This is a genomic window from Pseudomonadota bacterium (assembly GCA_016195085.1).
Classification (GTDB): domain Bacteria; phylum Pseudomonadota; class Alphaproteobacteria; order SHVZ01; family SHVZ01; genus JACQAG01.
In genome coordinates this window covers 1-55305 of record JACQAG010000019.1, presented here as the reverse complement: position 1 = coordinate 55305, position 55305 = coordinate 1, and the positions used below count along the sequence as shown (strand labels likewise).

Here is a 55305-nt window from a genome sequence, read left to right as displayed (position 1 = left end):
CAGCTCGTCGGCCGCGATGCCGGCTACGCCATGCTGCGGCTGTCATCGGGCGAGACCAGGATGGTGCGTGCCGACTGCATGGCCACGATCGGCGCGGTCTCGAACCCCGATCAGCAGAACATCGTCCTCGGCAAGGCCGGACGGTCGCGCTGGCTCGGTATCAAGCCATCGGTGCGCGGCGTGGCGATGAATCCCATCGATCACCCCCACGGCGGCGGCGAAGGCAAGACCTCGGGTGGTCGCCACCCGGTCACCCCCTGGGGCAAGGGCACCAAGGGCACGAAGACGCGCAACAACAAGCGGACCGATAAGTTCATCGTCCGCCGGCGCGGCAAGAAGTAGAGGAGAAGCTAGTGGCTCGCTCGGTTTGGAAGGGCCCGTTCGTCGACGGCTTTCTCCTGAAGAAGGCTGAGGCGTCGCGGGCCTCGGGACGCAACGAGGTGATCAAGATCTGGTCCAGACGGTCCACGATCCTGCCGCAGTTCGTCGGCCTCACCTTCGGCGTCTACAACGGACACAAATTCGTGCCGGTCTTGGTGACGGAGAACATGGTCGGCCACCGGTTCGGCGAGTTCTCGCCCACCCGCACCTTCTACGGCCATGCGGCCGACAAGAAAGTGAAGAGGGCCTGACGCCATGGGCAAGCCGCAAGCCGAACGACGCGTCGGCGAAACCGAGGCCTTGGCCGTGCTGAAGAACGTGCGCGGCAGCGCGCGCAAGCTGAACTTGGTCGCAGAATCGATCCGCGGCCTGTCGGCCAGCGCCGCGCTCGCCCGGCTCGCCTTCGAGAAGCGGCGCATCGCGCTTGCCGTGCGCAAGGCGCTGCAGGCCGCCATCGCCAATGCCGAGAACAACCATCAGCTCGACGTCGACCGGCTCTATGTGAAGGAGGCCACGGTCGGCCGCGGGATGGTGATGAAGCGTTTCCACGCCCGCGCCCGCGGTCGCGGCGCGCGTATCGAAAAGCCGTTCAGCCACCTGACGGTGGTCGTGCACGAGCGTGAGCGTGAGGAGGTCGCCTGATGGGACATAAGGTCAATCCGATCGGGCTCAGGGTCGGCATCAACCGCACCTGGGATTCCAGGTGGTTCGCCAAACGCGACTATGCCTCGATGCTGCACGAGGATCTGAAGCTGCGCGGCTACCTGTTCGAGCGCCTGGCTCAGGCGGGCATCAGCCGGGTGGTGATCGAGCGGCCGGCGAAGAAGGCGCGGGTGACCATCCATACGGCGCGGCCGGGCGTGGTCATCGGCAAGAAGGGCGCCGACATCGAGAAGCTGCGCGCCGATCTGGCGAAGATGACCGGCTCCGAAGTGCATCTCAACATCCTGGAGATCCGCAAGCCGGAGATCGACGCGAAGCTGGTGGCCGAGGGCATCGCCCAGCAGCTCGAGCGTCGCGTCGCCTTCCGCCGGGCGATGAAGCGGGCGGTGCAATCCGCCATGCGGCTCGGTGCCCAGGGCATCCGCATCAATTGCGGCGGTCGCCTCGGCGGCGCCGAGATCGCGCGGGTGGAGTGGTATCGCGAGGGTCGGGTGCCGTTGCACACGCTGCGCGCCGATGTGGACTACGGCCAGGCGACGGCCAAGACCACCTACGGCACCTGCGGGGTCAAGGTGTGGGTGTTCAAGGGCGAGATCCTGGCGCATGACCCGATGGCGCAGGACAAGCGCTTGAACGAGCAGCAGCAACAGCAGACGACGACGCGGAGCTAGCTCTCATGCTGAGCCCAAAGCGCACTAAATATCGCAAGGCCTTCAAGGGCCGCATTCACGGCAAGGCCAAGGGCGGCTTCACGCTCAACTTCGGCTCCTATGGGCTGAAGGCGGCGGAGCCGTCGCGCGTGACCGCACGCCAGATCGAGGCGGCGCGCCGTGCCATCACCCGGCACCTGAAGCGAACCGGACGCATGTGGATCCGCATCTTCCCCGACGTGCCGGTCTCGGTGAAGCCGGCCGAGGTCCGCATGGGCTCCGGCAAGGGCACGCCCGAGTTCTGGGTCTGCCGGGTGAAGCCCGGCCGGATCATGTTCGAGCTCGACGGCGTGTCGCGCGAGCTTGCCCACCGCGCCTTCGAGCTGGCGGCGGCCAAGCTGCCGCTCGCCACCCGCGTGGTCGCGCGCATCGGCGAGGAGGGCTGAAGCCATGGACGCCCAGGATTTGCGCACGAAGTCGCCGGACGAGCTGGCGCAGCTGCTTCTCGATCTGAAGAAGGAGCAGTTCAACCTACGTTTCCAGGCAGCCTCCGGGCAGCTCGAGAACACCGCACGGGTCAAGTCGGTGCGCCGCGATATCGCACGCATCAAGACCGTGCTGAACGTCAAGCCGGCCAAGGCCTCCTAAGAGGATTTCACGGACATGCCCAGGCGAGTTCTGCAAGGTCGGGTGGTGAGCGACAAGCGCGAGAAGACGATTACCGTCTTGGTCGAGCGTCGCGTCATGCACCCGATGTACAAAAAGATCATCACGCTCTCGAAGAAGTACTCGGCGCATGATCCGAACAACACCCACAAGGTCGGCGACATGGTGAAGATCCGCGAGTGCCGGCCGTTGTCCAAGACCAAGCGCTGGGAGGTCCTCGACGAGGCCTCCGCCGGCGCGAGCGCCTGAGCCGAGGAAGGCCCTAAGCCATGATCCAGGTCGAGAGCAATCTCGAAGTCGCCGACAATTCCGGCGCGCGCCGCGTGCAGTGCATCAAGGTCCTCGGCGGCTCGAAGCGCAGGTTTGCCTCGATCGGTGACGTCATCGTCGTCTCGGTCAAGGAGGCGATCCCCAGGGGCCGCGTGAAGAAGGGCGACGTGCACAAGGCGGTGATCGTGCGCACGGCGAAGGAGATCCGCCGCCCCGACGGCAGCGCCATCCGCTTCGATCGCAACGCCGCGGTCTTGATCAATCCGCAGGGTGAGCCGATCGGCACCCGCATCTTCGGACCGGTCACCCGCGAGCTGCGCGCCAAGAAGTTCATGAAGATCGTGAGCCTCGCCCCGGAGGTCCTGTAGATGTCCGAGAAGTACAAGATCAAGAAGGGCGACAAGGTCGTGGTCGTGACCGGTCGCGACAAGGGCAAGCAGGGCGAGGTCCTGCGCGTGGACCGCATCCGCTACCGGGTGCTGGTGCAGGGCGTCAACACGGTCAAGCGCCATACGCGTCCGCGCCCGGGCGATCCCGGCGGCATCGTCGAGAAGGAAGCCGCGATCCACATTTCCAACGTCGCACACATCGACCCCAAGAGCGGCAAGCCCACCCGGGTGGGCTTCAAGACGCTCGCGGACGGTCGCAAGGTGCGCTTCGCCCGGCGCTCGGGCGAAGTGCTCGATCTCTAGACCGGGACTCGGAAGCCATGACACGGCTCAAGCAGCACTACGAGAAGACGGTGAAGCCCGCGCTGATCACGGAGTTCGGCTACAAGAACCCGCTGCAGGCGCCGAGGCTCACCAAGATCGTCGTCAATATGGGCGTCGGCGAGGCGGTGCAGGATTCCAAGAAGATCCAATCGGCGCTCGACAATCTGGCGCAGATCACCGGGCAGAGGCCGGTGGTGACCAAGGCGAAGAAGTCGATCGCCAACTACAAGCTGCGCGAAGGCCAGGCGATCGGCGTCAAGGTGACGCTGCGCGAGGACCGCATGTACGAGTTCCTCGATCGGTTGATCACCATCGCGCTGCCGCGGGTGCGCGATTTTCGCGGCGTGTCGGGCAAGAGCTTCGACGGCCGCGGCAACTACACCCTCGGTCTCAAGGAGCAGATCGTGTTTCCGGAGGTCGACTACGACAAGGTCGACGCGGTGCGCGGTATGGATATCGTGATCGTCACTACGGCCAGATCCGATCGTGAGGCCAAGGCCCTGCTCAAGGGCTTTGACATGCCGTTCACGAATTAGGGTCGCGGCGGAGAAGCGAAATGGCAAAGACGAGTTCAGTCGAGCGGAACAAGAAGCGCGAGCGTATGGCCAAGCGTTTCGAGGCCAAGCGGAGCGGCTTGAAGAAGATGGCCAAGGACCAGACCTTGCCGATGGAGGAGCGCTTCGCCGCGCGTCTCAAGCTGGCGCAGCTGCCGCGCAACTCCTCCAAGGTCCGCATTCGCAATCGTTGCGAGCTCACCGGCCGTCCCAGGGCCTTCTATCGCAAGTTCAAGCTGTCGCGCATCGCGATCCGAGAGCTGGCTGCGACCGGGCAGATACCCGGCATGGTCAAGTCGAGCTGGTAAGGAAAGGTAGTCGAATATGGTGATGACCGATCCGCTCGGCGATATGCTGACCCGCATTCGCAACGGACAACAGGCGAGAAAAGCCACCATCGTCAGCCCGAAATCGCGGCTGCGCGAGAGCGTGCTCGATGTGCTGAAGCGCGAAGGCTACATCCGCAGCTATTCGGCCGCCGAGGTGCGCCCCGGCATAGCCGAGCTTACGATCGAGCTGAAATATCTGGAGGGCGAGCCGGTGATCAAGGCGATCAGCCGCGTTTCCACCCCCGGCCGGCGCGTCTATGCGAAGATCGCCGACCTGCCGCGGCAGTTCAACGGCCTCGGCATCTCGATCCTGTCGACGCCGCAGGGCGTGATGTCCGACACCGAAGCCCGCGCCGCCAATGTCGGCGGCGAAGTTTTGTGTCGCGTGTTCTAGAGCGGCGAAGCCCGGAGAAGTCCCATGTCGCGTGTCGGCAAGAATCCCGTTCCGGTGCCCGCCGGCGTCAATGTCGAGGTGGCGAACAATCGCTTCTCGGCCAAGGGCAAGCTCGGCCAACTGTCGATGCTGGTCACCTCCGAGGTGACCATCGCCGTCGAGAATGGCCAGGTCGTGGTCAAGCCCCGCGGCGAGGGCAAGCGCGCCCGCATGATGTGGGGCACCACCCGCAACCTCGTCCGCAACATGGTGGCGGGCGTGAGCAGCGGATATACGGTCAATCTGGAGATCAACGGCGTCGGCTATCGCGCCGCCATGCAGGGCAAGGACCTGGTGCTCCAGCTCGGCTACAGCCATGACGTGACCTATCGGATCCCCGAGGGCATCACCATCAAATGCGAGAAGCCGACGGCGGTCGCCATCAGCGGCGCCGATCGCCAGAAGGTGGGGCAAGTTGCCGCCGAGATCCGCAGCTACCGTCCGCCCGAGCCCTACAAGGGCAAGGGCATCAAATATGACTACGAGACCATCCTGCGCAAGGAAGGCAAGAAGAAGTAGAGGCGCCCCATGTTGACCGCCAAAGAACTGTTCGAGCGGCGCCAGCGCCGCGTGCGCCATCGGTTGCGGCAGAACTCCGCCGGCCGTCCCCGGCTATCGGTGTTCCGCTCCGAGCGCCATATTTATGCGCAGGTGATCGACGATGCCCGCGGGGTGACGCTGGCCGCGGCGTCGAGCTTGGATCCGAAATTGAAGGGGCAGCTGAAGACCGGCGCCACCAAGGATGCCGCGAAGGAAGTCGGCAAGCTCTTGGCCGAGCGGGCGTTGGCGGCCGGCATCAAGGCCGTGGTCTTCGACCGCGGCGGCTATCTGTTCCACGGTCGGGTCAAGGCGGTGGCCGATGCAGCCCGCGAATCCGGCCTCTCGTTCTAGGAAGGCAGACGCATGACGACCACGACCCCGACCCCGGAAAACGAACGTCCCGCCAAGCCGGCGCCGAGCGAGCGCAGCGGTCGCGCCGGCCCGCGAGGGCCCCGCCGGGGCGAGGGCGGCGAGCGTCGCGGCCGAGGCGGGCGCGACGGCGATCGCCGTGGCCGCGGCGAAGGCCGGGACCGGGACGAGGCGGAGCTGACCGAGAAGCTGGTCAGCATCAACCGTGTCGCCAAGGTGGTGAAGGGCGGCAGGCGCTTCGGCTTCGCCGCCTTGGTCGTGGTCGGCGATGCCAAGGGTCGGGTCGGCTATGGCGTCGGCAAGGCGCGCGAGGTGCCGGAGGCGATCCGCAAGGCAACCGAACAGGCAAAGCGCGGCCTCATCCGCGTGCCGCTGCGCGAGGGACGCACGCTGCATCACGACGTGCGCGGGCGCTACGGCGCCGGCCATGTGGTGCTGCGCACGGCCGCACCCGGCACCGGCATCATCGCCGGCGGGCCGATGCGGGCCATCTTCGAGGCGCTCGGCGTTTCCGACGTAGTGGCCAAATCGATCGGCACCTCCAATCCCCACAACATGATCAAGGCGACCTTCGCCGCATTGTCGGTGGTGACCTCGCCTCGGGCGGTTGCCCAGCGTCGCAACAAGAAGGTGAGCGATCTCATCGGGCGGCGCGAGGGCGAGGCCAAGGAGTAGAGAGCATGGCGGCGGCAAAGAAAAAGAAGACCTTGCGCGTCACCCAGATGGGTAGCCCGATCGGCCGCGAGGACAGTCAGCGCCGGACGCTGATCGGCCTCGGGCTCAACAAGCGCCATCGCACGCGTGAGCTCGAGGACACGGCTGCGGTCCGCGGTATGATCCGCAAGGTGCAGCACCTGGTCCGGGTCGAGGGCGAGAGCTAAAACGACAAGCCGTTTGGGATTGGACAGCCATGAAGCTCAATGAGATTCGCGACAACCAGGGAGCCCGCAAGCCGCGCCTGCGCGTCGGCCGTGGCATCGGCTCGACCAAGGGCAAGACCGCAGGCCGCGGCGTCAAAGGCCAGAAGGCGCGGACCGGAGTCGCCCTTTACGGCTTCGAAGGCGGTCAGATGCCCTTGCATCGCCGTCTGCCGAAGCGGGGCTTCAAGAATCCCTCAGGCCGCGATTTCGCCGAGGTCAATCTCGGTCGCTTGCAGGCCGCAATCGATGCGGGAGCGCTCGACAGCAAGCAGCCGATCGACGCCGCAGCGCTCGTGGCCTCGGGTGTGCTCCGGCGCGCCCGGGACGGGGTCAGGCTGCTCGCGACGGGAGAGCTGAAGGCAAAGGTCTCGCTGAAGCTCGCGGGCGCCAGCAAGGCCGCGGTTGCCGCTGTCGAAGCCGCTGGCGGCGCGGTCGAGCTGCCGAAGCCGGTGGAGCCGAAGAAGTCGTCGAAGAAGGCCGCCCGTCTGGAGGCCGCCAAGGCTGCGTGCGAGAAGGCGGCCAAGGCTGCCGAGGAAAAGGCCAGCGAGAAGACCGAGAAGCCCGCCAAGAGAGAGAAGGCTGCGAAGTCTGAGAAGCCTGCCGGCGAGAAGCCGGGTAAGGCGCCGAAAGCGGACGCCTAGAACGAGCCGGCGGGCCTCATCCCTCGACAAGCTCGGGATGAGGCCTTCATGTGGAGCTTGTCGAGACACGAGGGCCCGCCGCTTGGCGAAGCGCTCGTGGCAATGGGTTTGGCGTTGATCGGACACTGAGCGGGGTCATCATGGCATCGGCTGCCGAACAGCTTGCCTCTACGCTCAATTTTGGCGTGCTCGCCAAAGCAAGCGAACTCAAGAAGCGCCTGTGGTTCACCATGGGCGCGCTGATTCTCTACCGGCTCGGCACCTATATTCCGATCCCGGGCATCGACGTCGTCGCCTTCAACGAGATGTTCCGACAGTTCGACGGCGGCATCCTCGGCATGTTCGACATGTTCTCGGGCGGCGCGCTCGGGCGCATGACGGTGTTTGCGCTCAACGTCATGCCCTACATCTCCGCTTCGATCATCCTGCAGCTGATGACCGCCGTCTCACCGCGCTTGGAGGCCTTGAAGAAGGAAGGCGCCTCCGGCATGAAAGTGATCACCCAGTACACGCGCTATCTGACGGTGGTACTGGCGCTGGCGCAGTCCTACGGCATCGCCATCGGGCTCGAGGGCATGCGCTCGGGTGCCGGCGGGGTGGTCGTCGACCCCGGGATCTTCTTCCGGGTGAGCACGATTTTCACGCTCACCGGCGGCACCATGTTCCTCATGTGGATCGGCGAGCAGGTGACCCAGCGCGGCATCGGCAACGGCCTGTCCCTCATCATCATGGCGGGCATCGTCGCCAACCTGCCGCGCGCGCTCTTGAGCACCCTCGAGCTCGGCCGCACCGGCGCCATGTCGACTTTCTTCATCATCATTCTCTTCATGGTGGCGATCGGCGTGGTGTTTTTCGTGGTCTTCGTGGAGCGCGCCCAGCGCCGGCTCATCGTGCAATATCCCAAGCGCCAGGTCGGCTCGCGCATGTTCGGCGGCGAGAGCTCGCACCTGCCTCTCCGCCTCAACACCTCGGGCGTCATCCCACCGATCTTCGCCAGCTCGCTCCTGTTGATGCCGAGCACCATCGGCGCCTTCAGCCAGACTCCCGGCAGCCTGATGCAGGGTTCGGGCATCCTCGGCCTCATCCAGACCTATCTCGGCCACGGCCAGCCGCTCTACATGATCCTTTATGTGGCGCTGATCGTGTTCTTCGCCTTCTTCTATACGGCGATCGTGTTCAATCCCAACGACACCGCCGAGAACCTGAAGAAGTATGGTGGCTTCATCCCGGGCATCAGGCCGGGCAAGAACACCTCGGACTATTTGGACTATGTGCTGACGCGGCTCACCTGCGTCGGCGCCGCCTATCTGGCCGTGGTCTGCATTCTGCCCGAGTTCCTGATCTCGCATTTTGCCGTGCCCTTCTATTTCGGCGGCACCAGCCTGCTCATCGTCGTTACCGTCACCATGGATACGGTCGCGCAGATCCATGCGCACCTGGTCGCGCATCAATACGAAGGCCTCATCAAAAAGGCGAAGCTCCGTGGGAGGAGGTAATGAACTTGATCCTGTTGGGGGCGCCCGGCGCCGGGAAGGGAACCCAGGCGCGGCAGCTGCAGGATAAGCGCGGCCTGATTCAGCTGTCGACCGGCGACATGCTGCGTGCCGCGGTCGCGGCGGGAACCGAGCTCGGCCGCCAGGCGAAGCAGATCATGGAATCCGGGCGCTACGTGACCGACGACATCATGATCCGCATGATCGGCGAGCGGATCGCCAAGCCGGACTGCGAAAAGGGGTTCATCCTCGACGGCTTTCCGCGGACGCCGCGCCAGGCCGAGGCGCTCGACGCCATGCTGGCCGATATGGGCCTCAAGCTCGACCACGTGATCGAGCTCAAGGTCGACGAGCCGGCGCTGATCGAGCGACTGGCCGGCCGCTACACCTGCGCCAAATGCGGCAGCGGCTACCACGACCGCTTCCAGCGCCCCAAGGTGGACGGGGTCTGCGACAAGTGCGGCGCGACCGAGTTCATCAGGCGGGCCGACGACAAGCCCGAGACGGTCAAGGCCCGCCTCGACGTCTACCGGGAGCAGACCGAGCCGATCCTGCCCTATTACCGCGCCCGGGGTGTCCTGAAGACGGTCGACGGCATGGCCGAGCCCGACCGTGTGGCCGTCGAGATCGACCGGATTTTGCACTGAAAAACCGGGCCTTCGGGTTTATTCCCGGGGCCCGCCAAGGGAGTGTTGACACGGGGGCGCCGGGGAATATAATCGCGCGCCTTGGTGCCTACAGGCGACCGAGCGGGGTCGCTCGTTTCCGCACCGGGCCAATCGAACAGGAGACGTAGAGCGTGGCGCGCATTGCTGGCGTGAACATTCCGACGCAAAAGCGGGTAGAGATCGCGCTGACCTACATCTATGGGATCGGCCGGACCCGCGCCAAGCAGATCTGCTCCACGATCGGCGTTCCCGAGGCCCGTCGGGTGCACCAGCTGACCGACGACGAGGTTCTGCGTATCCGCGAGTATATCGACCGCGAGGTCGTCGTGGAAGGCGACCTCCGGCGCGAGATCGCCATGAATATCAAGCGGCTGATGGATCTCGGCTGCTACCGCGGGCTCCGCCACCGCAAGGGCCTTCCGGTCCGCGGCCAGAGGACCCACACCAACGCCCGGACCCGCAAGGGCAAGGCGCGGCCGATCGCCGGCAAGAAGAAGTAACCGGGCCGCGGGCCAGCCGCGGTCAGTCTTGAAGGATTTGAACTATGGCCAAGCAGGCTGCCGCTGGGCGCGTCCGTCGCCGCGAGCGCAAGAACATCACTTCCGGCGTCGCCCATGTGAACGCCTCGTTCAACAACACCATGATCACCATTACCGACGCCCAGGGCAACACCATCGCCTGGTCGTCCTCGGGTAGCCAGGGCTTCAAGGGGAGCCGGAAATCGACCCCCTATGCCGCCCAGGTCGCCGCCGAAGATGCCGGCAAGAAGGCCATGGAGCACGGCATGCGCACGCTCGAGATCGAGGTGAAGGGGCCGGGTGCCGGTCGGGAATCGGCCCTGAGGGCGCTCCAGGCGGTCGGCTTCCAGATCACCTCGATCCGTGACGTGACGCCGATCCCGCATAACGGCTGCCGGCCCCCGAAGCGTCGGCGCGTTTGACTTGGCTTCACCCTCCCGCGGGCGGCCTTTGGGCTCCCCCGGCAGGTGTTTTTCAGGCGCAGTTGCCTAGATTTTTACCTCCCTCGTCGATGAGGTACCGCTCGTGATCCAGAAGAATTGGCAGACGCTGATCAAGCCGAACAAGCTCAATGTCGAGGCCAGCGGCGACCCGAAACGGGTCGCCAATGTGGTGGCCGAGCCGCTGGAACGCGGCTTCGGTCTCACCCTCGGCAATGCCTTGCGCCGGGTGCTCCTGTCCTCGCTGCAGGGGGCGGCCGTCACCTCGATCCAGGTCGAGGGGGTCTTGCACGAATTCTCCTCGATTCCAGGTGTGCGCGAGGACGTGACCGACATCGTGCTCAATCTGAAGTCGCTCGCCTTGCGCATGCATGGCGAGGGGCCGAAGCGCATGCGCCTCAAGGCGACCGGCCCCGGCGAGGTGACCGCCGGGATGATCGAGACGGGCCACGACATCGAGGTCATGGATCCGACGCTGGTCATCTGCACCCTGGATCAGGGCGCCAAGCTGTCGATGGAGCTCACCGTGGAGAGCGGCAAGGGCTATGTGCCGGCCACCTCCAATCGGCCGGAGGACGCGCCCATCGGGTTGGTGCCGGTCGATGCGCTGTTCAGCCCGGTGCGCAAGGTCTCCTACAAGGTGGAGAACAGCCGCGTCGGCCAGGTGACCGACTATGACAAGCTGTCGATGACGGTGGAGACCAACGGCGCCGTCACGCCCGAGGATGCCGTCGCCTTGGCCGCGCGCATCCTCCAGGACCAGCTGCAGCTCTTCATCAATTTCGAGGAGCCGCAGGCCGCGGTAGCCGAGGAGCGCGGCGCCGAGCTGCCCTTCAACAAGAATCTCTTGCGCAAGGTGGACGAGCTCGAGCTTTCGGTTCGCTCCGCCAACTGCCTCAAGAACGACAACATCGTCTATATCGGCGATCTCGTGCAGAAGACCGAGCAGGAGATGCTGCGGACACCCAACTTCGGCCGGAAATCCTTGAACGAGATCAAGGAGGTACTGGCTCAGATGGGGTTGCATCTCGGCATGGAGATCCCGAACTGGCCGCCGGAGAACATCGAAGAGCTGGCAAAGCGGCTGGAAGAGCCGTTCTAAGAGAAAGGCTGAGGCGTAGCCTAGGAGAGCACCATGCGTCATCGTATGAGCGGCCGCAGCTTCAGCCGGCGCACCGGACACCGCAATGCCATGTTCAAGAACCTAGCGCAGGCGCTGATCAAGCATGAGCAGATCACCACGACCTTGCACAAGGCGAAGGATCTGCGCCCGGTCGTGGAAAAGCTGATCACCCTCGGCAAGCGCGCCTCGCTCCATGCCCGCCGGCAAGCCTTCGCGATGCTGCGCGACGATGCCGCGACCAAGAAGCTCTTCGACACTCTGGGCCCCCGCTATGCCGAGCGCAAAGGCGGCTATACACGGGTGCTCAAGGCCGGGTTCCGTTATGGCGACGCTGCCGCGCTGGCGGTGATCGAGCTGGTGGATCGCGATCCAGAGGCCAAGGGCAAGGATTCCGGCCCGGTGCAGGCCAAGGTCGACGAAGAAGCGACCGCAGCCGCGTAAGCCCTGGCGGAGGCAATATGCCTTTCGCCATCGATCGCATCGACCATATCGTCGTCAACTGCCGGGATCCCGAGGCGATCGCGGAGTGGTACGCGCGTGTCCTCGGCATGCAGCGGGAAAGCTTCGGCCCGGACCGCCGCGTTGCGCTCAAATTCGGTCGCCAAAAGCTCAACATCCGCCCGACGGGTGCGCCCAATTGGGCAACGGGGAGGGTGGATGCGCCGGGCTCCCTCGACCTCTGCTTCATCACCTCGGAACCCCCGGAAGGGGTCCTGCGGCACCTCAAAGACTGCGGAATTGCCGTCGTCGACGGCCCGGTGGCGAAGACCGGGGCCTTGGGAGCGATGACGTCGGTCTACTGCCGTGATCCCGACGGCAACCTGATCGAGATCGCCAGCTACGAGCAGGGCTGAGCCGGCGCTCTACGGTCTTCCTTGGGCTGGCCCCGCGCGCTCGCGGGCTGGGAAGAAGCCGCCGAGATTGCTACATAAGGCGCCATGAAGTCCTCGGGGATCCCTCGCCGAAGCGCCGCGCTCGTCCTCGGCTTCGCGCTCGCCGCCCAGCTAGCGGGACCCGGCTTGGGCCAGGCCCAGAGCGGCACCGTGCCGCGCAGCGAGACCGCCATCCGATATTCCTACGCGCCTCTGGTCAAGGAGGTGGCGCCGGCGGTGGTCAACATCTATGCCCGCAAGGTCGTCCGCCAGCGCAGCGTCCCACCGTTCTTCGAGGATCCGATCTTCCGCCGCTTCTTCGGCGACCTGCCGGGCCAGGGGGCGCCCAGCCAGCGCGTCCAGAACTCGCTTGGCTCCGGCGTCATCGTCCGCTCAGACGGCACCATTGTCACCAACCACCATGTGATCAAGGACGCCGACGAGATCACTGTGGTCTTGACCGACCGGCGCGAATTCGATGCCTCGATCGTCGGTTCCGACGAGCGCACGGACTTGGCCGTGCTCAGGATCAAGGTGCCGGACGAGCACCTTCCCGCGCTCGAGCTCGGCGATTCCGACGCGCTCGAAGTGGGCGACCTCGTGCTCGCCATCGGCAATCCCTTCGGAGTCGGCCAGACGGTGACGAGCGGCATCGTCTCGGCGCTGGCGCGCACGGCTGTCGGCGCCAGCGACTATCGCTTCTTCATTCAGACCGATGCCGCGATCAACCCCGGCAACTCCGGCGGCGCGCTCGTCGCCATGGACGGCAAGCTCATCGGCATCAACTCGGCCATCTATACCCAGTCCGGCGGCTCGGTCGGCATCGGCTTCGCCGTGCCCTCGAACATGGTGCGCGCCGTCTTGACCGGCGTGGTCGATGGCGGCCGCCTGGTTCGGCCCTGGATTGGCATTACCGGCGCGGGTGTCACGTTCGAGATGGCACAATCCCTCGGCTTGAAGCGGCCGGCCGGTGTCATCCTGAGCTCGGTCTATCCCGACAGTCCCGCGGCCCGCGCCGGGCTCAAGGTGGGCGACGTGCTGCTGACGGTGGACGGGCACGAGGTCGAGGACTCGCAAGCCCTCAAGTTCCGTTTGGCGACCCTGCCGCTCGGCTCCAGCGTGCACTTGGCCGTGCAGCGCCAGGGACAACAGCACACGGTCACCCTCACCCTGGCGCAGCCGCCGGAGGACCCGCCGCGGGATCTGAGCCTGCTGGAAGGCAAGCACCCGTTCTCGGGCGCAACGGTGGCGAATCTCTCTCCCGCCTTGGCCGAGGAGCTGGCGATCGATCCGATGATCCGCGGCGTCATGGTCCTGCAGCTTCGCGGCGGATCGCCGGCGCAACGTCTCGGTATCCAGCCGGGAGACATCGTGGCCCGCATCAATGACCGGGAGATCGCCACCGTTCAGGACCTGAAACGCCTGCTGTCGGCCGAGCGTCCGAGCTGGCGGCTGCAGATTCGCCGCGGCGAGCGAACGCTCAGCGTCCAGGTCAATGGCTGAGCCGAAATCCCGCGGCCTGTTCGAATCCGAGGCGCCGAGGCCGCTTGCCGACCGACTGCGTCCGGGGAAGCTCGAAGAGGTCGTGGGCCAGGAGCACCTGATCGGCCCGGGCGGACCCATCGGCCGCATGCTGGCGGCCGACCGCCTCGCCTCGATGATCCTCTGGGGGCCCCCAGGCACGGGCAAGACAACCATCGCCCGGCTCCTGGCCGAGCATACCCGTCTCGCCTTCGAGCCGCTGTCGGCGGTGTTCTCCGGCGTGGCCGATCTCCGCAAGATCTTCGAAGCCGCGAAGGGGCGCCGTCTCGCCGGCCAGGGGACCCTGCTCTTCGTCGACGAGGTCCATCGCTTCAACCGCGCCCAGCAGGACGCCTTCCTGCCCTACGTCGAGGACGGCACGGTGACATTGGTCGGCGCCACCACCGAGAACCCCTCTTTCGAGCTCAATGCGGCGCTGTTGTCGCGCGCGCAGGTCTTCGTGCTGAAGCGGCTGGATAGCGCCGCCCTGGAGAAGCTGGCGGCGCGGGCCGAAGCGGTCATGGGCAAGCCGTTGCCGCTCGAGCCCGACGCGCGAACCACCCTCTATGCCATGGCCGACGGCGATGGCCGCTTCCTCTTCAATCTCATCGATGAGCTCTACCAGCTGCCGGGCGACGCCAAGCTCGATGCGCAGCGGTTGATGACGACGGTGCAGCGCCGGGCTCCGGTCTACGACAAGGACCGCGAGGGCCACTACAACCTCATCAGCGCCTTGCATAAATCGTTGCGCGGCTCGGATGCCGACGCGGCGCTTTATTGGTTCGCGCGCATGCTGGCCGGAGGCGAGGATCCTCTCTACGTCGCCCGAAGGCTGGCACGCTTCGCGGTCGAGGATGTCGGCCTCGCCGATCCGCAGGCGATCGTGCAGGCGCTTGCCGGCTGGGACAGCTACGAGCGCCTGGGCTCGCCCGAGGGCGAGCTGGCGCTGGCGCAGGTCGTGCTCTACCTCGCCACCGCGCCGAAGTCGAATGCCGCCTATGCTGCCTTCGGAAGCGCGATGCGCCGGGCCAAGGAGACCGGTTCCTTGGTGCCGCCGATGCATATCCTGAACGCACCGACCCGGCTCATGCAGGAGCTCGGCTACAGCAAGGGCTATGCCTACGACCACAACGAAGACGAAGGCTTCTCCGGCCAGAACTACTTCCCCGACGGCATGGCTCGAGAGAGCTTCTATCGCCCGGTCGAGCGCGGCTTCGAGCGCGAGGTGCAGAAGCGGCTGGAGTATTGGGCGAAGCTCCGCCAGCGCAAATCGGGAGACAAGGAGCCGTGAGCGGCGGCTTCGCGGCCTTCATCGGCATCGATTGGTCCGGAGCCGAGACCGCCAACGGCATCGCCGTTGCCCGCTGCCGTCCGGGAAGGAGCGCCCCGAAGCTGGTGCGACCCGCCGGCACACGCCGGCGCTGGCGCCGCTTGGATGTGCTGAGCTGGCTCACTAGGCTGGCGATGGAATCGGAGGGGCGGCTCCTCGTCGGCTTCGACTTCGCGTTTTCGGTCGGCAGCCATCCCGATCTCGGCTTCATCGTCGGCGACGGCGCCAGCGCCTTCGATCTGTGGCAGCGGGTCGAAGACCTCGGCAGCGATGGTGACGATTACTATGCCGGCAGCTTCGTCGCACACCCCGACTACCGAGATTGGTTCCGCCGCAGAAACCAACCCGTGTCGCGCCTCTACCGGGCGAACCAGCGGACCACCGAGCGCGCATGCTCCGCAGCCCGGCTGGGAGACCCGCAGAGCCCGTTCAACCTGATCGGTGCCAAGCAGGTGGGAATGGGCGCACTCGCCGGAATGCGCGTGCTCTACGCCCTGCGCCAGGCTCTGGCGGGTGAGGTCGCAATCTGGCCGTTCGACGACGACTGGCGGGAAAGCCGCCTCGTCTGCGTGGAAATCTATCCGCGCCTGTTCATTCGCCGGACGGGCGGCGGCAACCGCAAGCTCGAAAGCTGGGAGGCGTTGAATGCCTGCCTCGTCCAGTTGGACAGCAAGCCGGTGCTTGCTGGGCTCGAGACGCCAAGCGACCACGATACCGATGCGCTGATCTCCGCCGCCGGCCTTCGCTGCCTGGCGGGTTCTAGGACGGTGTGGTCGCCCGCGGGGTTGGACACGCGGGCGCGGCGCCAGGAAGGCTGGATCTTCGGGGTTGGCGCATGAGCCGGGTGCAGCAGCGCCATGTCAGCGCCGGAGAAGCCGAGATGCGGCTCGACCGTTGGTTCAAGCAGCATTTCCCCAGCCTCGGCCACGGCGCGCTCGAGAAGCTCCTGCGCACCGGCCAGGTCCGTGTCGACGGCAAGCGGGCGAAGGCGGGGCTTCGGCTCGCTTCCGGTCAGGTGGTGCGCGTTCCGCCGCTCTCCGAGGCCGTTGCCGCATCGCGCGCCGCTCCCCAGGTCTCCGAGGCCGATGCGCAGCGCGTGCGGCGGCTGGTTCTGCACCGGGATGCCGAGGTTCTGGCCGTGGACAAGCCGGCCGGCCTTGCCGTGCAGGGCGGCACTGGGACCGACCGGCATCTCGATGCCATGCTGGATGCCTTGCGCTTCGAGGCGCCGGAGCGGCCGCGGCTGGTGCACCGTCTAGACAAGGACACCTCGGGCGTTCTGCTGCTGGCCCGCAGCGCGGCCTCTGCCCGGTGGATCGGCGAGGCGTTTCGCAGCCGCGATACGCTGAAGGTGTATTGGGCGGTGGTGGCGGGGGTGCCGCGCCCGCGGCAAGGCAAGATCGATGCGCCGCTTGCCAAGCTTCCGGGCGCCGCCGGCGAGCGCATGGGTGTCGATGAGACAGGCAAGCGCGCTGTCACGTTCTATTCGGTCGTCGACACGCTGGGTAAGCGGGCCGCCTGGGTGGCGTTGATGCCGTTGACCGGGCGCACCCATCAGCTGCGCGCGCATATGGCGGCGATCGGGCATCCCATTCTGGGCGACGGCAAGTATGGCGGAGCGGCGGCCACGCTCGACATCGCCGGGGTGGCAAGGCAGCTGCATCTGCATGCCCGCTCCATCGCGATTACCCGGCCGGATGGACGCACCCTCAAGGTCGAGGCGCCCCTGCCGAAAGCCTTGGCGACGACCTGGGAGGCGATGGGGTTTCCCCCACGCCCGCCCGTCGACCCCTTTGCCGAGCTATGAGCGCCCTGCCGCAGCCCGCCCGCGGAGCCTGCACATGACCCGGCCCCCTCGGCTTGCGGTATTCGACTGCGACGGGACCTTGGTCGACAGCCAGGCACATATCCTTAAGGCCATGACCGCCGCCTGGCGGAGGAACGGCCTCGGCGATCCGCTGCCGGACCAGGTTCGCCGCATCATCGGCCTCAATCTCAACGTCGCGGTGGCCGAACTCTTGCCCGATGCCGATGCGGCGCTGCGGGACTCCGTCGTCGCCGCCTATCGTGCGGCGTTTCTGGCCGAGCGCCAGGGACCGGAGCATCACGAGCCGCTCTATCCCGGCGCCATCGAGGCGCTCGATCGGCTGGCGGATGGGGGATACCGGTTGGCGGTTGCGACCGGCAAGGCGCGCCGCGGCCTCTTGGCGACGCTCGGACGCCATGGTCTGGTCGATCGCTTCGTCTCGCTGCATACCGCCGATGACGGACCGGGCAAGCCCGATCCGGCCATGCTGTACGCGGCGATGGAGCACTCCGGCGTCGCCGCGGGCGAAACCGTGATGATTGGCGATACCACCTTCGACATGCTCATGGCCGGAGCCGCCGGCGTCAGCGCCCTCGGCGTCGCCTGGGGCTACCATTGCGCACCTGAGCTGAAGGCGGCCGGCGCCGTCTTCATTGCCCGCGATTTCGTGGAGCTCGTCGATCGCCTGACGGTCGAAAAGGCTGAATCCTGATGCGGTCAAGACGCGTCGCGCTCGCTCTCGGCATCCTCACCCTGCTCGCCGTCGGCGGCGCGGTGGCCATCGTCTCGAGCATCGACCCCGCAGCATACGCCACGTTCGCTGCCGAGCGTGTGCGGGAGGCCACGGGACGGCAGCTGACCATCGCCGGGCCGATCGGCGTTCAGCTCTGGCCGCGCCCGGCCATGCGCGCCGAGGGCATCTCCTTCGCCAATCCAGCCGGCGGCTCGCGGCTGGCGATGCTGACGCTGAAGCGCCTCGAGCTGGAGGTGGCGCTGTGGCCATTGCTCAAGGGCGAGATCATCATCGAGCGCATCGTGCTGGTCGAGCCGGATCTCCTGCTGGAGACGGATGCGAGCGGGCATCGAAATTGGCAGCTGTCTGGAACGGGCGGCAGCGCCGATGTCGCCAATGCGGAACCCAAAGCGGCCGGCGGCCTGCCCGGGCTGCCGCGGGTCCGGAAACTGGCGCTCGAGGCCGGCAGGATCACCTATCAGGACGAACGCGCCGGCGAGCGCTATAGCCTCGCCTTGCAAGCCCTCAACCTCGAGCAGGACGCCGAGGACGGACTGAAGCTCGACTTGGCAGCGCGCCTTGCCGAGATGCCCGTGACCCTTGCCGGCATTCTCGGTGCCCCCGAGGCGATCGTCAGCGGCGCTGCCTTCCCGGTCGACCTCAAGGGAAGCGTGGGGTCGGCAGCCGTTCAGGTCTTCGGCACGGTCGAGCCGGCATTGCGTTCCGCCCGCCTGCAGCTGAGCCTTGCGGCTCCGTCTCTGGCCGAGCTCGGCCGCCCTGCCGCCCTATCCTTAGCCGACGTGGCCCCGGTCGAGTTCTCCGCGGAACTTGCCGGCGATGCCAGCAGGATCGCGCTGAGCGGCGTCAAATTGCGGCTCGGTGCGATCAGGCTCGATGCCGAAGGGACATTCGATCCGACCCTGGCGACGGGCGACCTGACGCTCGGAGCCGCCGCGGAAACGCTGGACGATTTCGGCCGGCTGCTGACGGTACGACTCCCGCCCGTCGGACCCATCGAGGCGACGGCGCGGGTCCGTCTCGATGGACGATCCGTGACCATGGACGCGATCAAGGCCCGCCTCGGCGACAGCGACCTTGCCGGCAAGGTCGTCATCACGGTCGATGCGCCGCGACCGAAGATCCTCGCCTCGCTTTCTGCGACCCGTATCGACCTTGCCCCGCTGCTGGCGGCTTCCGAACCGCCCGCGGGCCAGCGCCCGGCGCGTCGCGGTCCCGTCTTCGACACGGCACCGGTCGATCTCAGTCCGCTGCTTCGGGCCGATGTCGACGCCGAGATGGCGGCGGGAGAGATCCTCGCCCTGGGAACCGCCCTGCATGAGGCCAAGGCTGTGATCAGCCTCGCCAATGGTACGTTCAAGCTCGAGCGCTTCGCCGGCAAGCTGGTCGACGGCGAGGTATCGCTCCAGGGCGTGCTGGCGGCCGAGGACTCGGCCGCGCGCGTGTCGGGCGCCGGCGAGTTTCGGAAGCTCGATCTCGGCCGATTGCTCTCCGAGCTCAAGCTGACCGACATGCTCGTCGGCAAAGCCGACGGGCATTTCCGGCTGAACGCCAAGGGCGGCTCCGCGCACGAGCTCGCGCAAAGCCTCGATGGTCTGGTCATCCTCGATGTCGGCGAGGGGGTCATTCGCAGCCATCGGCTGGAGCTGATTGCCGGCGATCTTGTGACCAGGCTGGCGCCCTGGGCCCGCAATGACGGGGATGCGCGGATGAATTGCGCGCTGCTGCGCGCCGACATCGCCCGCGGCCTCGCCGAGTCGAAAGTCCTGCTGCTCGACACCCAGCGCATGACCGTCGCCGGAGAAGGGAAGGTGGATCTCGGGCGGGAGACGATCGATCTGAAGCTGACGCCGCATCCAAAGCAGGCGGCGATCGTGAGCCTCGCAGTACCGATCCTGGTGCGCGGCACCCTCAGCGATCCCACGGCGTTCCCCGATCCGCTGGGGCTGGCGCGCGGTGTCGCGGGTGTGGTCGTCGGCACCGCCATCAATCCCTTAGGCGCGCTGGTACCGTTTCTGAGTGCGGGCAGCGGCGAGCAACCCTGCCAGAAGGCGCGACCGGCAATGGCCGACGGCGCTCCGCGGATATCCGAACAACCGGCCGCGCGACCGGCCCAGGCGCCGACGCCCCGCGCCGCCCAGCCGGCGAAGCCGGGCGGCATCCAAGGCCTCTTCGAGGGCCTTGGCAGCATCCTCAAGCGCTAGGTCGGAACCCCGTGCACCGGTCCTACAAGAGCGTTGCGGTGGCGGCCCTGGGCGACGGCTTCATCGTCACCCTCGATGCCATGCCCCTGCTGAGCCCGGCCAAAGCACCGATGCGGGTGCCGACGAAAGCCTTGGCCGAGGCGATCGCCGAGGAGTGGCGAAGGCAAGGGGAGACGGTCCTGCCGGCGACCATGCCGCTCACCACGCTGATCGCGACCGCGCTTGACCGGGTGCTGCCCGAATCGGGCCCGGCGGTCGCCGAGATCTGCAGCTACGCCCAATCCGAGCTCCTCTGTTACCGCGCCGATCGACCACCGGAGCTCTGCCGACGCCAGGCCCGGGATTGGCAGCCTTGGCTCGATTGGGCGTCGGAGCGCTATGGCGCCCGGCTCGAGGTGACGGAGGGCGTGGCGCCGGTGCGCCAGTCGGAGACCGCCTTGGCGGCGATCCGCAAAGCGGTCCTCCAGCACCAGGGCCTGACCTTGATGGCGTTGCACGCCTTGACTCAGACCCTGGGCTCGGTCGTGCTGGCACTGGCCGTGGTCGAGGGCCGCCTCGATGCCGCCGCCGCCGCCGAGCTGGCGCTGCTGGAAGAGACCTGCCAGGCGGAGCAATGGGGCGAGGACGACGAGGCGGCCGAGCGCCGCGCCGCGATTCGTGCCGATGCGGCCATTTCGGCGCGCTTCCTCGCGCTGATCCGGGTGCTCTGAGGGTAGCCGGCGGCACCCCGACGCTGGTGTCGACCCGCTGATGGTGCTATCTCGCTTGGGCGTAGCCGCAACCTACCGGAGCGTCGATGCAGGACATTCTCCGCCGGCTCGAGGAGATGCGCGCCGCAGCCCGTGCCGGCGGCGGCGCCAAGCGGGTCGAGGCGCAGCACGCCAAAGGCAAGCTCACCGCGCGCGAGCGCCTCGACCTCTTGTTCGATCCCGGCTCCTTCGAGGAGTGGGACATGTTCGTGGAGCATCGCTGCGCCGATTTCGGCATGGACGACCAGAAGATCCCCGGCGACGGCGTCGTCACCGGCTACGGCACGATCAACGGCCGGCTCGTCTTCGCATTCAGCCAGGACTTCACCGTTTTCGGCGGCAGCCTGTCCGAGCCCCACGCGGAGAAGATCTGCAAGATAATGGACAAGGCGCTCCAGGTGGGGGCGCCGGTGATTGGCCTCAACGATTCCGGCGGCGCCCGCATTCAGGAAGGTGTCGCCAGCCTCGCCGGTTATGCCGAGGTGTTCCAGCGCAACGTCATCGCCTCGGGCGTGGTGCCGCAGGTCTCCCTCATCATGGGGCCCTGCGCCGGCGGTGCGGTGTATTCGCCGGCGATGACCGACTTCATCTTCATGGTGAAGGACTCCTCCTACATGTTCGTGACCGGCCCCGACGTGGTGAAGACGGTGACCCACGAGACCGTGACCCACGAGGAGCTGGGTGGTGCTATCACCCATTCGACCCGCTCCGGAGTGGCCGATCTTGCCTTCGAGAATGACGTCGAAGCGCTCTTGCAGCTCCGCCGCTTCGCCGACTTCCTGCCGTCTTCCAATCGCGAGAAGCCGCCGGTCAAGCCGACCGCCGACGATCCCGAGCGCATCGAGACCTCGCTCGATACGCTGGTGCCGGCCACGTCGAACCGGCCTTACGACATGCGCGAGCTGATCCTGAAGGTGGTGGACGAGGCGGATTTCTTCGAGCTGCAGCCCACCTATGCCGGCAACATCATCATCGGCTTCGGCCGCATGGCCGGCTCTACCATCGGTTTCGTCGCCAACCAGCCGATGGTGCTGGCCGGCTGCCTCGACATCGACTCCTCGCGCAAGGCGGCGCGGTTCGTGCGCTTCTGCGATGCCTTCAACATCCCCATCGTCACCTTCGTCGACGTGCCCGGCTTCCTGCCGGGAACCGCCCAGGAATATGGCGGCATCATCAAGCATGGGGCCAAGCTCTTGTTCGCCTACGCCGAGGCGACGGTGCCAAAAGTGACCGTGATCACCCGCAAGGCCTATGGCGGAGCCTATGACGTGATGAGCTCCAAGCATCTCAGGGGCGATGTGAACTTCGCCTGGCCGACGGCCGAGATCGCGGTCATGGGACCGAAAGGGGCGGTCGAGATCATCTTCCGAGCCGATATCGGCGATCCGCGCAAGATCGAGGCCAGGACCGAGGAATACCGCGCCAAATTCGCCAACCCGTTCGTCGCCGGCCACCGCGGTTTCATCGACGACGTGATCATGCCGAGCACGACCCGAAAGCGCCTGTGCCGCTCGCTCGCCATGCTGCGCGACAAACGCCTCGACGATCCGTGGAAGAAGCACAGCAACATTCCGCTGTAAATGTTGGAACGGAGCATCCGTCCAAACGCATCGACGTAGCAGTCAGGCTCATCCTGAGCTTGTCGAAGGATGGGCCTGCCGAAGGACGGCGATGACAGTCTTCGTGTACATCTTGCGTTGTTCTGACGGGCACTACTATGTGGGATCGACGCGCCGGTCCTTGGAAGAACGCTTGGCAGAGCACAATCGCGGCACGTACGATGGCTACACGAAGAGCCGCCGTCCGGTTACCCTTGTGTTCCATCAATCCTTCGACGATCCCCTGGAAGCCGTATCGGCTGAGCGACGGCTCAAAGGATGGCGGCGCGCCAAGAAAGAAGCGCTTATGCGTGGTGATTTCGAAGCATTGCGGATGCTCGCGGCGTCCCGGTCGTGCGGCGGCTCGTCCTTCGACAAGCTCAGGACGAGCCGAACCCATGCCGAAGGCATTGCGGTAGCAAAAGAACCCAAACGGGGCCGCGATCAGTGACTGTCAAGTCCATGAGCCAATCTGGCGGGCGTAAGGGTGCGTCCAAGCTCTTCTCGAAAATCCTCATCGCCAACCGGGGCGAGATCGCCTGTCGGGTGATCCGCACCTGCCGGCGGCTCGGGATCAAGACGGTTGCGGTCTATTCCGATGCGGATGCCGATGCCTTGCATGTGCGCGAGGCCGATGAGGCCGTGCGCATCGGGCCGGCGCCGGCGGCGCAAAGCTATCTTTCGATCGACGCCATCCTGGCTGCCTGCCGGGAGACCGGGGCGGAGGCCGTCCATCCGGGCTACGGATTTCTCTCCGAACGCGCTCAATTCGCCGAGGCGCTGGATAATGCCGGCATCACCTTCATCGGTCCAGGGGCCAAGGCGATTGCCGCCATGGGCGATAAGATCGAGTCGAAGAAATTGGCCGAGAAAGCCGGTGTCTCGACGGTACCCGGACATCTCCAATCCCTGAAGGGGGCCGACGAGGCAGTCGAAGTCGCGCGCCGGGTCGGTTACCCGGTCATGCTCAAGGCCTCCGCCGGCGGAGGCGGCAAGGGCATGCGCATCGCCCGCAACGACCGCGAGGTGCGCGAGGGCTTTCTCTCCGCCGCCAATGAGGCGCGCTCGGCCTTCGGCGACGACCGGGTGTTCATCGAGCGCTATATCGAAGAGCCGCGCCATATCGAAATACAGATCCTCGCCGATCATCACGGCACCGTGCTGTATCTGGGAGAGCGGGAGTGCTCGGTGCAACGCCGGCATCAGAAAGTGCTCGAAGAAGCGCCGAGCCCGTTCATCGACGCCAAGACCCGTGCGGCCATGGGGGCGGAGGCGGTCGCCTTGGCGAAGGCAGTCGGCTACCGCTCTGCCGGGACCGTGGAATTCATCGTCGATACCGAGAGTACCTACTATTTCCTGGAGATGAACACCCGGCTCCAGGTCGAGCACCCGGTGACCGAGCTGGTCACGGGTCTCGATCTGGTCGAGCAGATGATCCGCATTGCCGCCGGCGAAAAGCTCGCCCTCGCGCAGAAAGACGTTAGCATCCGCGGTTGGGCCGTCGAGGCACGGGTCTATGCCGAGGATCCCAGGCGGAGCTTCCTGCCTTCGACCGGCCGGCTCACGCGCTATCGGCCGCCACCGGAGGACGGGCATATTCGGGTCGATACCGGCGTCTATGAGGGCGCGGAAATCTCCATCTACTACGATCCGATGATCGCCAAGCTGATCGGCTATGGCGGCGATCGCGCCGAGGCCATTCGCCATGCCCGTGCCGGGTTGGATCGCTTCATCATCGGCGGCGTACGCCACAATGTCGATTTTCTCTCGACGCTCCTGGGCTTGAAGCGGTTCGGGGCGGGCCAGCTCTCCACCAACCTCATCGCGGCGGAATTCCCGCAAGGATTCCACGGTGCGGCACTCGGCCGGGACGATACGATCCTGCTGGCCTCGCTGGCGGCGGCGCTGCACCAGCGGGCTACCGAGCGCGATGCCTGCATCAGCGGCCAGCTCCCAGGGCGCCGACGCGGCCTCGATGGAAATTGGGTGGTGCGGCTCGGCCGCGACATGCATCCGGTCTCGGTGAAGGCAGCCAATGGCGGCACCGACGTCGAGGTCGGCGGCCGCACCATGACCCTGAGGGGCGATCTGACGCCGGGCGGTCACCTCTTCGACGGCACGGTCAACGGTCATCCGCTCGCCGTCAAGGTCGAGCGCGCCGGGATCGGCTACCGGCTGGCCCATGGCGGGGTGGAGGTGGACGCGCTGGTGCTGACGCCGTCGGCAGCCACCTATGCCGAGACGATGCCGGTCAAGGCGCCCCCGGATCTCTCGCGCTATCTCATATCGCCGATGCCGGGGCTTCTAGTTTCGCTGGCGGTTGCCACCGGTCAGGAGGTCAAGGCCGGCGAGACTTTGGCGGTCATCGAGGCGATGAAGATGGAGAACGTGCTGAAAGCCGAGCGCGACGGCACCATCAAGGAGCTGCTGGCCAAGCCCGGCGACAGCCTCGCGGTCGATCAGAAGATCCTGGAATTCGCCTGATGGGCGTTGACGACCTCGGCCAACGCGCCGTGCTGGTGCGCATCGTGGGGCGCGTGCAGGGTGTCGCCTATCGGGCGTGGACCATCGAAGAGGCGCAGCGCCGGGGCCTCGCGGGTTGGGTCCGCAACCGGCGCGACGGCTCGGTCGAGGCGCTTCTCTCGGGTTCATCCGATGCGGTGGACGCGATGGTGACGCTCTGCCATCGCGGGCCGCCGGCCGCCCGGGTGACGCGCGTTGCGGTCGAGCCTTCCTCGGAACGCCCGTTAGGAGGCTTTCTCCAGCGCGAGACCCTTTGAATTGGGCTCAGAGGCGCGTGCGAAGCTGCCGCCCGCCCCGAATACCGCATCGAAGCTTTGCGCAAGCTCCGTGTCGACGTCTGCCATGGTCGCGGGTATCCCGAGGTCGACGAGCGAGGTCACCCCATGCCCGGCGACGCCGCACGGCACGATTCCAGCGAAATGGCTGAGGTCGGGTTCGACATTCAGGGCAACGCCATGGAAGCTGACCCATCGGCGCACGCGTACGCCGATGGCCGCGATCTTATCCTCGCGCAGGGGCAGGTTGAGATCCAGCCGCGGGACCCAGAGACCGATGCGCTCGGCGCGCCGCTCGGCACCGACGCCGAAGCGGCCGAGCGCATGGATCAACCATGCCTCGAGCGCATGCACGTAACAGCGGATGTCGGGCTTTCGGGCCTTCAGGTCGAGCAGCACATAAGCGACCCGCTGGCCAGGGCCGTGGTAGGTGTAGCGGCCGCCGCGGCCGGTCTGGAACACCGGGAAGCGCCCCGGGTCGAGGAGCTCGCTGGGATCGGCGGAGGTGCCGGCGGTGTAGAGCGGCGGATGCTCGAGGAGCCAGACGAGCTCAGGCTGGGTTCCAGCCCGGATCGCCTCGGCCCGAGCCTCCATCGCGGCCACGGCCTCGGGATAGGCGATCGCAGTCTCGGCGATCCGCCATTCTATGCTTCGGCCGGCCCGGCCCACGCCATCTGCGGCCATTCGTGACCCATCCCCGAGCGCCCTCGGCGCCGCTTGCGTCGGTTGAGACGATTTGCTATTCCCCGCCATCGCCTTTGGCAAGGCCGTAAGGGCCTGGCCGAAGTAATCCAAGCGGTCGTGGCGGAACTGGTAGACGCGCAGCGTTGAGGTCGCTGTGGGGGCAACCCCGTGGAAGTTCGAGTCTTCTCGACCGCACCATTCTAAATTGCCCATTTTCGCGCCGGCCCGGCGGCACCCCAGGGCCGCCTCGGTGCCGCGCCCAAGAGCGGCTGGAATGCCCTTTCTCTCCGTTGCTGGGGCAATTTCCGCGACGGCAGAGCCTCGGCTATGCTGACGATCGCGTTCGGCGAGGTTGAAGAAGAAGCCGCTTGGGGGAGAGCGTAATGGCGCAGGATTTGAGCGAAGCGGCACTCGACTATCACCGCCACCCCACACCCGGCAAAATCAGCGTCACGGCGACCAAGCCGCTCGCCAACCAGCGCGACCTGGCGCTCGCCTACACCCCAGGCGTAGCCGCCGCCTGCAACGCCATCGTCGCCGATCCGAGTGAAGCCTCCACCGTCACCTCGCGGGCCAATCTGGTCGCCGTCATAACCAACGGCACGGCCGTGCTCGGGCTGGGCTCGATCGGCCCCTTGGCAGCGAAGCCGGTCATGGAAGGCAAGGCGGTGCTGTTCAAGAAGTTCGCCGGCATCGACGTCTTCGACATCGAAATCGATGAGCGTGATCCCGACAAGCTGGTGGATATCATCGCTTCCCTGGAGCCGACCTTCGGCGGCATCAATCTCGAAGACATCAAGGCGCCGGAATGCTTCGCGATCGAGAGCCGCCTCAAGGCCCGGATGCGCATCCCGGTATTCCACGACGATCAGCACGGCACGGCGATCATCGTCGCCGCCGCGATCCTGAACGGGCTTAGGGTCGTCGGCAAGACGCTGGGCGAGGTCAAGCTCGTCACGTCGGGCGCCGGTGCCGCGGCCATTGCCTGCCTGGATCTGCTGGTCGACCTCGGACTCAAGCTCGAGCATACGACGGTCACCGACATCGTCGGCGTGGTCTACAAGGGCCGAACCGAGCTCATGGATCCGCGCAAGGAACGCTATGCGCGGGCGACCGACGCCCGTTCGCTCGCCGACGCCATCGGCGGGGCCGACATCTTCCTCGGATTATCGGCACCGCTTGTGCTCAAGCCCGAGATGGTGGCGCGCATGGGGACACGCCCGCTCATCCTGGCGCTGGCCAACCCGACCCCGGAGATCATGCCCGAAGAGGTGAAGGCGGTCAGACCCGATGCCGTGATCGCCACCGGCCGCTCCGACTATCCGAACCAGGTCAACAACGTCCTCTGCTTTCCCTTCATCTTCCGCGGTGCCCTCGATGTCGGCGCGACGGTTATCAACGAGGCGATGAAGGTCGCCTGCGTGCATGCGATCGCCGACCTGGCGCTCGCCGAATCCTCGGACATCGTCGCCGCCGCCTATGGCGAACAGCCGCCCGCCTTCGGGCCGGAGAATCTGATCCCGAAGCCGTTCGACCCGCGGCTCATCATCAAGATCGCACCGGCGGTCGCCGAGGCCGCGATGCGAAGCGGAGTCGCCGCACGGCCGATCGCCGATCTCGAGGCCTACCGGCAGCGTCTCACCCAGTTCGTCTTCCGCTCCGGCCTGGTGATGCGGCCGGTGTTTCAACGTGCCAGGCTGGAGCCGCAGCGGGTCGTCTACGCCGAGGGCGAAGAGGAGCGGGTGCTGCGTGCGGTGCAGACCGTGGTCGACGAGGGCGTCGCCCGACCGATCTTGGTGGGTCGTCCGTCGGTCGTGGAAATGCGGATCGATCGGCTCGGTCTGAGGATCCGTCCCGGCGTCGAGTTCGAGCTGGTCAATCCCGATGACGATCCGCGCTATCCTGAGTATTGGAAGGCGTATCACCTATTGATGGAACGCCGGGGCGTCTCGCCCGACCTCGCACGCCGCCACGTGCGTACCCGAACGACGACGATCGCCGCCCTGATGCTGCGCCGAAAGGAGGCAGATGCGCTGATCTGCGGGACGGTCGGCCGGTTCAACGATCACCTGGGCCAGGTGCTCGACGTCGTCGGCCGCCGGCCGAGCGCCCGTCATTTGGCGGCGCTCAATTTGCTCATTCTGCCGCGCGGCCTCTACTTCATCGCCGATACCCATGTCACGACTGATCCCAGCGCCGAAGACATCGCCGAGACCGTGTGCATGGCGGCGACCGAGGTGAACCGGTTCGGCATTCAACCCAAGGTCGCACTGCTGTCCCATTCCAGCTTCGGCACCAGAGACGCGCCCTCGGCGGTGAAGATGCGGGAGGCCCTCAAGCTCATTCGCGAGCGGGCGCCGGAACTCGAGGTCGATGGCGAGATGCATGCCGACGCGGCGCTGTCGGAGGAGATCCGCAAACAGGTCTTTCCGAATTCGCGCCTGAAGGGTGTCGCCAATCTCCTGATCATGCCGACACTCGATGCCGCCAACATCACCTTCAACGCGCTCAAGGTCTTGGGCGAAGGATTGTCGGTCGGACCGATGCTGCTCGGCGTGGCGCAACCGGCCCATGTGCTGACCGCGTCCGTCACCGTGCGTGGCATCGTCAACATGACCGCCTATGCGGCGGTGGATGCGCTGAGCCGACAGGCCCCCGGCTGAGGCATGGGACGGCCGAAGGATGCGGCGAACCCCGTTGCCGCGACTGGAGGACCGGTGGCCCAAGCGCCGTTTCAGGGGCTGACCGCCGCAATCGAGCGCGAGGTCGTACAGGCCCTCGATGCCGCGAGGCCGCATCAGGCCTGGGCGCTCATGCACAAGCTGCATCCGGCCGACGGGGCGGAGCTCTTGGCGCGCCTGCCGCGGACGCATCTGGGCTCGGCTCTGGACGCGCTGCGGCAACGCTTCGACGCCCGCATCATGCCCTATCTCGACGAGCCGGTTCGCTCCGAGCTCTTCACCCGGCTCGGCCTTGCCGAGGTGGCTCTCGCCATGGCGACGCTGGAGACCGACGATGCCGTCGACTTGCTGGCCGATCTCGACGACGAACGCCGGAACGCCATTTTGGCCCATATGCCGGAGGCTGACCGCGCGCTCCTGGCGCGGATGCTCACCTATCCCGAAGGCAGCGCCGGGCGGCTGATGCAGCTGGAATGCGCGAGCGTGCCTCAGCAATGGACCGTGGGCCAAACGTTGGATTTTTTGCAGCATGCTCGGGATCTGCCGAGCGCTCTCCATGCGGCATTCGTGGTCGACAGCGAGGGTCGTCCCGTCGGCGCCGTGCCGCTCGATCGGCTGCTGCGCGCACGCCGCTTGGAGCGGGTGGCCGACGTCATGCTCGCCGATGCTCCCAACGTGTCGGCGCTAGCGGCTCAAAGCGATGTCGCTCGCCTATTCCGCCGCTACGCATTGCTTTCGGTCGCGGTCGTCGACGGTGACGGCCGGGTGCTCGGCCAAATCACCATCGACGATGTCGTTGACGTCATCGATCCGAGCGAAGGCGGGGCTTCGCCATCGCTGGACAGCGGCGGTGCGGACGTTGCCAAGCGGTACTTTGTGTCGGCCGATCATTTCGCCGAGCTCTTGCCCGCTCTGGCGGTGGCACTGCCGGCGTCGGCGATGATCTTCTTGTTTCAGAGCCTCATTGCGCGAGGAATGCCGATCGCCGCAATGGCGCCGATCGTCGTCGGGGTCGGCCTGGGTGCCGGTCGGCAAAGCTTGGCACGGGCGTTTCGGAGCCGATTGCCCGGCATCCTAGACTGGGGGCGTATCGGTGAAGAGATCACCGTCGCGGCAACGGCAAGCACGCCGATCACGGCGATTGCGGCGCTGGCCGCGGGGATTTGGCTTGAGTCCTGGCAAGCCGCCTTGGCGATTGCCATCGCGATGACGGCGACGCTCGCCGTCTCCTGTCTTCTAGGATCGTTGATCCCGCTCGTCGGGCTTCGTATGAAGAAGGGAATCCGGCAGCAGGCTGGTCTGATGCTTGCCGCCGCCACCGTCGCTGCCGGACTTTTAATCTTTTTCGGATTGGTCTCATGGCTGACCCCGTAGCTGCCGAACGATCCGAACTGCTCAGGGACGTCTGGTATTTCGCGCTTCCTGGCCGGGATCTGAAACCGGGCACGATGCGGGCCAAGACGCTTTTAGGCGAGCCTTTGCTGCTGGGCAGAGATCAGGCAGGCGCAGCCTTCGCCCTTTTGGATGTGTGCCCCCACCGCGGCATGCCGCTCAGCTTCGGGCGCTTCGACGGGAGGGAGATCGAATGCTGCTACCACGGCTGGCGGTTCCAGCCCTCCGGCCGCTGCACGGCGATCCCATCCCTGGTCGAAGGCCAGGCCTTCGATGCATCGCGGATCAAGGTCCGCTCCTATCCGGCGCGCGAGGTGCAGGGGAACATCTGGGTGTTCTTCGGTGCCGATCCGTCGGGAGCGCCCGATATCCCGGTCGTGCCCGATATAGGCGAGCGGGCCGCCGACCTCGCCGAGGCGATGAATTTTCCCTGCGCCATGGACCACGCCGTGGTCGGTCTCATGGACCCCGCGCATGGTCCCTTCGTGCATCGCGCCTGGTGGTGGCGCTCGGCCGCCTCCATCCACGAGAAGGCCAAGGCGTTCCAGCCGTCGCCCTGGGGCTTCACCATGCTCAGGCATGCGCCCTCGACCAATAGCCGCGCCTACCGGCTGATCGGCGGCAAGCCCGAGACCGAGATCTCCTTTCGCTTGCCGGGGGTGCGAGTCGAGCACATTCGCACGGACAAACTGGTTGTCGGCGCCTTGACGTCCGTCACGCCGACCGAACCGGGCATGACCGAGATCAATCATGCGATCTGGTGGACGGCGCGTTGGCTGGATTTCGTCAAGCCGATGGCGAGGCCCTATGTGCGGGCGTTCCTCCGCCAGGACCGCGACATCATGGCGAGGCAGGCGATCGGCCTCAAGCACGTGCCGGCGCTGATGCTCATCGATGATGCCGATACCCAGGCGAAATGGTACTACCGCCTGAAGAAGGAATATGCGGCGAGCCGGAGCGAAGGCAGAACCTTTGTCAATCCGGTGAAGCCCAGGACCTTGCGGTGGAGAAGCTAAGGCGAGCGCAGCAGCGAGAGGAAGGGCCGGAATGAAGCAAGAGACGTTTCGAAAGCGCCATCGCGAGCGCCGGGTCGAGGCCGGCGGGCTTGGCTGGGGCGTGATCCAGACCAAGGGCCGCAAGGGCGGGCCCACGCTCATTCTGGTTCCCGGCACGCTGGGGACAGCCGACATTTTCTGGAACCAGATGGCCGCCCTCGGCCAGCACGTCCGCATCGTCTCGCTGACCGTACCCAACGCGCGCACCATAACCGGGCTTGCCGACGCGTTGGCCAAGCTCATGGACAAGCTCGGCATCGCCAAAGCCAGTCTGCTCGGCTCCTCGCTCGGAGGCTATCTGGTGCAGCACTTCGCGGCCAGGCACCCAGAGCGGATCGAGACGCTCTTCGTCGCCAACACCCTCATCGATCCCACGCGTCTTCGCGGCCCGTCGGTCGCCGAGGCGCGGCGGATGCCGGCAAAGCAGCACCTAGAGATCAACCAGGCGCGGGTGCGGACCATGCCGACGCCCGATGCCGGCTTCAAGCTCATGCAGAAGGCGCTCCTGGACGCCGGTCTCCGCCTCGGCGCTGCCACCTTGAAGATGCGCGTACTCATCGTGCGCGGCGGGCCGCCGGTGCCGAAGCTGAGCTTACCCCAAAGCCGGATCGTGACCATCGACAGCAAGGACGACCAGATCCTGCCTCAGGCCGAGCTTGCCGCCGTGCGCCGGCGCTATCCGAAGGCGCGGCATGTGCGCCTGCCGATGGGAGGGCACTTTCCCTACATCACCCGCCCCGAGATCTATATCGAGCTATTCCGGCGGCATCTCATCGGCTAAGCGGCATCGGGCGCCGCGGCGCTCACCTACCCTTGCCGGGCGGGGTGTAGGTGCCCTTGGCCTTCTTGGCTTGCTTCATGGCTTTGACCGCCTCCGCAACCGTCATCAGCACCGTCGTCTCGCCGCCGGCAAGCGCGCCGGAGCCGATGGCCGTCATCAACGCCGCTGACGCGCTCTCGTTGTTCGGAAACTCGCTGATGATCACCACGTCATACTTGCCGAAGGCGAAGAAGTATTGATGCAGCTTGCCGCCATGGGCGGCAAACAGCTTCTTGACGATGGGCGTGCGATCCTGCGGCTTCAACACCAGCGCCTGCATCGAGCGCGGCGTAAAGGCGATGCGGTGCAGATAGTAAGGCATTGTGACCTCCCGCTCTTTGTCGGTTGATTGGTAGGCTGATTGCTGGGCATGCCTGCCCAATTCATCATAGGCGCTTACCGCACGCTCCGATAGAAGCGCTCGGAAGGTGTATAGTTTCCCCGCGTTTGGGCTTCGGGGGGGGCTGTTCCGGACTCGGCCGGGGCGGTGCGGGATCGAGGATATCACCATGGCAGCCAATGACTTTCCCAGTCTCGACTTCGATCTGGGCGACACCGCCGAGATGCTGCGCGACACGGTCCGCGGCTTTGCCGCGGACGAGATTGCGCCGAGAGCCGCCGAGATCGACCGCTCGAACGCCTTTCCCATGGATCTCTGGCCCAAGCTCGGCACGCTGGGGGTGCTCGGCATCACCGTCGGGCCGGAGTATGGCGGCGCCGGCATGGGCTATCTGGAGCATTGCGTGGCGATGGAGGAGATCAGCCGGGCATCGGCCTCGGTCGGCCTCTCCTACGGCGCCCATTCCAATCTCTGCGTCAACCAGATCCGCATCAACGGCACCGAGGCGCAACGCCAGAAGTACCTGCCGAAGCTGATCCAGGGGACCCATGTGGGGGCCCTGGCGATGAGCGAGCCCGGAGCCGGCTCCGACGTCGTCAGCATGCGGACCCGGGCGGTCAAGAAGGGCGACCGCTATGTCCTCACCGGCTCGAAGATGTGGATCACCAACGGCCCGGACGCCGATACGCTCGTCGTCTATGCCAAGACCGATCCGGAAGCAGCGCAGCGCGGCATCACCGCCTTCATCATCGAGAAGGGGATGCGGGGCTTCTCTACGGCGCAGAAGCTGGACAAGCTCGGCATGCGCGGCTCGAACACCTGCGAGCTCGTCTTCGAGAACTGCGAGGTGCCCGAGGAGAATGTGCTGGGCCAGGTGAACGGCGGCGTCAACGTGCTGATGAGCGGGCTCGACTATGAACGCGCCGTGCTCGCCGCCGGCCCCATCGGCATCATGCAGGCCTGCATGGACGCGGTGCTTCCTTATGTGCATGAGCGCAAGCAGTTCGGCCAGCCGATCGGCGAGTTCCAGCTGATGCAGGGCAAGCTCGCCGACATGTACACGACGATGAATGCCGCCAAGGCCTATGTCTACGCCGTGGCGAAGGCCTGCGATCGCGGCCAGACCACGCGCAAGGATGCGGCCGGCGCCATCCTTTATGCTGCCGAGAAGGCGACCTGGATGGCGCTCGAGGCGATCCAGTGCCTGGGCGGCAATGGCTACATCAACGAATACCCGACCGGGCGTCTGCTGCGCGATGCGAAGCTATACGAGATCGGCGCCGGCACCTCGGAGATCCGCCGCATGCTGATCGGCCGGGAGCTGTTCAAGGAAACGGCTTAGGCAGAATCTTTGAGGGAGCGCCCACCATGGCCAATGTGAACTATCTCGCCGTTCTCCTCGCTGGCTTCGCATCGTTCATGCTGGGTTGGGCCTGGTATGGCGGCCTCTTCAAGAATGCTTGGATTAAATCCAGTGGCATCACGCCGGAAAAGATTCAGGAGATGCAGCGGGGCCCCAATGCGGCGCGTGCCTTGGTGGTGACGTTCCTCTCGCAAATCGTCATCGCATTGGCGATCGCCGTGTTGATCGAATGGACTGGCGCCGCAGGATGGCAGCAGGGGCTCGGGCTCGGTCTCTCCGTCTGGATCGGCTTTGCCGCCCCCTTCGGCCTCATCGCCAACATACATTCCGGTAAATCGCTGCAGGCCTTCGTGATCGATGCCGGCTATCAGCTTATCTATCTGGCGCTCATGGGGGTGGTCATCGGCGCGTGGCGCTAGTCGGCGAAGATTTCTTGTCGCATGTAAAACCAATCGGCCGAACCCGACGAAGGAAAATCCATGCTACTCTTCTCGTAACCGGTGCGAGTCGCGGGCTGGGGCCGGAATTCACCCGTTTATATTCAGCCGATAGGGAAACGGCCCACCCCTCGCTCAGGTGTCGTAACCAGCGTGAGAGTCAACTCGTCCGGCCGGTTTGAACGCTCTTCCAACCGGACGAGCTGAATCCCTGTCCGCTACCTTGACCCGAATCAGGTCTTCACGGTGAATCCCTGATCTTTCGCGAATGCTACCAGCTTGTCCTGCAGGCGATCGAATGCCTCGGCCAGCTTCCGTTTTCCAGCCGCGGCCTGGCTCAGCTCGTCGTTCATGATTTCGAGCACGTAGTCATGGAATGGCGCCGTCGCGACCGGCGGCAGGATCTTCTTCGCGGCGTCAAAGACTACTTCGTTGACCTTTTGTCCGCCGCAGAACTCAAAGGCCGTGTCCAACAAGGGGCGGTCGTCGAGGAGCTCGTTCAGGGTCGGCGTCAGGAACTGCTTGTTGACGTACAGTTCCGTGGGCTTTCGCTCCGTGAGCAGCCATTTGATCGTCTCGAACGCTTCCTTCGGGTGCTTCGTGTCAGGCCACACGCCGAAAGCGGCGCCGCCAAAAGCCGTCTGGGTATTGCCGCTCTTGACCTGCGGGGCCGCCGCCACCCGCCACTTCCCAGCCGTCTTCCTGGCTTGCGGGCGGAAATAGTTGGGGAACCATGATCCCGCGATGATCTCCAAATAGCGGTCGTCATCGAGGGCCGAGAAGAAGTCGGTTGTGAAGCCGGGCTGCGCCTCCACCAGTTTGTCATCGAGGAGCGCCTGCCAGTACTTTGCAAGATCCTTGCTGATCTTGCCGTTCATCTCGATGCTGATCGTGTCGCCCTTCGTCTCGATACCGCGCCAACCCATCTGCCAAAGCTGCGCGATGGTCCACTCGCCTCTGCTGAACAGGCAATTGGATAAGAAGGTCTTCGGCGACTTCGCGTGGACCTTCATGGCCGCATCGGCGAATTCATCCCAATTCTGCGGAACTTTCACGTTGAACTGCTCGAATAGATCCTGCCGATACACCTGCACTAAAGGCGCGCAATCGAGGGGAAGGCCGTAGATCTTTCCGTCCTTGCTCAATTCATTCCAGGCGTAGCTCGTGAACTTGCTCTTTAGATCTGCCGCTCCGAAGGGCGTGAGATCGGCCATGGCTCCCAGTCGGGCGAATCCATTCACTTGGGCATAGGTGAACATCACGATATCCGGCCCACCGGTCTTGGCCGTGAGGACGTTGCGCAGCTTCACAGACTGTGCCGCCGAGCCGCCCACATTGAGCTGCGCCAGCTTGATGTTCGGGTTGGCTTTATTGAACAGCTCTACCTGGGTATCGAAGTCAGGAATCCACTGCCACATGTTCAATGTCACCGGCTCCGCTGCTCGAGCTCTTCCAGGAAAAATCGACACTGCCGGCAATGCGAGACTCACTCCCATTGTCTTGAGGATGTCTCGGCGACCGATAATGCTGGCTTTGGTCTGCTTCACGGCGCTTCTCCCTTGGTTGGCCGCCCCCTGCAAGGGGCGTTGGTTTCTCGATGCTTCATCGTCGAATTTCGAACGAGCGCTCCCAGCGCTGCGGATCCCGCGACCCGTGCAATGCTGGCAACCAAACCGGCAATGTCCCGATCCATCCGACGCAGATGCGGAGCGTGATCTCTTCATTTGATCGCGCCGCTGGCGAGGCCGCCCTGCCAATAGCGCTGCAGATACACAAAGGCTGCGACGATCGGCAGGACGCCGACAAATGCGCCGGTCAGGATCAGGGTAAACAACCCCTGCCCGCTGGAGCCGCCCGATCCCTGCGTTGCGTACTGGTACCAAATTGGGAGGCCGACATTGATTGGAAACTTGTCGGCCGAGGTGAAGACGACCAACGGCAGAAAGTAGCTATTCCAGCAATGCACAAATGAAAGGAGGAAGACGGTTACCAGACCGGGTGACATCAGATGCAAGGCGATCCGAGCGAATATCGTCAGCTCATTGGCGCCATCCATGCGCGCTGCTTCGATGAGCTCCATCGGCACGCTTTGGTCGATATAGCCACGCATCAGGTAGACGCCCGGCGCGTAGACCGTTGACGGTAAGATGAAGCCCCAGGCTGAATCGAGAAGACCGATCTTCGCCAGCATGAGAAAGATAGGGATCACCATGATCGTTTGCGGAATCAGCACGGCGCCGATGACGATCGCGACGAGCAGGCGCCTGCCGGCAAATTCGTATCGCGAGAGCCCGTACCCCGCCATGCTTGCGATCAGGGTCGCACCCGAGGCCGAAGCCACGGAATAAAAGATCGAATTAGTCATCCAGCGGAGATATCTGCCGCCGTCGTAGGCAAATAGCTCCTGCAGGTTGGCGATGAGGTGAAATTCCGATGAAAACCACAGGCCGAACGTCGAATACAAATCTCGGCTGCTCTTCGTCGTCGAGATGCCCAAGTAGTAAATCGGCAGCAGCGAATAGATCAGGAACAGCGACAGAACGATGGTGTTCAGGGTTTTCGTCCGCCTGAAGCTGACCGCATTCGTGCCGGGCTTGGTCACGACAATTTCCCCCCGCTGCGGCGAGAGACGCTCCAGATCAACAAGTAGGAAAGAATCGCGACGAGCGCCCCAATGGCGAACGAGATCGCCGCGGAGTAATTGTATTGGTGATTGATGAATGCGAGGCCATAAGCATAGATGTTCGGCGTGAAGTGGACGTTGATCACGTCCGGCGCGGCGATCCGCAGCAGATAGGGCTCGTTGAACAGCTGCAGCGTCCCGATGACGGCGAAAACCAGCACGATCGATATCGTCGGCGCGATGATCGGGATTTTGACGTGCCAGGCGTATGTCCAGCGATTGGCCCCATCTATGGCGGCTGCGTCAGCGAGATCGGTCGGAATCGACTGCAGCGCGGCATAGAGGATGACGAAATAGTAGCCCGTGCTTTGCCATATCGCGACATTCGCCAGCGAAGGCAGGATCATGCCGTCGGAAAGGAAGTTGGGCGGCCGCAAATCAAGCGCCTTCGCGATCTGAGCGACGGGGCCGTAGTTCCGACCGTACAAGTATCCCCACAGGAGCGTCGAAATCACCGCCGGAATGGCGTATGGCAGGAAGATGCCTATCCGAAACAGCGATTTTCGGCGGATCACGTCGGTATCTAGAATCAGCGCCGCGGCTAGAGCGAACGCAATGAGGGTCGGGATGAATATCGCGCCGAACAGCAGCATGTTGCTGACGCCGTCCCAGAAATCGGGATCGACCAGCGCGCGCGCGTAGTTGTCGAACCATACGAAGCGGTTTCCGCCGACGATCGTCTGGCGGAACAAGCTGAGCTGCGCCGCGTAGAGCATCGGAGCCAGCACGAAAAAAGCGAAAAGGCTGGCAAACGGCAGGATGAACAGGTAGGGCGCGAGCGTCGTTCTGCCCAAGCGGTGCCGCGGGCCGACGATCGTGGTCAAGGCTTGTCTCCGGCCTGGCCGATGCGCCCAAGCATCCTCTTCCTCACCCTGCGCGCCAATTCGATCCCGGATCGCGATGGAGTCTTCCGTCCTTCATGATCATCGCGAACGCCTTTGCGCCGACCAGGAGGGACAAGTCTTCGAGCGGGTTTCCGTTGACAAGGAGGATATCGGCCAAGGCCCCTTCCTTTATGACGCCGAGCTCGCCCTTGTGGCCCATCAATTCGCCCCCGACCGTCGTCGCGCATCGCATGGCTTCGGCCGGCGTGTAGCCGAAGAACTTCACGAAGTGCCCGATATCCCTGGCATTCTGTCCCATCGGCGTGATCCTGAATCCGTAGTCGCCGCCGATCACTACCTTGATTCCGCGCTTCCTGATCTGCTCGTAGGTTCGACATGTCGCCTCGAGCTTGCGGGGCAATCCCATCCGCGCCGCAATCTCCTTCGAAAGCCCAGCGATCTCGCCTTCAAATACCGAGTTGTGCACCAAGCCGAAGGCGGGGCCCACGATCACGGTGTCCTTGACGCCTTCGAGCATGTCGAGAGCTTCCTCGTCGGCGAAATCGCAATGGTAGATGCAGTCGACCTTGTTTCGCACGGCTCGTTTGACCGACTCCGCGCCCCTTGCGTGGCATGACACCCGCTTGCTCCATTCGTGCGCGACTTCAACGGCGGTTGCGACCTCGATTTCGCCCATCGACGCGATCTCGGCGCGTGCGGTACTCACGAATTCGTCGCCGGAGATGTTGATCTTGATGTTGTCGACGCCCTCGCGGCAGCACAGGCGGACGGCCATGCGTATGCCGTCCGGCCCGTCTGCAATCATGCCAAAGCTTTCCGCATGCATGTGCGCCTTGCGCTCGTCGCCGAGGCCGCCGGTGACCGTTATCTCCGGTCCGGCGGCGCGGTACCGCGGACCGGCCAGAAATCCGTCCTCGATCTCCTGACGGACGACGACATCGATCCTGAGCTTGGCGGAAGCGGCGGAATAGCAACTGGTAAATCCGTGCTCGAGGACGAACGTCGCGTTGCGGCAGGTCCTCAGCAAATGCTCTTCTACCGGGATTTCTCCGAGGTCCTGATTGCGCGTGGGCCCGACGAAGGAAAGATGGCAGTGCCCGTCGACGAGCCCCGGCATTAAGGTCTTTCCATTGCCGTTGATCACGCGCGGTGCGGCATCGGCACCGATCTGATCGGCGCCATTAGCGACTGACTTGATCCGGTTCCCCTCGATCAGAACCTCGCCCGGATATCGGTCGTCGCGCTCGCCGTCCCAAATCCACACGTCTTTGAACAAATAGGCAGTCATCTCGAATTTTCCGTGCCGGTATCGTCGCCGCGTCCCTGCGCAATCGGGTCGGTAGGGCGTGCCAACGATCGTAGGCGGGTCACCGGACCGGTAAAGCGCGAGGTTGGCTCACCAGTCCGCGATTTGAGACAGAGATTGCGGCAAACGAAGGCGTCGGTGCCGCCGGGCCGCGCTGCGGATCGCAGCGGGCGCGCGGCGCGCAATTCGCTGTCGCGACCGTCAATCGCGGCGGTCCTGTTCTAGGCCGATCGAAGCGCCTGGATGAGGATGACCATACAGGCGGCGCTGATCGCCAGAGCGTCAGCCATTGTCGATGATGCGCTTCAGGTAGCGGTACGACCGTTCCGCAAAGCGCGCCCAGTCCGCCGGATCGTCATGTTCGACGACAAAGTACTCGACCGGCGTCGAGAGGAAGAGCGGCCACAAGGCTTTCCAATCGATGATGCCGTCACCGGTCGCCGTCCATCCGTCCTCTTCGACGGTCCCGAGAGGAGCCATGTCCTTCGTCTGAATGATGGTGATGCGCTCTGCGAAGCGCTGCAGCTCGTCGGCCACGCTCGTGCCGGCGCGCGTGATCCAGCCGCAATCGATCTCGAACTCGACCGTCGGGCCCGCCGCCTCGAAGATGTGATCGATCGGGCGCTTGCCATCCGCCAGGCGAACATATTCGAAGTCGTGATTGTGCCATGCCACCCGCAGCCCCGCCGCATCGGCGAGCTCGGCGCCGCGGCGAAGGCCGTCACCGACGCGCCGCCACCCGTCGACATCCCTGACGCGCTCTCCGCGCGGCACGGATGGGACGATCAGCGTGCTCGCGCCAAAGGTCCTCGCCATGTCCATGAACCGCTGGGGCTCGTCGACAAGGCCGGGAAACGACATGTGAAATCCAAAACAGGCGAGGCCGGCGGCATCGATCTGCCGGCGAAACTCGGCCGGATCGGCGTCATAAGCCGGTAGCCACGGCTCGACGGCGGCGTACCCTATGCGAGCAAGTGTCTCCAATTGCCGCTCGAGGGGTGGGAATTTTCGCGATGAGTAGAGCTGGAACGAGATTTGTGTCGGAGGCTTCCTCTTATCCGCGGCCATGCGCTTACTCCAAGCTTCCCGGATATCGGTTCGAGGCGCCTGACGGTTTCAGTACCATTCCAAGAGTTCGATCGCGGCGCCAATCTGCCGTTCGGCATCGACATAGGCATAGCGCCCACGACCGCCGCCGAACTCCGCCAATTGCAGGAGGGGCAGCCCCTTCGCCTCGAGCTTGGCGATCTTGTCCGGCATGTCGCTGACTTCGAAGGCGATATGATGCAGGCCTGGACCATGTCGATCCAGATAGTCCCGCCAAGCGCTGGGCTCTTTGTCCGGCTCGATGACCTCGAGATACATGTTGTCGAAATTCCACACCGCGAGGCGACAGGAGGCGCGAGAGGGGCCGCCTCGATATTGCGCGTTCGCCTCGGCGGGATCGGCCGATCCGCCGATCCGATCGGGCTTGCGGTCGAACAAGCCGGTGAGAAACGCGATCGATTCGTCCAGGGAATTCGACACGAGTGAGACGTGGAGGATGCTGTTTTTCTTGAAGATTTGGCTCGCCATAGCGCTCCCCGATCGACTCTCGTGTCGGCCTATTGGCGCATCATCCCCGATCTCCGTGTCTTCCAGGGTGCAATGATCGGGACGGGGTCCCGCATTTGAGCAATTCGGATTGCATTTTACGTCGCCGATGTGGCTTTCATGGGAGCCGGACTATCACCGGCGGGGGTAACGCCTTGGCGATCACGAAAAAGCGCAGGCCGCGCCGGCGGTACAAGCGCGGAATAGACAGCGCAATTGCGCTCCTCAAGACCATGGGGACCGTGAGCGGCACCTGCTGCGCCGCGGAAATCGCCGCCAATCTCGATATTCCCCATGCCAGCATGCATCGCATCGCCAGGACGTTCGCCGCGAGCGATATCCTCGATACCTCGCAGAGGGGAAGGATCGGCCTCGGGCCGCTTTGCGATGCGCTGGCCCAGCGCTTCGAGGCTGGGGCGCGACGAGAGGACGAGCAGCAGCTCGCCCGCCACTCCTCGAGCTCGGTGATCGGCCAGGATGGCTTCGGCCTGCTGCGCCACGATCAGGCATGCATGCTGACCGATGCCGGGCGGTTCCGCCGCACGCCGAAGTTTCGGATCGGATTTCTTAATGCCGCTCTCGACAGTCCGTGGCGCACGGCCCTGGTTCACGCCGTCGAGTTCGGCTCGGCGAAGCGCTGCGAATTGGTGTCGTCCCTCGCCGTCCGCCATGCCGCTCACGACGTCAATCGCCAGATCGCCGATATCGAGTCGCTGGTTGACGGAGGCGTGGACGGCCTTGTCGTCAGCGCTTTGGGCGGCGAGCGCGTTGGCCCTGTCATCGCGCGCGCCGCCGAACGCGGTGTGCCCACCGTGTTGGTCGATCGCGGACTGCCGGAAGCCATTCCCCACACCAGTTTTGTCACCTGCGACGATTGGATGATCGGCCGCACCATGGCCCGGTGGCTCGCCGAATATCTCAGTGGGGAGGGAGGTGTACTGCTGCTGCCGGGCGATGAGAAGGCGGAGCCGGCCCAGCGCCGGCTTTCAGGCGCGCGGTCGGTTTTCGCGGAGTTTTCCGGGATCGAGATCCTCGACGTGCAGTGGACTGCTTGGCAGAGAGATGCCGGGCGAGCGGCCATGATCGAGGCGCTGCGGCGACATGGTGATGCGATCCGCGGCGTGTGGTGCGATTCCGGGCTTCAGGCCGCCGGTTCTCTTATGGCTTGCATCGATGCTGGCGGTCCGCTGTGCCGCATCCCGCCCCACACCGGCGGCGATCTCAACCTGACCTACAAACTGGCGGTGCGACACAGAGTGCCGCTTGCCGCGGTCGACTATCCACCGGTCATGGGCCTCCGTGCGATTGAAGTGCTTCTCGATGTCCTGAGGGGGCGGTGGGTTCCGCGTCGCGTCGACGTCGCAACGGAGGTCGTCATCACGCGCGGGCATGCAACAACCTCGGTTCGACCCGACCTGTGGGCCGATGAACATGTCCGTTGGGACTTGCCGGACGAGTTGATCCTCGCCACGGGGATCGGCCAATTTTACAACCCGCGCGCGTTTCGCGTGCATTATCGCGGCAATCGCTACAACCGGTCGGCAGCGTTGATGCAGGAACTGCGCGATGGCGTCTAGTCGGGGCGGCTTGGCTATGGTCGGGCGTATCCTGGTCAAGCTGGCCGAGGGTGACCCGATATCGGTGTCTGCTCTGGCGGCGGCGCTGGCCTTGCCCCGCTCGTCGGTCTTCGCCTGCGTCCGGGCCTTGGAGGGCGCCGGGCTCGTCGAACGTGACGGCGCTCGTCGGGTATCGCCGGGGCCTGAAGCAGCGCGGCTTGGCTTTGCACGCCACGGGATTGGAGCATTGCAGGGTCCAACTGCTCCACTGTTGACGGTGCTTCGCAGCGACACCAACGCTTCGGCTGCGCTCATTCTGCTGTCCGATGGCCAGGAAATGGCGCTCGTGCGTCGCAGGGCGTCGTGGGACACCGGGGAGACACGCTCTGTCCTCGGCCTCCGTTCTCTTGAAGCGCAAATCCATCGGACGCAAGACGGCCGCCGAGTGGTCGTGCGGCTGCGCGTACATCCAAGCGCCAAGAAGACCGATCTCGCTTTGGCCGCCACCTGCCTCGATCGAGTCGCTCATGCCTTGAAAAACGCGCTCGATAAGGGGAACCCGAGTGAATTCCAGCGGGCCTAGCGCAGCAGATCCGTTCGATGTTCGTGGCTAGGTTCCAGCTTTTGACGAGATCGGGCTGACTGCGTCCGAAGGTCTCGACGATTGTACGGTCTGCCCATTCCTGCCCTTAAGTCGGATTTGCCACCGGTCGCGCTCTCAACTCGATCCATTCGTGCGCATGTGGTCGATCATATCTCTGAACAGCAACAGGTCTTGGCGCGCATCGGCGATCGACGTATTCGGCCGCCGGCCGGTGCTAACGGTCTCATGCAGAGCAATCCATTCGAGAAGGAAGCTATCTCGGAATGAGAAACTCGAGCTGGTTCGCGCCATTCCGTGAGTGTCGATATCCGTTATCGTCAGGGTCGCCGGGATGCTCTTCACGAACGGCGTGTTGAACTCGACCCTCACAACCTTGGACGCACTGTAGACTTCCATGTTTGCGTCAAAGCGCGGGATCAGGTCGATGTCGGAGGAGAATAGGCAGGTATAGGTTCCGTAGTCGAAGGCAGCTGCGAGACTTCTGCCATCGTCACCACGGGCGGTGGCGAACAACACACGCTGAGGAAAGCCGAGAACGGCACGCATGGCCGAAAGGTCGTGGCTGCTGAGACCCACCAATCCCATGTAGACATTCTGCAGTAGGGCGGACGCCGGTCCTATTGCTTCGATCACCTTTGCCGCTGTGATATCGCCCAATTTCTGTGTGGCGATCGGTGACGCATCCGAGGGTGTGATCACTTTGGTGACCTGTGGAACGATGATGGCATTTCGCCCCAGAACGTCATGCACGCGTGCGAGGCGTATTCCAGGTAGCGCGCGCACGACCTCGGCGGCGGCTGCAAGATTTGGCGCGTAGCGACGGTTGTAGCCGACCTGCGCGACTACGCCAGTCTCCTCCTCAACCTTGATGAGCGCATCCGCCTCGACAACCGTCATGCACATCGGCTTTTCGATGAGAACATGCTTTCCTTTTCGCATGGCCGCCATGGCGGTCTCGGCGTGAAAGACGTGCGGATTCGCCACGAGGACGATATCGACATCCTCGCGAGCGATGAGATCGCGATAGTCCTCGAGGCGGGTAGGGATCGCCCATTCGCTTCCGATCGCATCGAGAACGCTGCGGCTCACGTCGCAAATCGCGGTTACGATCAAGCGATCCCGAAGTTCCCGCAGGGTCGGCAAGTGAATACACTGAGCAACAAGCCCGCAACCAACAATCCCCACCCGCAACATCGTTGTCTTCCTTCACGTTGGCCCGGCATTGGCAAATGCTGAGTTGCACCGTTCGCATAGATCCGACGAATCCGTAGCCGACGGCGCGGCGCTTCAGCGGTAACTTAGAATGAAGAGTGGAGTTTGGCCGCGACATGCGCCACGCAAAGTTCCCGACGACAGTCTCCCATTTGAGGTAAATAGTTTGGGACGGGGCTCGATCGCCGAGGTTTCCAAGCGTAGCCGAAGATAGTAGCCTCGTTGAATTGCTACGTGATGCGAAGCTCTGCGAGTTCGGTGCCTGATCGGCCGTAAGCGGTTCACGGAAGCCGCGCGGGAACGCCGGGCCGTCGGGGCTGACCTCATTTCGCATTGTCCCAATCCTGGGGAACAAATCATGCCAACCTTGCTGATTACCGGCGCAAATCGGGGCCTCGGTCTCGAATTCTCCCGCTCCTACGCCGCCGACGGCTGGACCGTCCACGCCGCCGTCCGCGATCCTGCCAAGGCTACCGAGCTCAAGGGCCTGAAGGGCAGCGTGCGGATCCACCAAGCCGACGTCACCAACATGCAATCGGTTGTCGATTTGGCGAAGGCGCTTGACCGCATGCCGGTCGACATTCTCATCAACAACGCCGGCGTCTATCTCGATCGCAACGGCGCGCTGGGGGCGCTCGATTTTGGCGCCTGGGAGGAGACCTTCCGCGTCAATACGGTGGCGCCGCTCCGCGTTGCCGAGGCCTTGGTGGACAATGTCGGTCGGAGCGGCAAGAAGCTGATGGTCTTCATCACCAGCCGGTTGGGCTCGGTCACCGAGAACGGCGGCGGGAGCTACGCCTATCGCGCCTCCAAAGCCGCGCTCAACATGGCGGTGAGCTGCCTTGCCCTCGACCTCAAGTCAAAGGGGATCGCCTGCCTGCTGCTGCATCCAGGGTGGGTCAAGACGGATATGGGTGGCGCGTCGGCTGCGGTCGCAATTCCCGACAGCATCAAAGGCATGCGCAAGGTGATCGCTCGCGCCGGTCTCGCCGATACCGGAAAGTTCTACGATTTCCAAGGCGCGCCGGTGGCATGGTGAGGTCGGGCCCAGCGCCGGTGCGGGGGAACGCATGCTGCTGACCGAAACGCAGACGATGATCCGCGATGCGGCTCGGGCCTTTGCCGAGCAGGAGCTGAAGCCGAACGCCGCCTTGTGGGATGCCGAGGCGCGCTATCCCAAGGAAGCGGTCGCTCAGATGGGCCGGCTCGGCTTCATGGGTATGCTGGTGCCGGAGGAATGGGGTGGCTCCGCCGCGGACCACGTCTCCTACGCGCTGGCGCTGGAGGAAGTGGCGGCCGGCGACGGCTCCTGCTCCACCATCATGAGCGTGCACAATTCCGTCGGCTGCATGCCCATCTACAAGTTCGGTTCGGAGACGCAGAAAGTGCGCTTTCTGAAGCCGCTGGCGCAGGGGGAGACGCTCGCGGCGTTTTGCTTGACCGAGCCCGGCGCGGGATCGGATGCCGCCGCGATCCGCACCCGGGCGCGCCGCGACGGCAATCATTGGGTGCTCAACGGCACCAAGCAGTTCATCACCTCGGGGGCCAACGCCGATCTCGCGATCGTCTTTGCGGTCACCGATCCCGCGGCCGGTAAGAAGGGGATCAGCGCTTTCATCGTGCCGACCGACACGGAGGGGTACCGGGTGGCACGGGTCGAGCACAAGCTTGGCCAAAGGGCATCGGATACCTGCCAGATCGTCTTCGAGGAGATGCGGCTGACGCCGGATCTGATGCTGGGAGAGGAGGGGCAGGGCTATCGCATCGCTCTTGCCAATCTCGAGGGTGGGCGAATCGGCATCGGCGCCCAGGCAGTCGGCATGGCGCGGGCCGCCTATGAGGCAGCGCTCGCCTACGCCAAGGAACGGCAAGCCTTCGGCACCGCCATCATCAACCACCAGGCCGTCGGCTTCCGCTTGGCCGACATGGCGACCAAGATCGAAGCCGCGCACCAGCTGGTGCTGCATGCCGCCCAGCTCCGCGACGCCGGGCGTCCCTGCCTCACCGAAGCGGCCATGGCCAAGCTTTTCGCCTCCGAGATCGCCGAAGAGGTGTGCTCGGCAGCGATCCAGACCCATGGCGGCTACGGCTATCTCGTAGACTTTCCGGTCGAACGCATTTACCGCGACGTCAGGGTATGCCAGATCTATGAAGGCACCAGCGACATCCAACGCCTCGTCATCGCCCGGGCGATCGCGGGGGCTTGAGAGTCTGGGGAAGCGGCGACAGTCCAATCTCGTGCTGGTTCGAGCCGGGTAGGAGACCAGCGAATTCCAACCTTGGGGGGATACCATGACCACCGACCTCATCATGCTCACCTGGAGCTCCGCTTTCTGCGTCGTGCTGTTCCTGCCCTATGTGCTGTCGCGTTCCATGGTCTGGGGATTGGCTGACACCGTCGGCTACCCGAAGAACCCGCCGGCCCTGCCCGACTGGGCCGAGCGCGCCTACCGTGCGCATGTGAACATGGTCGAGAACCTGGCTCCCTTCGCCGCTCTGGTCCTGGTCGCGCAGGTGAGCGGCCATGCCAACGCCACCACGGCCCTGGGCGCCACGCTGTTCTTCTGGGCGCGGGTTGCGCACGCCATCGTGTTCATCGCCGGCATTCCTTGGCTCAGGACGCTGGCCTTCCTCGTTGGCGTCATCGGCATGGCGATGATCTTCTTGGCGATCATCGGGTGACCGGAGGAGCGCCGTCCGGCTTCGGGCGGCGCTCGTCATCGCTGTTCCGCGGGCCCCTGGCGCCGCGTTAATATGTGGGCGCCACGATCGTGGGGGAGCCTGTCTTGCCCGGTCCCATTGAGTTCTGGTTTGAGTTCGCCTCGCCTTATGGCTATTTCGCCGCGAGCCGAATCGACAAGCTCGCGGAGAAGCATCGCCGCCCGGTCGGGTGGCATCCCTTCCTCTTGGGCGTGGTCTTCAAAGCGACCGGCGGTCAGCCGCTCACCGGCATTCCCATGAAAGGCGCCTATTCGCGCCGCGACATGGAGCGGACGGCGGGCTTCCTTGGCGTACCGTTCAAGCTGCCGGAGCCATTCCCGTTCCTATCGGTGGCCCCGGCGCGGGCCTTCTATTGGCTCACCGACAACGAGCCGGGCCGTGCCAAGGCTCTGGCATTGGCCGTCTACCACGCAATTTTCGGGGAGGGACGGGTCATCGACAAGCCGGAGCAGGTGGCCGACATCGCCGCCGGCATCGGCATCGATCGCAGCGCCCTATTGGCCGGCATGGCCGAGCCAAAGGTCAAGGATCGCTTGCGCGCCGAAACCGAGCGGGCCATCGCTCAGGGCATCTTTGGCTCGCCCTTCGTCATTGCCGACGGCGAGCCGTTCTGGGGTCACGATCGTTTCGACCAGCTCGATCGCTGGCTCGATACCGGGGGTTGGTAGAGCCCTCTTCCATGGCGATCCTGAAATCAGCCGTCAACCCGCGCTCGGAGGAGTTCAAGCGCAACGCCGAGGCGATGCGGCGTCTGGTCCAGGATCTCAAGTCTGAGATAAGGCGGATCAAGGATGGCGGCGGCGCCAAGGCGCGGGAGCGCCACTTGGCGCGGGGCAAGCTCTTGCCGCGCGAGCGCGTGCGCACGCTCTTGGATGTGGGTTCGCCCTTCCTCGAGCTCTCCCAGCTCGCCGGCCACGGCCTCTATGGCGAGGACGTGGTCGCTGCCGGCATCATCACCGGGATCGGCCGCGTCCAAGGCCAGGAGTGCGTCGTGGTGGCCAATGACGCCACGGTCAAGGGCGGCACCTACTTCCCGATGACAGTGAAGAAGCATCTGCGCGCCCAGGAGATCGCGCGAGAGAACCGCTTGCCCTGCATCTACCTCGTCGACTCCGGCGGTGCGCATTTGCCGAGCCAGGACGAGGTGTTTCCCGACCGCGAGCACTTTGGCCGCATCTTCTATAACCAGGCGACGCTCTCGGCCGAGGGCATTCCCCAGATCGCCGTGGTCATGGGGAGCTGTACGGCAGGCGGGGCCTATGTTCCCGCGATGTCGGACGAATGCGTGATCGTGAAGGGCCAAGGCACGATCTTTCTGGGCGGTCCGCCCTTGGTCAAGGCGGCGACCGGCGAGGTCGTCACGGCCGAGGAGCTGGGCGGCGCCGAGCTGCATTCCCGCCGCTCCGGCGTCACCGATCACTACGCCCACTCCGATGCCCATGCGCTCGGCATTGCCCGGCGCATCGTCGGCAACCTCAACCGCCGCAAGGCGGTCGCGCTCGCCTTGGATGAGCCCAAGGAACCGCTCTGGGACGCCGACGAGCTTTACGGGGTTCTGCCGCCCGATCGCCGCACGCCCTATGACGTGCGCGACGTCATCGCCCGCATCGTGGATGCCAGCGAGCTCGATGAATTCAAATCCCTCTACGGAGCGACGCTGGTTTGCGGCTTCGCCCGCATCTGGGGCTATCCCGTCGGCATCATCGCCAACAACGGCATCCTCTTCTCGGAGTCGGCGCTGAAGGGCGCGCACTTCATCGAGCTCTGCGCCCAGCGCGGCATCCCGCTGGTGTTCCTGCAGAACATCGCTGGCTTCATGGTCGGCAGGAAATACGAAGCAGGTGGCATCGCCAAGGACGGAGCCAAGATGGTGACGGCGGTCGCTTCCGCAGCCGTCCCGAAATTCACCGTCATCATCGGCGGCAGCTTTGGCGCCGGCAACTACGGCATGTGCGGCCGCGCCTATGGCCCCCGCCTGTTGTGGATGTGGCCCAATGCCCGCATCTCGGTCATGGGCGGCGAGCAGGCCGCTTCGGTGCTGGCTCAGGTGCGACGCGACAATCTCGAAGCCGCCGGCGCGGCCTGGACGGCGGCGGAAGAAGCCGAGTTCAAAGCGCCTCTGGTGCAGCAATTCGAGACGCAGGGTCACCCGTACTACGCCAGCGCCCGTCTGTGGGACGATGGCATTATCGACCCCGCCGACACCCGCATGGCGCTGGCGCTCGGCATTTCCGCGGCTTTGAACGCGCCGATTCCGCCGACGCGGTTCGGCGTGTTCCGGATGTGAGGCCGGGATGAGCGAGACAGCCGTGAGGATGGAAGTCGATCGACGCGGCGTGGCGACCGTCACGCTCAATCGTCCGGAGGTGCACAACGCCTTCGGCGAGGCGCTGATCGCCGAGTTGGCGACGACGTTCCGCGGTATTGCCGCGGACCAGGGCGTTCGCGTCATGGTCCTTGCCGGCAATGGGGAGAGCTTCTCGGCCGGTGCGGATCTCACCTGGATGAAGCGTCTGTCCGCGGCCTCGCCGGCGGAGAACATGGCCGACTCCCTCAACTTCGCCGAAATGCTGCGAGAGCTGGCGGAGATGCCGAAGCCGACGATTGCCCGCGTGCATGGGGCTGCCTTCGGCGGAGGCGTCGGCCTGGTTGCAGCCTGCGACATCGCGATTGCGAGCGAGGCGGCCGTCTTCGCGCTTTCCGAGGTGAGGCTCGGGCTCATTCCGGCAGTGATCAGCCCCTATGTGACCGCCGCGATGGGCCCGCGCCACGCCGGGCGCTATGCGATCAGCGGCGAGCGCTTGGATGCTTCGGCCGCGCATCGCCTCGGGCTCGTGCATGAGGTTGTCGCGAAGGACGGCCTCGATGCCGCCATAGCCCGCGCCGTCGAGGAACTGTTGACGTGCGGGCCCGAAGCCCAGGCCGACGCCAAGCGGCTCATCCGCGATGTCGCCGATCGGCCGATCGATGGCGCGATCCGGGAGCTGACCGCCAGCCGCATCGCCCATCGTCGGGCGACCGCGGAAGGCAAGGAGGGGGTGGCGGCCTTTCTGGAAAAACGCAAGCCCGCCTGGATGCGGGCTTAGCCGGGCTAGGGCGGTCCCTTGTTCGCTTCCCTCCTCATTGCCAATCGCGGCGAGATCGCCTGCCGCATCGCTCGTACCGCCCGACGGCTCGCGATCCGCACCATCGCAGTCTATTCCGCGGCCGATGCCGGAGCCTTGCACGTGGAAAGCTGCGATGAGGCTTGGCCCATCGGCGGGGCGGATCCCAGCGAAAGCTATCTCAACATCGCTCGGATCATCGGCGCAGCGCAGCAGGCCGGCGCCGAGGCGATCCATCCCGGCTACGGCTTCCTCTCCGAGAATGCGGCGTTCGCCGAAGCCTGCGCTTCTGCCGGCATCGTCTTCGTCGGTCCGCCGGCCGACGCGATCCGCGCCATGGGCTCGAAGAGCGCGGCCAAGGTGCTGCTCGAGAAGAAGGGTGTGCCGCTCGTTCCCGGCTACCACGGCGACAAGCAGGATCTGAATACCTTCGCCGCCGAGGCCGAACGCGTCGGCTATCCGGTGCTGATCAAGGCGTCCGCGGGCTGGGGCGGGAAGGGGATGCGCATCGTTGAGCGCGCTGCCGATCTTGCCGCTGCAATCGCCGGCGCCAAGCGCGAGGCCAGCAAAGGCTTCGCCGACGATCGCCTGCTGATCGAGAAGTATCTCGACCGGCCGCGGCATATCGAAGTCCAGGTCTTCGCCGACGGACAGGGCAACGTCGTCACCCTGTTCGAGCGCGACTGCTCGATCCAACGACGGCACCAGAAGGTGCTGGAGGAGGCGCCGGCGCCGGGCATGACCTCCGATCGTCGCCACGCCATGGGCGAGGCGGCGATCAAGGTCAGCCGTGCCATCGGCTATCGCGGTGCCGGCACGGTGGAGTTCATCATGGACAGAGGCGGCACCTTCTACTTCATGGAGATGAACACGCGCCTGCAGGTCGAGCATCCGGTGACCGAGATGATCACCGGTCAGGATCTGGTGGAGTGGCAGCTGCGCGTGGCTGCAGGCGAGCGGCTGCCATCGGCTCAGGACCAGCTCGCGATCACCGGCCATGCGATCGAGGTTCGGCTGTACGCCGAGGACCCGCGCTCCGGCTTCTTACCCATGACCGGGCGAATCGGGCATTTCCGTCTGCCGGCGGCAGGCCGACACGTTCGGATCGATGCGGGCGTGCGCGCCGGCGACGCCATTGGCATCCACTACGACCCGATGATCGCCAAGCTCATCGTCTGGGACGAGACACGGGACCGGGCCCTCAGGCGGCTGGTGCGTGCCTTGAACGACGTGCAGATCGCCGGGCTTGCGACCAACCGAGACTTTCTGAAGGCGCTTGCCGAACACCCGGCGCTGGCGCAGGGCGAGGTCGATACGAACTTCATCGACCGGCACCGGGAGACGCTCTTGGCCCAGCCTTTGCCCATCGACAATGAGTCCCTGACGATCGCCGCGCTTGCCCTGCTGCTCAGATGCGAGGCTGCGGCGGACGCTGGCGCAAAGAGCTCCGCCGATCCGCACTCACCATGGGCGACGGGTCGCGGCTGGCGGCTCAACGATGAGGGCCACCACCGCGTCGTCTTCAGGGATGGCGAAACCGAAACCGGCGTCATGGTGCATTTCGGGCGATTGGGCCATCGCGTCGAGCTGCCGGGCGCCACCATCCTCGCGCAAGGCCGGCTTCAGTCCGACGGCACGCTCATCGCCGCGCTCTCCGGTCATCGGCTGCAAGCTGCCGTCGCCTTCGAACCCGACGCCGTGACCGTCTTCGCACGCGGCGATGCGCGTCGCCTCGTGGTCCTGGACCCGCTTTCGCTCGCCGATGCCGATGAGGGAGTCGATGGCCGGCTCGCCGCTCCCATGCCAGGCCGCGTCGTGCAGGTTCTGGTCAGGCCGGGCGAGAGGGTCGAGGCGGGTCAGCCGCTGGTGGTGCTCGAAGCGATGAAGATGGAGCATACGATTAAGGCGCCCCGTTCCGGCACCGTGGCAACCGTCAACTACGGCGTCGGTGACCAGGTCGAGGAGGGTGCGGATCTCGCGGAACTGGCCGAGGACGAATAGCTAGCGCTGCATTCCCCATTTCCGCACGGTATGGCGCTCGACCGTGCGGAAGATCACGCTCTCGACCACCAGACCGATGATGATCACCATGGTGAGCCCGGCAAACACCGAGGCCGTCTCCAGGCGATTGCGGTTCTCGAAGATGAACCAGCCGATGCCTCCCGAACGTGAGGAGACGCCAAAGACGAGCTCGGCGGCGATGAGAGTGCGCCAGGCGAATGCCCAGCCGATCTTGAGGCCGGTCAAGATCGAGGGAAATGCCGCCGGGATCAGGATCTTCCCCACATAGGCGAGGCCGCGCAGCCCGCAGTTCTGGCCGGTCATCCTGAGCGTCTCCGATACGGCGAGAAAGCCCGAATGCGTGTTGAGCGCGACCGCCCACAGCACCGAATGGACGATGACGAAGACGATGCTGCCGCTACCGAGCCCGAACCACAGCAGCGCCAGCGGCAGAAGCGCGATCGCAGGCAGCGGGTTGAACATGGCGGTCAGCGTCGACAGGAGATCGGTGCCGATGCGGGTCGACACGGCGATGGTGGTGAGAACGCCGGCGGCTACGATGCCAATCGCATAACCCATCGACAACACCTGGATCGAGGTGGCGACACGCAGGGCGAGCGGGCCGTGCAGCATCTCCATCCAAAGCGCCGAGAGCACTTCGCTGAGCGGCGGGAACATCAGGGAATTGTCGAGGAAGTGGGCATAGGATTCCCACAGGAGACCGAGCACCAGCAGGATCAGGCCACGGCGCACCCATTCGACGTTGCCGATGCGCTCCCAGGGCGACAGCGGGCGCTCGACGGCGGTGATGGCATCGTCGTCGATCACCGGCACGATGAACTCCGGACGAATGGGCGGAACGGGCATCGACGCGTCGGTCATCGCACGTGAGTCCTTTCCTCTTCCACGCGTTCGGAAAACAGCATGTCGTGAATGCGGTTCTGCAGGAGGGCGAAGTTCTCGCCGCCCTGTTCGGCGTAACCGAACTGATGGGCGTTGAGCTCGGCCCTGACCCGGCCGGGGTGCGGCGAGAGCACGAGGATCCGGCTGCCGATGATGATGGCTTCTTCGATCGAGTGGGTGACGAAGAGAAGCGTGAATCGCGTATCCGCCCAGAGCTGCAGGAGCTCTTCCTGCATCTTGCGGCGGGTCAATGCATCCAGAGCGGCGAATGGCTCGTCCATCAACAGGATTGCCGGCTCCATCGCCATGGCGCGGGCGATCGCCACGCGCTGCTTCATGCCGCCCGACAGCATGTGCGGATAGGCGTCGCGGAACTTCTGCAGGCCGACCTTATCGATGTAGGTCTCGGCCCGCGCTTCGGCGTCGGAACGCCGGTATTTGCCGCTGGCGAGCATGGCGAAGAGGATGTTCTGGCGGACCGTCTTCCAGGGCAGCAGCTGATCGAACTCCTGGAACACCATCATCCGATCCGGACCAGGGCGATCGACTTGCCTCTCGGCGAGCCGGATCGTGCCTTCGCTCGGCTGCATGAATCCCGCGATCGCCTTCAGCAGCGTCGACTTGCCGCAGCCCGACGGACCCAAGAGAACGAAACGATCCGCCGGAAAGACCTGGAAGCTCACGCGCCACGTGGCGGTCACCAGGCGATCGCGGGTCTTGTATTGCAGCGTCAGCCCATCGACCTTGAGCAGGGGCTCGCTCGTCGCCTCGCCGCCCCGGCTATGTTCGGATTGCGTCATGGGATCAAGCCTAGCAGGGTGTCGCCGAGGAGGAGAGGCCCGTGTGGCCGGCCCTGCCAACGGCGGCGTTGGCAGGCCCAGGCATTTGGCGCCATCATAGTCGCTGGATTCGAGATCGAGGCTGCCATGCGTGTTCCGAACCGCGTCAAGCTGGTGGAGGTAGGTCCCAGGGACGGCTTGCAGAATGAGGCGAAGGCGGTTCCGGCGTCGATCAAGATCGAGCTCATCGAGCGGCTGGGGGAATCGGGGCTTCGCGTCATCGAAGCGGGCGCCTTTGTTTCGGCGACGTGGGTTCCGCAGATGGCGGACACCGCCCAGGTCTTGGCCGGATTGCGCCGGCGCCCCGGCGTGAGCTACCCGGTGCTCGTACCCAACGACAAGGGCCTGGAGGCGGCACTCGCCGCCGGTGTGGAGGAGATCGCGATCTTCGGTGCCGCCTCGGAGAGCTTCTCCAAGCGCAATATCAACTGCTCCATCGCCGAGAGCCTCGAGCGGTTCCAGCCCGTGGCGGCCCTTGCCCAGGAGCGCGGGATCAGGGTGCGCGGCTATGTGTCCTGCGCGCTCGGCTGTCCCTATGAGGGTGCCATCGCCCCCGGTGCGGTCGCCGATGTATCCCAGCGGCTCTATGAGCTCGGCTGCTACGAAATCTCCCTCGGCGACACGATCGGCGTCGGTACGCCAGCGATGGCGGAGGCGATGTTGATCGCGGTCGCCGGGCGGGTCCCGATCGATCGTCTGGGGGTGCACTTTCATGACACCTACGGCCAAGCGCTGGCGAATATCCTGGCGGCGCTGGCGTTGGGCGTGGGCGTTGTCGACAGCGCGGTCTCGGGCCTGGGCGGCTGCCCCTACGCGCCGGGAGCCAGCGGCAATGTCGCGAGCGAGGATGTGCTCTACATGCTTGACGGCCTCGGCATCGAAACCGGCGTCGATCTCGAGAAGCTCGCTGCTGCCGGCCGGTTCATCTCAGAGTATCTTGGCCGGCCGAGCGCCTCCAGGGTGGCCCAAGTCTTGGCAGGCCGCCCGGCGGCGGCTTAATTCTCACTCCACGCGCATTCTGGATCCATGCCCCTCCATCTGTTGAAAATGTGTGTCGGCATCGGCGACATCGACGAGCTGGCTCAAGCCCAGCGGCGCCGACTCAAGACCGAGGGCCGCCTCTGCCACTACACCCGCAACATGCCCAAGCGCGCCGACGAGCTGCTCGATGAGGGCTCGCTCTACTGGATTATCCGCGGCCAGATTCGGGTCCGCCAGCGGCTGAAGAAGATCGAACGTCATACCGATGCTGACGGCTGGACCGGCTGCGCCCTGGTGCTGGATCGCAAGCTGGTGCCGACGTTGCCGCGGCCGATGCGAGCGATGCAGGGCTGGCGCTATCTCGAAGCCGATGCCGCACCCCTTGACTTGGTCGCGGCCACGGGGAAGGGAGACGATCTGCCGGCGAAGCTGGTGGCCGAACTCCGCGCGCTTGGGCTCCTGTGAGCGTGGCGGCTGCGGGCGGCGGCCAAACCTCCGGGCAGGTTCGCCCGCCGAGGCCGCAACCGGCTGAAAAACCTATCCACAGGCCGTTACGAGGGCTTGCATAGGCTGGGGCCGGTCGCTATATTCCCAGACCCGGCCGCGAAAGTGACCGCGGCGGGTATACCCCGACGGTTCTGGGTGGAAGTAAGCGACGTCCAGTCGTTCGGGCGCTCTTTGACAGTGTTTATAGGATGGAAGGGATGCGTGGGCGGCGGCGCTTTTAGGTGCTGTTTTGGCTCGCGCGTCTTGGTAGAGAGAACGCGTAAGACAGGATGGTTCCTGTTGGTAGGTATGTCTGGTTTTGTTGTCTGGCTATGGCTGGGCGATTGGAATTGGATGTATCGATCAACCTGAGAGTTTGATCCTGGCTCAGAACGAACGCTGGCGGCATGCCTAATACATGCAAGTCGAACGGGCTCGTGGGCTTGCTCACGAGTTAGTGGCGGACGGGTGAGTAACGCGTGGGAACCTGCCCAGCAGTGGGGAATAACCGCGGGAAACTGCGGCTAATACCGCATACGCCCCTGGACTTTCGGTCTTGGGGGAAAGATTGATCGCTGTTGGAGGGGCCCGCGTCGGATTAGCTAGTTGGCGGGGTAACGGCCCACCAAGGCGACGATCCGTAGCTGGTCTGAGAGGATGATCAGCCACACTGGGACTGCGACACGGCCCAGACTCCT

The 55305-nt window shown here is 65.1% G+C and carries 62 protein-coding genes, 1 tRNA gene, 1 rRNA gene and 1 pseudogene (1 of these 65 only partly in view); 54 read left to right on the top strand and 11 right to left on the bottom strand.

Going from position 1 to position 55305, the window contains the following annotated elements; all coding sequences use genetic code 11:
• From rplB to HY058_05445, 35 genes and pseudogenes are all read left to right on the top strand, one after another.
• Positions 1 to 342: the 3' portion of a 50S ribosomal protein L2 gene (rplB, locus tag HY058_05615; protein ID MBI3496761.1), read on the top strand. The gene continues 486 nt to the left of window position 1, outside the view; only the last 342 of its 828 coding nucleotides appear in the window; its start codon lies beyond the left edge, outside the window; its stop codon occupies positions 340 to 342.
• A gap of 11 nt (positions 343 to 353) precedes the next feature.
• On the top strand, positions 354 to 632 hold the full coding sequence (gene rpsS / locus HY058_05610) for a 30S ribosomal protein S19 (protein MBI3496760.1): 279 nt from the start codon (positions 354 to 356) through the stop codon (positions 630 to 632).
• Between the two features lie 4 nt (positions 633 to 636).
• On the top strand, positions 637 to 1023 hold the full coding sequence (gene rplV, locus HY058_05605; GenBank protein MBI3496759.1) for a 50S ribosomal protein L22: 387 nt from the start codon (positions 637 to 639) through the stop codon (positions 1021 to 1023).
• The gene (gene rpsC / locus HY058_05600) at positions 1023 to 1715 is read left to right on the top strand and encodes a 30S ribosomal protein S3 (GenBank protein ID MBI3496758.1); all 693 of its coding nucleotides are present in this window, start codon (positions 1023 to 1025) and stop codon (positions 1713 to 1715) included. Before rplV ends, rpsC begins: the two co-directional genes overlap by 1 nt.
• A 5-nt stretch (positions 1716 to 1720) precedes the next feature.
• Positions 1721 to 2140, top strand: a complete 420-nt coding sequence (gene rplP, locus HY058_05595) for a 50S ribosomal protein L16 (protein ID MBI3496757.1) — start codon at positions 1721 to 1723, stop codon at positions 2138 to 2140.
• A 4-nt stretch (positions 2141 to 2144) separates the two neighbouring features.
• Complete coding sequence (gene rpmC / locus HY058_05590; protein ID MBI3496756.1) at positions 2145 to 2342, top strand: 50S ribosomal protein L29; 198 nt, start codon at positions 2145 to 2147, stop codon at positions 2340 to 2342.
• 15 nt (positions 2343 to 2357) lie between these two features.
• Entirely contained in the window at positions 2358 to 2609 is a 252-nt protein-coding gene (gene rpsQ / locus HY058_05585) for a 30S ribosomal protein S17 (protein ID MBI3496755.1), read from the top strand.
• Between the two features lie 20 nt (positions 2610 to 2629).
• A complete protein-coding gene (gene rplN, locus HY058_05580; protein ID MBI3496754.1) occupies positions 2630 to 2998 on the top strand; it encodes a 50S ribosomal protein L14 in 369 nt (122 codons plus the stop codon).
• Positions 2999 to 3322, top strand: a complete 324-nt coding sequence (rplX, locus tag HY058_05575; protein ID MBI3496753.1) for a 50S ribosomal protein L24 — start codon at positions 2999 to 3001, stop codon at positions 3320 to 3322.
• 17 nt (positions 3323 to 3339) lie between these two features.
• Positions 3340 to 3879 (top strand): 50S ribosomal protein L5, encoded by a 540-nt coding sequence (gene rplE / locus HY058_05570; GenBank protein MBI3496752.1) that lies wholly within the window; start codon positions 3340 to 3342, stop codon positions 3877 to 3879.
• A 20-nt stretch (positions 3880 to 3899) separates the two neighbouring features.
• A complete protein-coding gene (gene rpsN / locus HY058_05565) occupies positions 3900 to 4205 on the top strand; it encodes a 30S ribosomal protein S14 (protein ID MBI3496751.1) in 306 nt (101 codons plus the stop codon).
• A gap of 16 nt (positions 4206 to 4221) precedes the next feature.
• Positions 4222 to 4620: a 30S ribosomal protein S8 gene (gene rpsH / locus HY058_05560; protein ID MBI3496750.1), complete on the top strand. Its 399-nt coding sequence runs from the start codon at positions 4222 to 4224 to the stop codon at positions 4618 to 4620.
• A gap of 24 nt (positions 4621 to 4644) precedes the next feature.
• Positions 4645 to 5178: a 50S ribosomal protein L6 gene (gene rplF, locus HY058_05555; protein ID MBI3496749.1), complete on the top strand. Its 534-nt coding sequence runs from the start codon at positions 4645 to 4647 to the stop codon at positions 5176 to 5178.
• 9 nt (positions 5179 to 5187) lie between these two features.
• The gene (rplR, locus tag HY058_05550; protein MBI3496748.1) at positions 5188 to 5550 is read left to right on the top strand and encodes a 50S ribosomal protein L18; all 363 of its coding nucleotides are present in this window, start codon (positions 5188 to 5190) and stop codon (positions 5548 to 5550) included.
• Positions 5551 to 5562: 12 nt separating this feature from the next.
• Positions 5563 to 6243, top strand: a complete 681-nt coding sequence (gene rpsE / locus HY058_05545; GenBank protein ID MBI3496747.1) for a 30S ribosomal protein S5 — start codon at positions 5563 to 5565, stop codon at positions 6241 to 6243.
• Positions 6244 to 6248: 5 nt separating this feature from the next.
• Complete coding sequence (rpmD, locus tag HY058_05540; protein ID MBI3496746.1) at positions 6249 to 6449, top strand: 50S ribosomal protein L30; 201 nt, start codon at positions 6249 to 6251, stop codon at positions 6447 to 6449.
• 29 nt (positions 6450 to 6478) lie between these two features.
• Complete coding sequence (locus HY058_05535; GenBank protein ID MBI3496745.1) at positions 6479 to 7129, top strand: 50S ribosomal protein L15; 651 nt, start codon at positions 6479 to 6481, stop codon at positions 7127 to 7129.
• A gap of 140 nt (positions 7130 to 7269) precedes the next feature.
• Positions 7270 to 8625, top strand: coding sequence for a preprotein translocase subunit SecY (gene secY / locus HY058_05530; GenBank protein ID MBI3496744.1), 1356 nt, complete (start codon positions 7270 to 7272; stop codon positions 8623 to 8625).
• Positions 8625 to 9269, top strand: coding sequence for an adenylate kinase (locus HY058_05525; protein ID MBI3496743.1), 645 nt, complete (start codon positions 8625 to 8627; stop codon positions 9267 to 9269). The genes secY and HY058_05525 overlap by 1 nt, the downstream gene beginning before the upstream one ends.
• Positions 9270 to 9421: 152 nt before the next feature.
• On the top strand, positions 9422 to 9790 hold the full coding sequence (rpsM, locus tag HY058_05520; protein ID MBI3496742.1) for a 30S ribosomal protein S13: 369 nt from the start codon (positions 9422 to 9424) through the stop codon (positions 9788 to 9790).
• A gap of 44 nt (positions 9791 to 9834) precedes the next feature.
• The gene (gene rpsK / locus HY058_05515) at positions 9835 to 10230 is read left to right on the top strand and encodes a 30S ribosomal protein S11 (GenBank protein ID MBI3496741.1); all 396 of its coding nucleotides are present in this window, start codon (positions 9835 to 9837) and stop codon (positions 10228 to 10230) included.
• Between the two features lie 103 nt (positions 10231 to 10333).
• Positions 10334 to 11350 (top strand): DNA-directed RNA polymerase subunit alpha, encoded by a 1017-nt coding sequence (locus HY058_05510; protein ID MBI3496740.1) that lies wholly within the window; start codon positions 10334 to 10336, stop codon positions 11348 to 11350.
• Between the two features lie 45 nt (positions 11351 to 11395).
• Entirely contained in the window at positions 11396 to 11812 is a 417-nt protein-coding gene (rplQ, locus tag HY058_05505; GenBank protein ID MBI3496739.1) for a 50S ribosomal protein L17, read from the top strand.
• 17 nt (positions 11813 to 11829) lie between these two features.
• Positions 11830 to 12225: a VOC family protein gene (locus HY058_05500; protein MBI3496738.1), complete on the top strand. Its 396-nt coding sequence runs from the start codon at positions 11830 to 11832 to the stop codon at positions 12223 to 12225.
• An 84-nt stretch (positions 12226 to 12309) separates the two neighbouring features.
• Complete coding sequence (locus HY058_05495) at positions 12310 to 13746, top strand: DegQ family serine endoprotease (GenBank protein MBI3496737.1); 1437 nt, start codon at positions 12310 to 12312, stop codon at positions 13744 to 13746.
• Complete coding sequence (locus HY058_05490) at positions 13739 to 15055, top strand: replication-associated recombination protein A (protein MBI3496736.1); 1317 nt, start codon at positions 13739 to 13741, stop codon at positions 15053 to 15055. Before HY058_05495 ends, HY058_05490 begins: the two co-directional genes overlap by 8 nt.
• A complete protein-coding gene (locus tag HY058_05485) occupies positions 15052 to 15933 on the top strand; it encodes a hypothetical protein (GenBank protein MBI3496735.1) in 882 nt (293 codons plus the stop codon). The genes HY058_05490 and HY058_05485 overlap by 4 nt, the downstream gene beginning before the upstream one ends.
• Positions 15930 to 16862 (top strand): annotated as a pseudogene (locus tag HY058_05480) (RluA family pseudouridine synthase). The gene HY058_05485 and the pseudogene HY058_05480 overlap by 4 nt, the downstream one beginning before the upstream one ends.
• A complete protein-coding gene (locus tag HY058_05475; GenBank protein ID MBI3496734.1) occupies positions 16762 to 17613 on the top strand; it encodes an HAD-IA family hydrolase in 852 nt (283 codons plus the stop codon). The pseudogene HY058_05480 and the gene HY058_05475 overlap by 101 nt, the downstream one beginning before the upstream one ends.
• On the top strand, positions 17613 to 19856 hold the full coding sequence (locus HY058_05470; protein MBI3496733.1) for an AsmA family protein: 2244 nt from the start codon (positions 17613 to 17615) through the stop codon (positions 19854 to 19856). Before HY058_05475 ends, HY058_05470 begins: the two co-directional genes overlap by 1 nt.
• A 38-nt stretch (positions 19857 to 19894) precedes the next feature.
• Entirely contained in the window at positions 19895 to 20566 is a 672-nt protein-coding gene (locus HY058_05465; protein MBI3496732.1) for an ATPase, read from the top strand.
• 86 nt (positions 20567 to 20652) lie between these two features.
• Positions 20653 to 22185 carry an acyl-CoA carboxylase subunit beta gene (locus HY058_05460; GenBank protein MBI3496731.1) on the top strand — a complete coding sequence of 511 codons (1533 nt, stop codon included), beginning with the start codon at positions 20653 to 20655 and terminating at the stop codon, positions 22183 to 22185.
• A gap of 91 nt (positions 22186 to 22276) precedes the next feature.
• A complete protein-coding gene (locus HY058_05455) occupies positions 22277 to 22654 on the top strand; it encodes a GIY-YIG nuclease family protein (GenBank protein ID MBI3496730.1) in 378 nt (125 codons plus the stop codon).
• 11 nt (positions 22655 to 22665) lie between these two features.
• The gene (locus HY058_05450; protein ID MBI3496729.1) at positions 22666 to 24687 is read left to right on the top strand and encodes an acetyl/propionyl/methylcrotonyl-CoA carboxylase subunit alpha; all 2022 of its coding nucleotides are present in this window, start codon (positions 22666 to 22668) and stop codon (positions 24685 to 24687) included.
• Complete coding sequence (locus HY058_05445) at positions 24687 to 24983, top strand: acylphosphatase (GenBank protein ID MBI3496728.1); 297 nt, start codon at positions 24687 to 24689, stop codon at positions 24981 to 24983. Before HY058_05450 ends, HY058_05445 begins: the two co-directional genes overlap by 1 nt.
• Here the strand turns inward: HY058_05445 and lipB are convergent.
• On the bottom strand, positions 24951 to 25685 hold the full coding sequence (gene lipB / locus HY058_05440) for a lipoyl(octanoyl) transferase LipB (GenBank protein ID MBI3496727.1): 735 nt from the start codon (positions 25683 to 25685) through the stop codon (positions 24951 to 24953). The two genes, HY058_05445 and lipB, sit on opposite strands and share 33 nt — an antisense overlap.
• Positions 25686 to 25796: 111 nt before the next feature.
• Between lipB and HY058_05435 the strand changes: the two genes are divergently transcribed.
• From HY058_05435 to HY058_05415, 5 genes are all read left to right on the top strand, one after another.
• Positions 25797 to 25883 (top strand) — tRNA-Leu (locus tag HY058_05435).
• Positions 25884 to 26068: 185 nt separating this feature from the next.
• The gene (locus tag HY058_05430) at positions 26069 to 28348 is read left to right on the top strand and encodes an NADP-dependent malic enzyme (GenBank protein MBI3496726.1); all 2280 of its coding nucleotides are present in this window, start codon (positions 26069 to 26071) and stop codon (positions 28346 to 28348) included.
• A 54-nt stretch (positions 28349 to 28402) separates the two neighbouring features.
• A complete protein-coding gene (locus HY058_05425) occupies positions 28403 to 29740 on the top strand; it encodes a magnesium transporter (protein ID MBI3496725.1) in 1338 nt (445 codons plus the stop codon).
• Positions 29725 to 30774 carry an aromatic ring-hydroxylating dioxygenase subunit alpha gene (locus tag HY058_05420; protein ID MBI3496724.1) on the top strand — a complete coding sequence of 350 codons (1050 nt, stop codon included), beginning with the start codon at positions 29725 to 29727 and terminating at the stop codon, positions 30772 to 30774. The genes HY058_05425 and HY058_05420 overlap by 16 nt, the downstream gene beginning before the upstream one ends.
• A 31-nt stretch (positions 30775 to 30805) precedes the next feature.
• Positions 30806 to 31594 (top strand): alpha/beta hydrolase, encoded by a 789-nt coding sequence (locus HY058_05415; GenBank protein ID MBI3496723.1) that lies wholly within the window; start codon positions 30806 to 30808, stop codon positions 31592 to 31594.
• 22 nt (positions 31595 to 31616) lie between these two features.
• Here the strand turns inward: HY058_05415 and HY058_05410 are convergent, their stop codons facing one another.
• Positions 31617 to 31955: a GYD domain-containing protein gene (locus HY058_05410; protein ID MBI3496722.1), complete on the bottom strand. Its 339-nt coding sequence runs from the start codon at positions 31953 to 31955 to the stop codon at positions 31617 to 31619.
• 187 nt (positions 31956 to 32142) lie between these two features.
• On the opposite strand from HY058_05410, the gene HY058_05405 reads away from it, so the two are divergent.
• Complete coding sequence (locus tag HY058_05405) at positions 32143 to 33315, top strand: isovaleryl-CoA dehydrogenase (GenBank protein ID MBI3496721.1); 1173 nt, start codon at positions 32143 to 32145, stop codon at positions 33313 to 33315.
• A gap of 26 nt (positions 33316 to 33341) precedes the next feature.
• Positions 33342 to 33755, top strand: a complete 414-nt coding sequence (locus HY058_05400) for a DUF1761 domain-containing protein (GenBank protein MBI3496720.1) — start codon at positions 33342 to 33344, stop codon at positions 33753 to 33755.
• A 251-nt stretch (positions 33756 to 34006) separates the two neighbouring features.
• On the opposite strand, the gene HY058_05395 is transcribed toward HY058_05400, so the two are convergent.
• The 6 genes from HY058_05395 to HY058_05370 form a co-directional block, all read right to left on the bottom strand.
• Entirely contained in the window at positions 34007 to 35320 is a 1314-nt protein-coding gene (locus HY058_05395) for an extracellular solute-binding protein (GenBank protein ID MBI3496719.1), read from the bottom strand.
• Between the two features lie 173 nt (positions 35321 to 35493).
• On the bottom strand, positions 35494 to 36375 hold the full coding sequence (locus HY058_05390; GenBank protein MBI3496718.1) for a carbohydrate ABC transporter permease: 882 nt from the start codon (positions 36373 to 36375) through the stop codon (positions 35494 to 35496).
• Positions 36372 to 37280 carry a sugar ABC transporter permease gene (locus tag HY058_05385; protein ID MBI3496717.1) on the bottom strand — a complete coding sequence of 303 codons (909 nt, stop codon included), beginning with the start codon at positions 37278 to 37280 and terminating at the stop codon, positions 36372 to 36374. The genes HY058_05390 and HY058_05385 overlap by 4 nt, the downstream gene beginning before the upstream one ends.
• A gap of 43 nt (positions 37281 to 37323) precedes the next feature.
• Entirely contained in the window at positions 37324 to 38589 is a 1266-nt protein-coding gene (locus HY058_05380) for an amidohydrolase family protein (GenBank protein ID MBI3496716.1), read from the bottom strand.
• A gap of 300 nt (positions 38590 to 38889) precedes the next feature.
• Positions 38890 to 39675, bottom strand: coding sequence for a sugar phosphate isomerase/epimerase (locus HY058_05375; protein ID MBI3496715.1), 786 nt, complete (start codon positions 39673 to 39675; stop codon positions 38890 to 38892).
• Positions 39676 to 39723: 48 nt separating this feature from the next.
• Positions 39724 to 40182, bottom strand: a complete 459-nt coding sequence (locus tag HY058_05370; protein MBI3496714.1) for a VOC family protein — start codon at positions 40180 to 40182, stop codon at positions 39724 to 39726.
• Between the two features lie 173 nt (positions 40183 to 40355).
• Here HY058_05370 and HY058_05365 point away from each other — a divergent pair, with 173 nt between their 5' ends.
• Both HY058_05365 and HY058_05360 read left to right on the top strand, forming a co-directional pair.
• Positions 40356 to 41777, top strand: coding sequence for a substrate-binding domain-containing protein (locus tag HY058_05365; GenBank protein MBI3496713.1), 1422 nt, complete (start codon positions 40356 to 40358; stop codon positions 41775 to 41777).
• A 16-nt stretch (positions 41778 to 41793) separates the two neighbouring features.
• Positions 41794 to 42339 carry a helix-turn-helix domain-containing protein gene (locus HY058_05360; protein ID MBI3496712.1) on the top strand — a complete coding sequence of 182 codons (546 nt, stop codon included), beginning with the start codon at positions 41794 to 41796 and terminating at the stop codon, positions 42337 to 42339.
• Positions 42340 to 42474: 135 nt separating this feature from the next.
• On the opposite strand, the gene HY058_05355 is transcribed toward HY058_05360, so the two are convergent.
• Positions 42475 to 43554 carry a Gfo/Idh/MocA family oxidoreductase gene (locus HY058_05355; protein ID MBI3496711.1) on the bottom strand — a complete coding sequence of 360 codons (1080 nt, stop codon included), beginning with the start codon at positions 43552 to 43554 and terminating at the stop codon, positions 42475 to 42477.
• Positions 43555 to 43930: 376 nt separating this feature from the next.
• Between HY058_05355 and HY058_05350 the strand changes: the two genes are divergently transcribed.
• From HY058_05350 to HY058_05320, 7 genes are all read left to right on the top strand, one after another.
• A complete protein-coding gene (locus tag HY058_05350) occupies positions 43931 to 44611 on the top strand; it encodes an SDR family oxidoreductase (protein ID MBI3496710.1) in 681 nt (226 codons plus the stop codon).
• A gap of 31 nt (positions 44612 to 44642) precedes the next feature.
• Positions 44643 to 45779 (top strand): acyl-CoA dehydrogenase family protein, encoded by a 1137-nt coding sequence (locus HY058_05345; protein MBI3496709.1) that lies wholly within the window; start codon positions 44643 to 44645, stop codon positions 45777 to 45779.
• Between the two features lie 85 nt (positions 45780 to 45864).
• Entirely contained in the window at positions 45865 to 46254 is a 390-nt protein-coding gene (locus tag HY058_05340) for an MAPEG family protein (GenBank protein MBI3496708.1), read from the top strand.
• A 104-nt stretch (positions 46255 to 46358) separates the two neighbouring features.
• Positions 46359 to 46961 (top strand): 2-hydroxychromene-2-carboxylate isomerase, encoded by a 603-nt coding sequence (locus HY058_05335; GenBank protein ID MBI3496707.1) that lies wholly within the window; start codon positions 46359 to 46361, stop codon positions 46959 to 46961.
• A gap of 11 nt (positions 46962 to 46972) precedes the next feature.
• Positions 46973 to 48580, top strand: a complete 1608-nt coding sequence (locus tag HY058_05330) for a methylcrotonoyl-CoA carboxylase (protein ID MBI3496706.1) — start codon at positions 46973 to 46975, stop codon at positions 48578 to 48580.
• 7 nt (positions 48581 to 48587) lie between these two features.
• Positions 48588 to 49379 carry an enoyl-CoA hydratase/isomerase family protein gene (locus tag HY058_05325; GenBank protein ID MBI3496705.1) on the top strand — a complete coding sequence of 264 codons (792 nt, stop codon included), beginning with the start codon at positions 48588 to 48590 and terminating at the stop codon, positions 49377 to 49379.
• Between the two features lie 18 nt (positions 49380 to 49397).
• Positions 49398 to 51398 (top strand): acetyl/propionyl/methylcrotonyl-CoA carboxylase subunit alpha, encoded by a 2001-nt coding sequence (locus HY058_05320; GenBank protein ID MBI3496704.1) that lies wholly within the window; start codon positions 49398 to 49400, stop codon positions 51396 to 51398.
• Here HY058_05320 and HY058_05315 read toward each other — a convergent pair whose 3' ends face one another.
• Together HY058_05315 and HY058_05310 are read right to left on the bottom strand one after the other, a co-directional pair.
• Positions 51399 to 52280 carry an ABC transporter permease subunit gene (locus HY058_05315; protein MBI3496703.1) on the bottom strand — a complete coding sequence of 294 codons (882 nt, stop codon included), beginning with the start codon at positions 52278 to 52280 and terminating at the stop codon, positions 51399 to 51401.
• Positions 52277 to 53101, bottom strand: coding sequence for an ABC transporter ATP-binding protein (locus HY058_05310; GenBank protein MBI3496702.1), 825 nt, complete (start codon positions 53099 to 53101; stop codon positions 52277 to 52279). The genes HY058_05315 and HY058_05310 overlap by 4 nt, the downstream gene beginning before the upstream one ends.
• 126 nt (positions 53102 to 53227) lie before the next feature.
• On the opposite strand from HY058_05310, the gene HY058_05305 reads away from it, so the two are divergent.
• From HY058_05305 to HY058_05295, 3 genes are all read left to right on the top strand, one after another.
• Positions 53228 to 54139: a hydroxymethylglutaryl-CoA lyase gene (locus tag HY058_05305; protein MBI3496701.1), complete on the top strand. Its 912-nt coding sequence runs from the start codon at positions 53228 to 53230 to the stop codon at positions 54137 to 54139.
• Positions 54140 to 54166: 27 nt separating this feature from the next.
• Positions 54167 to 54586, top strand: a complete 420-nt coding sequence (locus HY058_05300; GenBank protein MBI3496700.1) for a DUF1489 domain-containing protein — start codon at positions 54167 to 54169, stop codon at positions 54584 to 54586.
• A 384-nt stretch (positions 54587 to 54970) separates the two neighbouring features.
• Positions 54971 to 55305: ribosomal RNA gene (locus tag HY058_05295) — 16S ribosomal RNA — on the top strand; the annotation flags it as partial.

Coding starts and splice junctions, on each gene's coding strand:
- rplF (MBI3496749.1), top strand. CDS start 4,645: ATGTCGCGTGTCGGCAAGAATCCCGTTCCGGTGCCCGCCGGCGTCAAT.
- HY058_05345 (MBI3496709.1), top strand. CDS start 44,643: ATGCTGCTGACCGAAACGCAGACGATGATCCGCGATGCGGCTCGGGCC.
- HY058_05495 (MBI3496737.1), top strand. CDS start 12,310: ATGAAGTCCTCGGGGATCCCTCGCCGAAGCGCCGCGCTCGTCCTCGGC.
- HY058_05325 (MBI3496705.1), top strand. CDS start 48,588: ATGAGCGAGACAGCCGTGAGGATGGAAGTCGATCGACGCGGCGTGGCG.
- HY058_05330 (MBI3496706.1), top strand. CDS start 46,973: ATGGCGATCCTGAAATCAGCCGTCAACCCGCGCTCGGAGGAGTTCAAG.
- rpsK (MBI3496741.1), top strand. CDS start 9,835: ATGGCCAAGCAGGCTGCCGCTGGGCGCGTCCGTCGCCGCGAGCGCAAG.
- rplR (MBI3496748.1), top strand. CDS start 5,188: ATGTTGACCGCCAAAGAACTGTTCGAGCGGCGCCAGCGCCGCGTGCGC.
- rpmC (MBI3496756.1), top strand. CDS start 2,145: ATGGACGCCCAGGATTTGCGCACGAAGTCGCCGGACGAGCTGGCGCAG.
- HY058_05450 (MBI3496729.1), top strand. CDS start 22,666: ATGAGCCAATCTGGCGGGCGTAAGGGTGCGTCCAAGCTCTTCTCGAAA.
- rplP (MBI3496757.1), top strand. CDS start 1,721: ATGCTGAGCCCAAAGCGCACTAAATATCGCAAGGCCTTCAAGGGCCGC.
- HY058_05350 (MBI3496710.1), top strand. CDS start 43,931: ATGCCAACCTTGCTGATTACCGGCGCAAATCGGGGCCTCGGTCTCGAA.
- rpsC (MBI3496758.1), top strand. CDS start 1,023: ATGGGACATAAGGTCAATCCGATCGGGCTCAGGGTCGGCATCAACCGC.
- rpsN (MBI3496751.1), top strand. CDS start 3,900: ATGGCAAAGACGAGTTCAGTCGAGCGGAACAAGAAGCGCGAGCGTATG.
- rplV (MBI3496759.1), top strand. CDS start 637: ATGGGCAAGCCGCAAGCCGAACGACGCGTCGGCGAAACCGAGGCCTTG.
- HY058_05375 (MBI3496715.1), bottom strand. CDS start 39,675: ATGGCCGCGGATAAGAGGAAGCCTCCGACACAAATCTCGTTCCAGCTC.
- HY058_05380 (MBI3496716.1), bottom strand. CDS start 38,589: ATGACTGCCTATTTGTTCAAAGACGTGTGGATTTGGGACGGCGAGCGC.
- HY058_05430 (MBI3496726.1), top strand. CDS start 26,069: ATGGCGCAGGATTTGAGCGAAGCGGCACTCGACTATCACCGCCACCCC.
- HY058_05420 (MBI3496724.1), top strand. CDS start 29,725: ATGGCTGACCCCGTAGCTGCCGAACGATCCGAACTGCTCAGGGACGTC.
- rpsE (MBI3496747.1), top strand. CDS start 5,563: ATGACGACCACGACCCCGACCCCGGAAAACGAACGTCCCGCCAAGCCG.
- HY058_05410 (MBI3496722.1), bottom strand. CDS start 31,955: ATGCCTTACTATCTGCACCGCATCGCCTTTACGCCGCGCTCGATGCAG.
- HY058_05415 (MBI3496723.1), top strand. CDS start 30,806: ATGAAGCAAGAGACGTTTCGAAAGCGCCATCGCGAGCGCCGGGTCGAG.
- rplN (MBI3496754.1), top strand. CDS start 2,630: ATGATCCAGGTCGAGAGCAATCTCGAAGTCGCCGACAATTCCGGCGCG.
- HY058_05455 (MBI3496730.1), top strand. CDS start 22,277: ATGACAGTCTTCGTGTACATCTTGCGTTGTTCTGACGGGCACTACTAT.
- HY058_05300 (MBI3496700.1), top strand. CDS start 54,167: ATGCCCCTCCATCTGTTGAAAATGTGTGTCGGCATCGGCGACATCGAC.
- lipB (MBI3496727.1), bottom strand. CDS start 25,685: ATGGCCGCAGATGGCGTGGGCCGGGCCGGCCGAAGCATAGAATGGCGG.
- HY058_05460 (MBI3496731.1), top strand. CDS start 20,653: ATGCAGGACATTCTCCGCCGGCTCGAGGAGATGCGCGCCGCAGCCCGT.
- rpmD (MBI3496746.1), top strand. CDS start 6,249: ATGGCGGCGGCAAAGAAAAAGAAGACCTTGCGCGTCACCCAGATGGGT.
- HY058_05310 (MBI3496702.1), bottom strand. CDS start 53,101: ATGACGCAATCCGAACATAGCCGGGGCGGCGAGGCGACGAGCGAGCCC.
- rplQ (MBI3496739.1), top strand. CDS start 11,396: ATGAGCGGCCGCAGCTTCAGCCGGCGCACCGGACACCGCAATGCCATG.
- rplX (MBI3496753.1), top strand. CDS start 2,999: ATGTCCGAGAAGTACAAGATCAAGAAGGGCGACAAGGTCGTGGTCGTG.
- HY058_05400 (MBI3496720.1), top strand. CDS start 33,342: ATGGCCAATGTGAACTATCTCGCCGTTCTCCTCGCTGGCTTCGCATCG.
- HY058_05340 (MBI3496708.1), top strand. CDS start 45,865: ATGACCACCGACCTCATCATGCTCACCTGGAGCTCCGCTTTCTGCGTC.
- HY058_05500 (MBI3496738.1), top strand. CDS start 11,830: ATGCCTTTCGCCATCGATCGCATCGACCATATCGTCGTCAACTGCCGG.
- HY058_05355 (MBI3496711.1), bottom strand. CDS start 43,554: ATGTTGCGGGTGGGGATTGTTGGTTGCGGGCTTGTTGCTCAGTGTATT.
- secY (MBI3496744.1), top strand. CDS start 7,270: ATGGCATCGGCTGCCGAACAGCTTGCCTCTACGCTCAATTTTGGCGTG.
- HY058_05360 (MBI3496712.1), top strand. CDS start 41,794: ATGGTCGGGCGTATCCTGGTCAAGCTGGCCGAGGGTGACCCGATATCG.
- HY058_05470 (MBI3496733.1), top strand. CDS start 17,613: ATGCGGTCAAGACGCGTCGCGCTCGCTCTCGGCATCCTCACCCTGCTC.
- HY058_05490 (MBI3496736.1), top strand. CDS start 13,739: ATGGCTGAGCCGAAATCCCGCGGCCTGTTCGAATCCGAGGCGCCGAGG.
- HY058_05475 (MBI3496734.1), top strand. CDS start 16,762: ATGCCCGCTCCATCGCGATTACCCGGCCGGATGGACGCACCCTCAAGG.
- rpsQ (MBI3496755.1), top strand. CDS start 2,358: ATGCCCAGGCGAGTTCTGCAAGGTCGGGTGGTGAGCGACAAGCGCGAG.
- HY058_05315 (MBI3496703.1), bottom strand. CDS start 52,280: ATGACCGACGCGTCGATGCCCGTTCCGCCCATTCGTCCGGAGTTCATC.
- rpsH (MBI3496750.1), top strand. CDS start 4,222: ATGGTGATGACCGATCCGCTCGGCGATATGCTGACCCGCATTCGCAAC.
- HY058_05305 (MBI3496701.1), top strand. CDS start 53,228: ATGCGTGTTCCGAACCGCGTCAAGCTGGTGGAGGTAGGTCCCAGGGAC.
- HY058_05370 (MBI3496714.1), bottom strand. CDS start 40,182: ATGGCGAGCCAAATCTTCAAGAAAAACAGCATCCTCCACGTCTCACTC.
- HY058_05525 (MBI3496743.1), top strand. CDS start 8,625: ATGAACTTGATCCTGTTGGGGGCGCCCGGCGCCGGGAAGGGAACCCAG.
- HY058_05445 (MBI3496728.1), top strand. CDS start 24,687: ATGGGCGTTGACGACCTCGGCCAACGCGCCGTGCTGGTGCGCATCGTG.
- rplE (MBI3496752.1), top strand. CDS start 3,340: ATGACACGGCTCAAGCAGCACTACGAGAAGACGGTGAAGCCCGCGCTG.
- HY058_05405 (MBI3496721.1), top strand. CDS start 32,143: ATGGCAGCCAATGACTTTCCCAGTCTCGACTTCGATCTGGGCGACACC.
- HY058_05535 (MBI3496745.1), top strand. CDS start 6,479: ATGAAGCTCAATGAGATTCGCGACAACCAGGGAGCCCGCAAGCCGCGC.